A 57,671-nucleotide genomic window follows, 5' to 3' on the forward strand; every position below is an offset into this window, starting at 1 on the left:
GTTTCAATTCCAGTACTTTTTTTATATTCAGGATGTCCTGCACAAATAGAATTTAATTGTCTAAAATTTTTTATATCTTCAATAGAAATACTTTTGTAGCCATTTAAATATAGTAAAGAATAAAGCAACATGGATCCGTGACCTGCAGATAAAATAAATCTATCTCTGTTAATCCAATCTGGATTATTGGGATTAAACCTCAGGTGGTATTTAAATAAAACCGTAGCAACATCAGCCATTCCCATAGGCATACCGGGATGCCCCGAGTTTGCTTTTTGAACAGCGTCAATTGATAAAAATCTTATAGCGTTGGATAATTGATTAAATTTTACAGTCACTTTTAAATACCTATATAGACTTAAACTAACTATATCAATATTATGGTATAAATCTTTATGAATAGTTTTGAAAAGAAAGAACAAAATTTAAACCAACTTATTGATAAATTAAATTCTTTATCTTTAAGTTATTCACAGCCAAATTATGAGTTAGAAAAAATTAGAAGTGAAAAAAATGAATTAGCCAATCAAAAAAAAGAAATTGAAAAAAAAAATGAAGAATTAATGAGAGAACACAAATATTTAAAAGAAAAAATAAAAAATCTTCAATTAGATGTAAACAAAAGATCTGAGCTTGAGGACAGATTTAATCAAGACATAGAGGAATTAAGCCAAGAAACCGAAAATTTAGTTAGTGAGATAGATAAATGGCAAATGTAAATATTAAATTTAATAACAAAGACTATTTGCTTTCATGTGATGATGGTCAAGAAGAGTCATTGAAAAAATTAACAAAGTTTTTAGACAAAAAGTATGCAGAATTAAAAGATAAGCTTGGAAATATCGGAGAAAATAAGCTTTTATTAATTACAACTATTCAATTAATTGACGAATATTTTGATTTAAAACAAAAAGTAACAGACCAAAAAAAAAAATTAGATGAAATTTCAAATAAGTTTAAAGAAATTAGATCTCTAGCGATTAAATATAAAGAGGGTAAAGATATTGAAATAAAAAATTTAAATGAAGAATTAGATGGGTTTAAAAAGACAATAGAAGAAAACAACTCACTTTATGAGTCAATGCTTGATAAAACCACTAAATCACTAGAGAAAATAATTTCAAATACAGAGTCACTGTCTAAAATACAGTAGATGCAACAGAAAACACAATTAAGAAAAAAATATTTAAATTTAAGGAAAAATAAATATTTTAATATTGATAAAAGTTTTTTTTTACCTTTAGTAAATCTGATACGTAACAAGTTTAAAAAAAAAATTATTAAAGTTGCTTTATATTATCCATCAAACTTTGAGCTTAATGTATTAAAAATTTTAGACCATAGGAATTTTTCAAATCAAGAAATTTTACTTCCTGTCACGGATAAAAATAATTTAATGAATTTTTTCTCTTGGAAAAAAAATGAAGTATTATATGTAGGTAAATTTGGAATATTAGAACCAATAAAGAGCAAACCTAAAATACCTGATTTAATTTTAGTGCCGATATTAGCTTTTGATAAAAATAAATATAGGTTAGGATACGGCAAAGGATTTTACGATCGATATCTAAATAAATACTTAAAAAAATTTAAAAATATTTTTACTGTTGGTATTGCTTTTTCATTTCAAAGACACGATAACCTCCCGGTAAATCAAAAAGATGTAAAACTAGATTACATTATTACAGAAAAAGGAATTTTTTAATGAACTTACTTATTTTAGGAGACATAATGGGAGCTTCTGGCAGAAAAGCTTTAAGTAACAAACTACCTGATTTAATTAAAACTTATAAGATTGATTTTGTAATCGTTAATGGAGAAAATGCATCAGATGATGGAAGGGGTATTACCCGAGAGATAACTGAAAAATTTTTTAAAATTGGTGTAGATGTAATCACCTCTGGAAATCATATTTGGGATAAAAAAGAAACTACAGATTTAATAGAGAAAGAAAATAGACTTTTAAGACCTGCAAATCTTGTCAACGGTTCACCAGGCAGAGGTTATAAAATTTATTATTCAAGAGATAAAAAATTTAAAGTTGGAGTCATAAATCTGATGGGAAATGTTTTTATGAGAAAAACAGAGGATGTTTTTAAAAAAGCACAAGAAATTTCTGACAAAATGAAATTAAAAAAAGATGTGGATTTTATAGTCGTAGATTTTCATGGTGAGATCACAAGTGAAAAAATGGCTGCCGGCCATTTCTTTGATGGTAAAGTCACTTGTGTTGTTGGAACTCATACGCATGTTCCAACTGCTGACACTCGTATTTTAGAAGGAGGGACAGCTTATCAAACAGATATTGGAATGTGTGGAGATTATAATTCTGTCATAGGGATGAATAAAGAAAATTCAATAAAAAGATTTTTGAAACAAAAAGATGCAACTAGTCATTTTCCTGCTGAAGGTGAGGGAACTTTATCAGGGGTAATTGTAGAAACTAATTTTGAAACTGGCTTAGCAAAAAAAATCACCAGATTAATTAATGGAGGAAGTTTAGCAAATTAGTCATGGCAGGACATTCACATTGGGCAGGCATTAAACATAAAAAAGGTAGGGCTGATAAAGAGAGATCTAAAATTTTTTCCAAATTATCTAGAGAGATAACTGTTGCCGCTAAGTTAGGTGACAAAGATCCAAACATGAACCCTAGATTGAGGACAGCTATTCAAGCAGCTAAGCAAGCTAATATGCCAAAAGATAACATTTCTAGAGCAATTAATAAATCAGAAATGAGCGGAGATAAAAATTATGAGAATTTAAGATATGAAGGATTTGGACCATCTAATGTTGCTTTAATAATAGAGACTCTTACAGACAATAAAAATAGATCTGCATCAAGTATAAGAACAATATTGCAAAAAAATGGAGGAAGATTGGGAGAGACCGGGTCCACCGCTCATATGTTTTTAAATTGTGGCATAATACACGTAGAAAAAGGCAGTATTAAAGAGGAAGAAATATTTGAATTAGCAACAAACGTTGGGGCACAAGACTGTATTAATTTAAATAATGTTTTTGAGATAATTACCCAAAAAGAAGATTTTTATAAAATTAAAACTGAACTTGAAAAAAAAATCGAAACACTGAATTACTCATCAATAGAGTGGAGGCCAATAAATTTAATAAATTTAGCTAAAGATAAAAGCGAGGCATTATTTGAAGTTTTAAATAGTCTCGAGGAGTTAGATGATGTACAAAACATATTTACAAACGCTAATTTAAAAAATTTTCAATAATGAAAATCATAGGAATAGATCCAGGTCTTAGCGGTGCAATAGCAGTTTTAGAGAATAATAATGTTTTAAATATATTCGATATACCTGTGATGTCCGAAGGGAAGAAAAATAAAAGACAACTAAATAGTGCATTACTTGTAAATCTTCTCAGAGAAAATATTATTAAAGATGAAGAGGTAGCAGTTGTTGTTGAGCAAGTAAATGCAATGCCTGGTCAAGGTGTAACTAGTATGTTTAATTTTGGCCAAACGTTTGGCGCAATCAAAGGCATATGCGCGGCGCTTGAATTGCCAATTTACTTTGTAAGACCATCAAAATGGAAAAAACATTTTGAATTAATTAATTCTTCAAAAGACTCAAGTAGAACAAAAGCCATAGAAATGTATCCGAAATTATCAAATCAACTCGCCAAGAAAAAAGATGTTAATAAATCCGACGCTATTTTGATAGCAAGATACTTCAGCGAAACAAGATTAACTGAAGAAAATTAAACCCAAATTAATAAATTACGCCAAATTCATGACACAATCTAAAAGTAATTAACCACTATGGAACAAGATATAGCAACTCAAGTAGTAGGCTTAGGTGGAGCAACAGATTTTTCTTTGTGGAAACTTTTTTTAAGAGCAGACTTTGTAGTAAAATTTGTAATTATTCTATTAATTGCTTCCTCAATTTTTTCTTGGGCACTGATTTTTGACAAATTTAAACTTTTTAAGAATATAAATAAATCAATTATTGATTTTGAAAAAAAATTTTGGAAAGCTAAATCAGCAGAAAGTTTTAATAATAGTCTCCCAGTAAACTCAAATGACCCTGCAACTTTAATCTTTAAAGCAGCAATGGGAGAGTTAGTAAAAACAAAAAGACAATCTTCTGCGATTCAAGCAGCAAGAGTCGAAAGAATTCTAGAAATAGCCACAGATAATGAAATGAAAAAGGTTGAAAAAAACTTTACATTTTTGGCTACAGTTGGGTCAACCGCTCCTTTTATTGGATTGTTTGGAACTGTTTGGGGGATAATGAATTCTTTTCAATCTATTGCAATCTCAAGAAATACAAGTTTAGCAATCGTTGCACCAGGTATTGCGGAAGCATTATTTGCAACTGCATTAGGTTTATTAGCTGCGATCCCAGCGGTGGTAGCTTATAATAAATTTAACAGTGACTCCCAAAAATATTTTTCAAGAATTGAAAATTTTTCTAAAAGATTTTTATCAATAATTTAATAATGGCATTCAGATTTTATCGCTCAAAAAAGGAACCAATGAGTGAGATAAATGTTACACCTTTTGTAGATGTAATGCTTGTTCTTCTGATAATATTTATGGTGACTGCTCCTTTATTGACCGTAGGTGTTCAAGTTGACTTACCTGAGTCAGCTGCAGACTCGCTTCCAGATGATCAAGAACCTTTAACAATAAGTATTAATTCTAAAGGAGAGATATATATTCAAGAACATCAAGTCACTTATCAAAAAATGGTACCTAAACTTTTAGCCATTGCAAAAAACAGAACAGATACCAGAATTTATGTAAGGGGCGATAAGAATATCAATTATGGAAGAGTTTTAGAGATAATGGGAACTTTATCAGGTGCAGGATTTTCAAAAGTTGCTTTAATTTCTGAGCCTTACAAAAATTAAAATGGAATATGATAAGAAGCTTAATATACTCTTTAACATTTCATTCATTAATGATTTTACTGACAGTTATGAGTTTGCCTTTTATGCTTAGGGAACCGGTTGATTTGCCACCTATAGTATCAGTGGAATTAATACAAATTTCGGACAAAACAATGATACCATATGCTCCTAAAGCGAGAAAAATTATAGAGAAAACAAAAAAAAAGGAGGAAGAAAAAAGAGTAGTTTCGGAACAAGCTCCACCATCAGCTAAAGCAAAAGAAAAGCCCGATAGAATTCCTCTACCAGATAAAAAAAAAGAAGAAGAAAAAAAAATAATTAAAAAAAAACAAAATCCTGAGGAAGTAAAACCTCAAATTAGACAGTCATCTGAATTTGAGAAGAAAGAGGTAGTTGATGCAAATCAAATTGCAGCACTAATAGATAAAGCTAAAGAAATCGAAGCTACAGAAAAAAAAGTTAGTAAAAAAATAACTCAAAGTAACCAAAAAAATTCATTTGCAACTGGTCTTACTCTATCAGAGGAAGATGCATTAAGAGCACAAATTTTTGGTTGCTGGAGTGTTCCATTAGGTTTACCTTATGATCAAAACTTATTAGTTAGAATTAAATTACAATTAAAGAAAGATGGCACCATACTCAAATCAGAAATATTGGATCACGAACGTATGAATAGACCAGGTCAGAAATTTTATAAAGTATTGGCTGAGAGCGCTTTAAGAGCTGTTAGGATGTGCCAACCACTAAAAGTTCCACCTACTGGATATGACAAATGGAAGAATATTCAATTAAACTTTAACCCAGAGGAAATGTTAAAAGGCTAATATGAAAAAATTTATCTTTATTTTTCTAATTAATATTTTTTCAATTACTAATTTATCGGCACTTATAGAAGTGGATATTACTAGAGGTAATTTAGATCCATTACCGATTGCTATTTCTCCTTTACATGTTGATATTAAATCAGAAAAATATAAAGATCTTAATGTAAAAGAGTTAGGTGATAAAATATCTGGAATAATAGAAAAAAATTTTAGAAACACGGGCTTATTTAATCCTTTAAAAAAAGATGCCTTTGTCCAAAAACCAGACATCGCACATTTAAAACCGAGATTTGAAGATTGGAGATTAATAAAAGCTCAAGCTTTAGTTACAGGGAAACTTTTAATTAGCAGTGACAAATTAAAGGTAGAGTTTAGACTTTGGGATTTAGCTGCTGCTCAGGAGATGACAGCACTAGCATTTACCACAACTCCATCTAACTGGAGAAGAGTCGCGCATATAATATCAGATAAAATTTACGAAAGACTGACAGGGGAAGAGGGTTATTTTGATACTAGAATAATTTATGTTGCCGAAAGTGGACCAAAAACTCAAAGAATAAAAAAATTAGCTATCATGGACCAAGATGGCTTTAATACAAAATACCTTACTTTAGGTAATGAGTTGGTTTTAACTCCAAGATTTAATCCAACAAATCAAATGGTTACTTATATGTCTTATTTTAGAAATATGCCTAGAGTTTATTTGCTTGATATTGAAACTGGAACACAAGAAGTTGTAGGAAATTTTCCAGGTATGACTTTTGCTCCAAGATTTTCTCCAGACGGAAAAAAAATAATTATGAGTTTTGCAAAAGATGGAAATTCAGATATTTTTACAATGGATTTAGAAACAAGACTAGTAGAGAGAATCACAGAACATTCCTCAATAGATACCTCTCCCTCATTTTCTCCTGACGGAAAATTTATTGCGTTCAATTCTGATAGAAGCGGATTGCAACAAATTTATGTTATGAGAAGCGATGGTAGTAATGTTAAAAGGATTACATTTGGCAAAGGTATTTATGGCACCCCTGTTTGGTCACCGAGAGGAGATTTAATTGCTTTTACTAAAATGCATAAAGGTAAATTTTTTATAGGAGTGATGAGAATTGATGGAACAGGTGAAAGGCTTCTAACAGAAAATTATTACCAAGAAGCACCTTCATGGTCTCCAAATGGTAGAGTATTAGTTTTTTATAGAGAGACTAAATCTGGTAATAAAGGGGAGGGCTTTTCTGCTAAATTATGGTCCATAGATATTACTGGCTACAATGAAAGAAGACTTTTAACAAAAACTGATGCCTCAGACCCATCTTGGTCCTCATTATTATCAAAGTGAGGTTAAATTTTATGTAAAATATACTTGAAAGACTTTAAATAATTTGAAATAACCACATTAAACCTAGGGGAAAAAATGACACTAAAATCGAATTTAAAAAATATATTACTTGTAATATTCACTACACTACTTCTCAGCGCCTGTTCTACAGCTAAAAAATCTGGCGATATTGACGGAGATGTATACACTGGGAAAGAAACAGTTGAATATTTAGCTGCAGGTGTTCCAGATAGAGTGTTTTTTGCAACTAACAAATCTTCTTTAACAACTGCCTCAAGAGCGACATTAAGAAAACAAGCTACTTTTTTAAGAAAGAATAAAAAACTTAATGTAGTTATCGAGGGACATGCTGATGAGAGAGGAACGAGAGAATATAACTTGGCGTTAGGTGAAAGAAGAGCAAACGCAGCAAGAGATTATTTGATGACTTATGGTATTTCAGGCAAAAGATTATCTGTAATTAGTTACGGAAAAGAAAAACCAGTAAACCCGAAATCATCACCTATTGCATGGTCTCAAAATAGAAGATCTGTAACAGTAAAAGTTAACTAAAAAATTAACTAAATATATAAAGACCCTTTAACAAATTTGTTAAAGGGTCTTTTTTTTGCCATTTTGTATAAATAGGAATTATGAATGCGAAATGTAATAAATAAACTATATATAATATTTTTCACATTTGCTTTAATAAATTTCACAAATCTTTTTGCTGAAGAGGAAGAAATTTATTTAAAAGCAATTTCCGATCAAATACAAGTAATCACTAAAGATCTAAAAACTTTAGAAAAAGCAGTCTATCAAAAATCTGATGTCGCTGGTAACACAATATCAAACTTTAAGTCTGATGGCTTAAATGAAGACATTTTAACAAAACATCTTTTGAAATTAAATGAAATTGAAGATCAATTCAGAGAACTTACTAATAAGTTTGAAGAGGTAAATTTTAAATTAGATAAATTATCGTCAAGAGTAACAAAAATACAGTCAGATACTCAATTAAGATTTTCAGACTTAGAAAACGGAAATGTTACAACTACAAAAAATAATCAAGTTACATTACCTGGATCGAGTAAACCGCAAGATTTTGGTTCTAGCCCAGGATACCAAATGACCAATTTACCCAAACAACAAACAGTAAACTCTATTCAAGGTGCTCAAACAGTGATCTCTGAAGAACCTGAACAGAAAGATTCTTTGCTACCAGACAAGCCGGCAAATGAACAATATGAATTTGCTGTAGGTTTTATGAAAATTGGTGATTATGAAACTGCTGAAGTCGCTTTAAAAGAATTCATAAACAAAAACAAAGACCACGATTTAGCTGGCAGTGCTCAATATTGGTATGGAGAGACATTCAGAATAAGACAGTTATACTCTGATGCTGCCACAGCTTATTTAGATGGTTACCAAAATTACCCAAAAAGTAAAAAAGCACCCGACAATCTTTTAAAGTTAGGAATTACCATGGTCCAATTAGGTGAGAAAGATCAAGGTTGCAAAATGATTTTAGGTCTCAAAAAAGAATACCCAAAAGCAAGTAAGTCTGTGTTACAAAAAGCTCAGTATGAGCAAAAAAAATTCAAGTGTAATTCTTAAAAGTACATTTTGTGATTTTGAAGAATTATCTTTAATATATTCAAATTTTAGGAATAAATTAGATAAGCTTAAAAGAAAATCATATTTAGTAGCTATTTCTGGAGGACCTGACAGTTTAGCACTTGCAGCTTTATCTAAAGCTTACAGCTTTGAAAAAAAGACAATCTTTTATTATGTTTTGGTTAATCACAATATAAGATCTAAATCATCAAAAGAAGCTGAACAAGTAAAAGCATTATTGAAAAATTACGATATTAGGCTAAACGTTTTAAAAAATAATTTTGTAATAAAAAAAAATATTCAAGCTCAAGCCAGAAAAGTAAGATATGAAATGCTCAATACTTATTGTATAAAAAAAAATATTAAAACTATCCTCACGGGCCATAACTTAGATGATCAAGTAGAAACATTTTTTATTAGACTTTCAAGAGGAAGTGGTTTGACAGGATTATCTGCAATGAAACCCTTGACTAAACTAGACAAAAAAATTGAATTATATCGACCATTACTAGACGTAAAAAAAAATTCTTTAATAAAAATTTCAAAAAAAATATTCAAAAAATATATTATTGATCCATCAAATAAAGATACTAAGTTTCTAAGGACAAAAATAAGAAATCTAAAAAGACCTTTGATGAAAAGTGGAATTAACTACGATCAAATTATAAAATCAATAAATAACTTGGCATCAAGTAGAGAAGTTCTAGATCAATATTTAGAAGAAATTTTTAAAGATTTAATTAAAGTATCAAAAAAACAAATATTAATTGACTACAAACAATTTAAAAAACTTAATTTAGAAGTAAAAATGCAAGTGATTCATAAATGTATTAAGGTTTTGAAGAAAAATTACTATAATCTTCGATCAAAAAAAGTAAATTTTCTTTTAAGCACTATTGAAAAACAAAGCTTTAAAAAAGCAACTCTTGGGGGTTGTTTATTTTTTAAAAAAAAAGACGATTTATGCGTGATTGTTGAAAAAAGTGTCTAAATACTAAAAAAAGGACATAATTTGTCTTATTTACAACTTGATTATTTTTAAAATATACTTGTTTAATTCAATTTAATGATTATTTAAGAGTTATGAATGTAAAAAATTTAGTCATGTGGATCATAATTGTCCTACTTTCCGTAGGCCTATTCAATATGTTTCAAGATCCTAGTAAAATGAATTCTGAAAAAAACTCTTTAGCATTTTCTAATTTCCTGAATGAGGTTGAGGCAGGAAGAGTTGTAGAAGTTCAAATACAAGGAAATAATATCTCTGGAGTTTTAGCTGATGGTAAAACTTTTAAAACTTTTTCTCCAAACTACCCGGAACTAGTTGATAAACTTTCGTCAAAAGGAGTGAGTATAATTGCATCACCACAAGAAGATAAAATGCCTTCACTTCTAGGTATCTTATTATCATGGTTTCCAATGCTTTTACTAATCGGTGTTTGGATATTTTTCATGCGTCAAATGCAAGGAGGCAAAGGCGGCGCGATGGGATTTGGAAGATCTAAAGCTAAATTACTTAACCAGGCTCAAGGAAAAGTAACATTCAATGATGTTGCTGGTGTCGAAGAGGCTAAAGAGGAAGTTGAGGAGATAGTTGAATTTTTAAAAGATCCTAAAAAATTTAGTCGATTAGGTGGCAAAATACCGAAGGGCGCTCTTTTAATTGGTCCTCCTGGAACAGGTAAAACTCTTTTGGCAAAAGCTATTGCAGGTGAAGCTAATGTTCCATTCTTTTCTATATCTGGCTCTGACTTTGTTGAAATGTTTGTTGGAGTAGGAGCTTCAAGAGTAAGAGATATGTTTGAGCAAGGAAAAAAACATTCGCCATGTATTATATTTATTGATGAGATTGATGCCGTAGGCAGAAGTAGAGGTGCGGGTTTAGGGGGAGGAAATGATGAGCGAGAGCAAACTCTTAACCAACTACTTGTTGAAATGGATGGTTTCGATACTAATGAAGGAATAATTCTAATAGCTGCAACTAACAGGCCAGATGTTCTAGATCCAGCTTTATTAAGACCAGGAAGATTTGACAGACAGGTCGTAGTTGGAAACCCGGATATTATTGGTAGAGAAGCGATTTTAAAAGTTCACGTAAAAAAAATTAATACTGGCCCAGATGTAAAGCTTAGAACTATTGCAAGGGGCACACCAGGTTTTTCAGGAGCAGATCTAGCTAACTTAATTAATGAGTCTGCATTACTTGCTGCAAGAAAAAATAAAAGAGTTGTAACTATGTCGGATATAGAGGAGGCTAAAGATAAAGTTATGATGGGGGCAGAAAGAAGGTCTATGGTAATGTCTGAAGATGAGAAAAAATTAACAGCTTATCATGAAGGCGGTCATGCAATTGTTGCTTTGAATGAGAGCGCTTCTGATCCTATACACAAAGCTACAATTATTCCAAGAGGAAGAGCTTTAGGTATGGTTATGAGATTACCTGAAAGGGATCAATTGTCAGTGACAAGAGAAAAAATGCATGCTGATATTGCAGTTGCAATGGGTGGCAGAATAGCTGAAGAAATAATTTTTGGTCATGATAAAGTTACTTCAGGAGCTTCCTCTGACATTGATATGGTAACAAAAATGGCAAAAAATATGGTGACCAAATACGGAATGAGTACGGAGCTAGGTACAATAGCATATGGTGAAAATGAGGAGGAGGTCTTTTTAGGAAGATCTGTAACTAAACAACAAAATATGTCTGAGGATACTGCAAAAAAAATAGATATAGAAGTAAAGAAAATAGTTGATAAAGGTTACGAAAGAGCAAGAAAAATTCTAACAGATAAAATTGACGATTTGCACAAAATTGCAAAAGCATTATTAATTTACGAAACTTTGTCTGGTGATGAAATTAGAGACTTAATATTGAAGAATATCAAACCTACTAGATCGTTTAAAGAAGAAGAAAACGATAATGGAAAATCTTCCTCAGCTCTTGGTTCATTGGGATTAAAGCCAAAACCTGCAATCTAAATAGATGATAAAATATTACACAAGGGCGTGTAATTTTTTTTACGGCAAACAAGCAAAAAAACTAATTAAAAACAAGACTGCATTACCTCTATGTGGCAGTAATAAAATAGCATTTACCTCTCTTGAAATTTTTACAAGAAGAAAAAAAAAAATTGAAAGTAAGTATATAAATATTAAAGATATCAGACTCCTCAATAAAAATGAAAAAAAAAAAATTAATTTAGATATCAAAAAAATTATATCAAAACGTAAAAATTTTTTAAAGTATATTGATTTTTCTAAACCTACGATAATGGGAATTTTGAACTTAACACCAGATAGTTTTTCTGATGGAGGAAAATTCAATAAAGAAAGTAAATCTTTTGAACATATTACCCAGATGATCAAAAGTGGGGCTGAAATAATTGATATTGGAGGAGAATCCACCAGACCTGGTTCAAAAGATATAAGTTTAAAAAATGAGTTTATAAGAATTGAAAGAGTTTTAAAAAAATTTAAAAAAAAATACAAAAAAATTTGCTTATCACTAGACACTAGAAAATCAGAGATTATGAGATACAGCTTAAACTACGGAGTAGATTTATTAAATGATGTATCAGGTTTTAGCTATGATCAAAATTCTATAAATATGAGTAAAAAAAAAAATGTATCAAAAGTTCTTCATCACATGCAAGGGACACCCAATACAATGCAAATAAAACCTAATTATAAAAATGTTTTATTAGATATTTATGATTTTTTTGAGGAAAGTATTAAAAATAAATTTTCTGATAGAAAAATAATCTTAGATCCCGGCATAGGTTTTGGTAAAACTTTGAAACATAATTTGACTTTAATCTCTAAAATATCTTTGTTTCATAGCCTTGGACTTCCAATTTTAATTGGGACGTCTAGAAAAAAATTTATTAACCTAATAGCAGATTCATATGATAGTAAAGAGAGAATCGGGGGAACAGTGGCATCGGTTTTATATCTGTTATCCCAAGGGGTTCAAATTTTTAGGGTTCATAATGTGCTAGAAATCAAACAAGGAATATTAGTTTTTAATAAAATATTATTTGATAAATGAAAAATAAATATTTTGGTACAGATGGGATTAGAGGAACAGTTAACCAAGGAAACATAACCGGAGAGAAATTCTTTAAATTTGGATTAGCATCTGGTACGTATTTTAAGAATCAAAAAAAAAATAAGCAGATAGCAGTAATAGCTAAAGATACAAGACTGTCAGGATACACTTTAGAGCCAGCACTTGTATCGGGCCTTGTCTCTGGAGGCATGCATGTTTTTACACTTGGTCCTCTTCCAACTAATGGTCTCGCAATGTTAACTAAATCTATGAGAGCTAATATGGGAATTATGATTACAGCTTCACATAATCCTTATCATGACAATGGCTTAAAATTATTTGGACCAGATGGGATGAAATTATCGGATAAGATAGAAAAGAAAATTGAAAAGTTAATAGACGCTAAAAATACAAAACAACTTACTAACCCAAAGTCTCTTGGTAGGGTAAAACGATTAGAGGATGGAAACGAAAGATATATCAAAATATTAAAAAGTAATTTTCCCAAAAATTTTAATTTAAAGGGTACTAAAATTGTTTTAGATTGTGCCAATGGAGCCTGTTATAAAGCCGCTCCAAAGTTACTAAGGGAATTAGGTGCGAAAGTTATAACTCTTGGTGTGAAACCTAACGGGTTAAATATAAATTATAAATGCGGATCAACTTATCCTGCTAAAATTAAATTTTTTGTAAAAAAATATAAAGCAAACGTTGGCATTTCTTTTGATGGTGATGCTGATAGAATTATAATGTGTGACGAAAATGGGAAGGTTATAGATGGAGACCAAATTATTGCGATGCTTGCTAGACGATGGAAATCTAAAAAAATTTTAAAAGGTGGTGTAATTGGAACTCTAATGTCAAATTATGGTTTAGAACAATTTTTAAAAAAAGAACATATAAAATTTTTTAGAACAAAAGTTGGAGATAGATATGTCAAAGAGAAGATGAAAAAATTAAATTTTAATTTAGGTGGAGAACAATCTGGACATATAATTTTAGGAAAATTTGCTACTACAGGAGATGGATTATTAGTAGCATTAGAAGTATTATTTTCTTTAAGAAAAGGAATTAAAGCAAGTAAATTGTTAAATGTTTTCAAACCTTTGCCACAAATACTAAAAAATATAGAGGTCCGAGATAAGAATATTATTAATAGTTTTAAATGTAGAGAGGCTATTAGATTAGCAAATAAGCAGATGGGAAATAATGGTAGAATATTAGTAAGAAAATCTGGAACAGAACCAAAAATAAGAATTATGGCAGAGTCTTATAATAAAAGTTTAATTGTTAAATGTATCCAAAAAATTAAAAAATCAATAATAAATTGAAACTAAAATCTAAAATTTTAATAATTGCTGGATCAGACTCATCTGGCGGGGCAGGAATACAAGCTGATATTAAAACAATTACATCTTTAGGAGGTTATGCAATGACTGCAATAACTGCTATTACTTCACAGAATACTACTGGAGTAAAATCAGTTTTACCTATTCCCCATAAAGAGATCGAAAAACAAATTTTATTCTCATGCAAAGATATAGCTCCGAATGCAGTCAAAATCGGAATGCTTCACTCATCAAAAGTCATCTTGTCAGTTGTGAAGGCAATAAAAAAAATAAAAACAAAAAAAATTATACTAGATCCAGTGATGGTAGCAAAAGGTGGAGCTAAGTTAATAAATCAAAGAGCAATTACAACTTTAAGAGATAAATTATTAGAAAAAACATTTTTAATTACACCTAATATACCTGAAGCTGAGGAATTAACTAAAATTACAATAAAAAATGTTGATGATATGATCTATTCTGCTAACAAACTTTTAGATATGGGGGCAAAAAACGTACTTTTGAAGGGTGGCCATAAAAATTCAAAATATATAAATGATATTTTCTTAAATAAAAAAGATTTAAAAATTTTTAAAAATAAAAAAATTAAAACAAAGAACACACACGGAACTGGATGTACGTTATCAAGTGCGATTACAACATTCTTATCTTGTGGAAAACCTATAATAAAATCCTGTGAGTTAGGCATTAAATATGTTAATCACGCCATAGGATCTAGCCCTAAATATGGTAGAGGTCATGGTCCTATAAACCATCTAAATTCAATTGAATTAAAAAAAGAGTTTAAATAATGAAAAATGTAATTGTAGTTGGTTCTCAATGGGGAGATGAAGGAAAAGGAAAAATAGTTGATTGGCTTTCTAGTGAGGCCGATGTTGTTGTCCGCTTTCAAGGAGGGCACAACGCAGGGCATACATTAGTTATTGATAAAAAAGTTTTTAAATTAAGACTTTTACCATCTGGAATTGTTAGAGAAAAAAAAATTTCAATTTTAGGTAATGGCGTTGTAATTGATCCGTGGGCATTGTTGGATGAGATTAAGGAAATTAAAAATAAAGGTATTAGTGTGACGGATGAAAATTTTATGATCTCTGAGTCCGCATCTTTAATTCTTCCATTTCATCAAGAAATGGATGAAATTAGAGAAGATATAGCTGGAAAAAGCAAAATCGGGACCACAAGAAGAGGGATAGGACCTTGCTATGAGGACAAAGTAGGAAGAAGATCAATACGAGTTATGGACTTAAGATCAGAGAGCAATCTTGATAATAGACTAAAAAATGTTCTTGCTCATCACAATGCAGTTAGAAAAGGATTAAATAAAAAGATTTATAAAAAAGATGAATTAAAAAAAAAGCTTCTTAAGATTGCTCCACAGATACTAAAGTACGCTAAACCTGTATGGTTAGAGTTAGACAAGTTCATTAAAAATCGAAAAAAAATTCTATTTGAGGGTGCGCAAGGAATTCTTCTTGATGTGGATCATGGAACGTACCCCTATGTAACTTCTTCAAATACAGTTCCGTCAATGGCATCAACAGGAACTGGTTTAGGCCCTGATAAATTAAATTACATTTTAGGAATTACAAAGGCTTATACAACTCGAGTTGGAAGTGGCCCTTTTCCTACTGAATTAAATAATAAAATCGGAGAGAGTTTAGGAAAAAAAGGTAAAGAATTTGGAACTGTCACGGCACGGAAAAGAAGATGCGGCTGGTTTGATGGAGTTTTGGTAAGGCAGACAATTAAGATTTCAGGAATTAATGGTATAGCTTTAACAAAATTAGATGTGTTAGATGATATGGATGAAATAAAAATTTGTGTACAATACGAACTTAATGGAAAAAAAATAGATTATTTACCCTCTGCACCCGAAGACCAATTTAATGTCAGACCTATTTATAAAACTTTTCCAGGATGGAAAACAAAAACTCAAGGAATTAGGCACATGAAAGACTTACCTGAGAACGCAAAAAAATATGTTTATGCATTAGAAGATTTTATAGGGGCAAAAATTTCAAGTATTTCAACTAGTCCTGAGAGAGATGATACGATTTTATTGGAAGATCCTTTTAAAATTTAATTATTTGTTAGTAGATTTTTTGATTTACTAGCATTTATCATCGATTTTTGAAGCTTTTCAAAAGCTTTAGTTTCTATTTGTCTGATTCTTTCTCTGCTTATTTTATATTTTTTACTTAAATCTTCAAGAGTTGAAGGGTTTTCATTTAATCTTCTAGCAATAATAATTTCTTTCTCTCTCTCATTTAAAATTTTCATAGCACTTTTAAGAAGTTCTTTCTTATCATCATATTCTTGTTGCTGAGAAATTAATAATTCTTGGTCTAAACTTTCATCCACAAGCCAATCTTGCCATTCATCTGCCTCACCACTTTTAATCGGTTCATTAAGAGATTTTTCTTGACCCATCATCCTTCTATTCATATTTACAACTTCTTCAGAATCAACATCCAGCCTTTTTGAAATTTCTTTGACTTGTTCATCACGCAGGTCACCATCTTGACTAGGAGCAATTTGATTTTTTATTTTCTTTAAATTAAAAAAAAGTTTTTTTTGTGCAGATGTTGTTCCCATTTTGACTAAACTCCAAGATCGTAATACGTACTCTTGAATTGAAGCTTTTATCCACCACATTGCATAAGTCGCTAATCTAAACCCCTTGTCAGGATCAAATTTTTTCACTGCTTGCATCAAACCGATATTTCCTTCAGAAATCATTTCATTTACTGGCAAACCATATCCCCGATAACCCATAGCAATTTTTGCTACTAATCTGAGATGACTAGTAACAAGTTTATGTGCAGATTGTAAGTTTCCATTTTCCTTCCAATTCTTCGCGAGCATATATTCTTCCTCGGCATCTAACATTGGAAATTTTTTAATTTGCGCAAGATAGATCGACAATCCTCCCGAAGTAGGGACTGGTAAATTTGATAATTGATTTTTGTTACTCATTCTAAAGATTTATATATTAATTAAATTTTTTCAACCAGTATGTTTATTTAAGAAATTCAGCATTTTTTTAAAGTCATTTGGAAGCGGAGCTTTGAAGCTCATCCATTTTTTTTTTATTGGATGTGAAAATCCTAAGGTTTGAGCATGTAACACTTGACCAGCGATATTTGATAAAATGTTAAAAAAATCTTTATTAATTTTTTTAAATTTTATATTTTTTTTACCATATTGCTGATCACCTATAATAGAAGTTCCTTTATGTTTTAGATGAACTCTAATTTGATGAGTTCTTCCGGTTTCTAATTGACACTCAATCAAGCTGATTTTTGGAACTTCTTTAATATTAAATACTTTCAAAGTCTTGTAATTTGTAATTGCTTTTTTCCCCCTTATTTCACTTACCGTCATAAGTTGTCTATTTTTTTGACTCCTGCAAATTAATGTTTCCACTTTACCAATCAAAGGTCTTATTACTCCCCAAATTAAACAATGGTAATTTCTTTTTATTGAATGATCACTAAATTGTTTGCTCAAGTTTGAATGTGAAAAATTATTTTTTGCGATTACCAGTAACCCACTAGTATCTTTATCAATTCTATGAACTATTCCCGGTCGAATTTTCCCATTTATACTAGACAAGTTATCTTTATATCTATACTTAAGAGCATTAACTAAAGTGTTTTCAAAATTTCCTACACCAGGATGAACAACTAAACCTTTTGGCTTATCTAAAACTATTATATCATTATCCTCAAATACTATCTTTAAATCCATTTTCTTAGGAAGGACTTTACTTTCTTTTTTTTCAATAATATTAATTATAATTTTATCATTTACTTTTACTTTAGTTGCAGGTGTTTTCACAATTTTTTTATTAATTTTTAATTGAGAATTTTCAATTAATTTTTTTACGTAAGTTCTTGTGATGAAGTTGATCTTTTCTGATAAGATAAGATCAACTCTTATATTATGATCTTTTTTTTCAACTATAAATTTTATTGTTTTATTCATAAATTAATTTAAATTAGAAATTATGCGCCGGTAGCTTCAACTGGATAGAGCGCCGGATTTCGGCTCCGGAGGTTATGGGTTCGACTCCTATCCGGCGCACCAAACCTCTGAAAATTAATTACTTTCAAATTTTTTTTTAATTTCATTAAAAATACCAGAAAATTTTTCCCACCTTTTGTCATATTGATGTACTAGCAAATAAGGTTGTTGTAATTCATTTACAAGTCTCAGTTTATTATCAAAGTTTAAATTTTTTAGATAGAACACTGTTGCAAAAGGACCGCTTTTATTTGAGTAAAATTTTACCGAACTTATCATATTTTTATAGACTAAGTAATTTGCATGACCTTGGTCACACCCTCTTTCTTCGGGGTCCGTTCTAAAGGTTAAATAATATTTTAATCTTTTCTTATAATTAAATTTTTCAATATTATGATTTATTAAGTTTAAGTATTCCTTAATTTTCTCATTTTTTCCTAAAACAGTCCCCGAACAAAGAATAATATTGTTTGCAACACTTAAATATTCTGCATTGCCATAAGTTTTAATTATCCATTTTGAGTTATAAGGACAATCTTTTATTTTATAATCTTCTAAAAAAAAGTTTATTTCTCCAGTATAATTATAGTTAAAAGGATCACCTTGAAAATAAACATCTCTACTATCGCTAAGTAAAATTTTATCGTAGTTTTTATTTTCAAGAAAACTTGAAAATATTTTATATCTTTTAAATTGTATTTTTTTTTTATTTAATGTGGTTGTGATTGTCTTGCAACTATACTCTTTTAATTTGTACTCTAAATCTTTATCTTTCCCATCAATAATTATACAAATTTCATCAGAATAATATTTTCTTAAGCTTTTTAAAAATAAAGAAATCTGTTCAAAATTGTATCCAACTGCAGCTGCTAAAACTAAATTTCTACTCATTTTTGATATTTAAAATTTTAGATAATCCAATCCTTTAAGAGCTTTTGATTATTAACGACATAATCAGGAAAAGAGTTGTTAATGTCAATTTTTTTTAATTCAAAACCTCTTCCAAATATATCTATATTATTAGCAATTTTTTTTTCAATCTCATTTTTATTTGTATTTTCATCAGTATTAAATTCTCCATGAGAATAAGCTTTAATTTTTTTAATAATATCATTTGGGTTTTGTAGAAATGAAAAATGCCACCCTCCTTCAATAATTTGTAAGTTCAGTTTATCAACTCTCCAAAAAGGATAGTTTTTAAATTTTAAATCTCTTAATTTTTGGGGACTTTGTAAATTTTTCTTCTGACAAATTTTTGATCCTATCCAGTTGCTTTCTTCGATATTTTGTAAATTTAGTTTGTACATGAACATTTTCTGAGAAAATGCAATAAATTTTGTTCTTCTTTTAATTTGATTAATTTTGTTTAAGTCAGGTATTTCATCAGAATCTGAGATAATCACCAAATCATTATTATTTGCTTTTTCCAATCCTTTAAGAATACTATTTCTTTGATGTTGCTCTATAATTGACTCCCCCCCTTTATGTACAGTAAAATTTATTGGCTCATTAAAATCAGCAACTATATAAATTATTTTATTTTCAAACTTTTTGAATTTTTTGATATCAAAGTTAAGTTTTTTACTTTCACCCTGATGAGTTTTTGTAGATTCAGAAATTACAAAATAATCAACTTTATCTTTTAAAATATTCATTCTTAAATCAACCATGTGATCTTCGTTAAAATATTGAAAACAATCGTAAATAGCCATTAATGAATTATTTTTTTGTAAAAGTAGTCAATCCCAATTTTTTTCCATCTATAACAGATGAGGAACAATGTAGGTTAGTCCTATCAAAAATTAACATTGAACCTACTTCCCACTGGTAAATCAATTCTATTTCTAATCCAGTTAAATTTTCAATTTTTTCATGATTTAAATATTTTTTATGTATTTCGTTATCAAAAGGTTTATTTCCAAATAGTTTTAAGTGCTCAGAAGATCTTTTATTTTGACCGTATTTTAAATCCTTTTTGTTTAATTCGTCTTGATCAATTGTAAAATTTGTTGATTTTCCATAATATCTATTTTTAAAAATGATTGTACTTCCTACTGGAGTAAGAGGTATTAAACTTTGTTTATAGATTAAGTCTCTAAAATCAAAACCCCCATCAATGTGTAGTCCAATTGGATTATAACTTTCTTGAAATAGTCCAAGAATATCCTGTCCATCTTCAGTTTTTAAATTATCGTATTTAAAATTACCAATTTCCTTACTTAGTCTATTGTAAAATATTTTTTCTAACTCTTTTCCATAATTAAATAACCACCTCTTTTTAATAACGTTTTGTTTTTTATTATGTACTGTAACAGGAAGTTTTTTGTAAAGTTCAATAAATTTATTTATTTCATGGCTATCAAACACGTTTTTCAAAACAACAGGTTTGCTTTCACTCTTTTTTATTTTATCAATTTTTTCATGCATATTATTCACCCATGTTAATTAATGTTCCTCTTTTTTTTGCACCAAAATAAGAGATGTAAAAAACTATAACACCAAAAATAAAATAAACTACTGATATAGAAATTGATTTGATTATATTCATATAATTAACTGTATTATTCATCAAAATACTTCTCATTTCCTCAAAAATATGAACTAGAGGAAGACCTTTTGCAATGATTTGTAGAGAGGTGGGTAATATTTCTAATGGATAATAAATACATCCCAGTGGAGCTAAAAAAAATAAACTAGCCCAAGCTATATTTTCAAAAGACGGTCCGAATCTAAGTAGGCCAGATGTTACTAGAAGGCCTAAAGTAACCCCAAATAAATACAATGCTAATAATAAAAAAATTAATGGCAATCCAAGTTTTAAAACTGAAACTCCAAAGAGCGGAATAGCTATCAATACAGCTGGCACTAATCCAATTAAAGTTCTTAAAATGGCAGTAAAAGTGAGGGCAGCTATAATTTCTCTAATTCTTATAGGAGCTATAAATAGATTCGTAAAATTTCTACTCCAAATTTCCTCTAGAAACATCATGTTAAAACTTATACTGGCTCTAAAAAGAAAGTCATATAAAATTGCAGCGGTTAGTATCACCCCTACAGTGTTGCTATAATATACTGAATTAAGAGTAAAAAACTTTGATATAAAACCCCATAAAAAAATTTGAACAGTTGGCCAATATATCAAATCTAAGACCCTTGGAAATGAATTCATTATCAAATAAAGGTGTCTAAGACCTAAAGCATAAATCTTAAAAAAATTCATCTTTACTCCTAGCTAATTTTAAAAATGTTTCTTCTAAATTACTTCTTCCATGTTTTTTTATGAGCTCCCCACATGTGCCAACATCAATAATCCTACCTTTTTTCATCATAATGATACTATCGCAAAGCCTTTCAACTTCGTTCATATTGTGTGAGGCTAATAAAATTGTAATTTTGTTCTTTGATTTATATTCTTGAATGTAGCTTCTTATAAAGTCACCAATATCAGGATCTAAGCTTGCAGTTGGTTCATCTAAAAGTAAAATTTCAGGCTTATTAATAAGAGATTTTGCTAACGAAACTCTATTTTTTTGACCCGATGAAAGTTCACCTGTTTTTCTATTAAAAAAATTTTTTATATCTAAATCAATAGATATCTCTTCAATTCTTTTTCGTAATTCTTTTACACCATACAATCTTCCGTAAATTTCAAGATTTTGCTTAACAGTAAGTTTTTTTGGTAATTCAACATAAGGTGATGCAAAATTGAATCTTTTTAAAATCTCATCTCTTCTGAATGTATTAATGTTTTTATTCTCTATAGTGATCTCTCCTTCTGAGGGGGTTACAAGACCTAGCATCATTCCTATAGTAGTTGTTTTTCCACATCCATTTGGACCCAAAAGACCAATAGTTTTGTTTTTATCTATTGCGAAATTAATTTTATTGACTGCTGTATATTTTCCATAATTTTTTGTAAGATTATTTATTTCAATGAACATTTTTAATTTCCAGCTCTTTTCAATCTATCATTTATTGCAATACCTGGACCAGAATTAGGTATTTTTGATACAAAAATTTTTTTATAACCTTTATTTTTTATTTTTCGCATAATTTTATATAAGTTAGCTGCTGCTTCTTTCAAGTTGCCATTTTTACTTAAATTGAAATAATTTGTTTTATTTTTATAATTTTTTCCAAAAACGATGTATGCTTGGTTTGTATTATTTGGTTTTTTTCCTAAAATAACAGGTATTCCTGGAGAATAATGTTTTTTAAACATCCCAGGAGATTTAAATTTGGTTCTTCTTTTAGACAAGTTTATTTTTAAAAATTCTTTTATTTCATTTTTATCAATTATTCCTGGTCTTAAAATTTTAGGTTTAGATGTTAAATCTATTACTGTTGATTCTATTCCAATTTTTGTACGACCTCCATTGATAATTATATTAATCCTTTTTTTAAATTCATCAAAAACATCAAAAGCAGTTACAGGACTTAAACCCGAAGAAATATTTGCGCTTGGCATGGCTAGAGGAAAATTTAAAGATTTTAAAAGAGATCTAATTATTTTATTTTTAGGAAATCTTATAGCTATTGTTTTCATACCAGCAGTAACTTGTGAGTCAATTTTTGATATTTTGTTTTTTTTTAATATAAAAGTTAAAGGACCTGGGCAATATTTTTTATAAAGCCTGATAAAATAATTATTTAATATTATATCTTTTCTTGCATCATCAAAATTATAGTAATGAACAATTAATGGATTTTTTTTTGGTCTTTTTTTTAATTTAAAAATTTTATTGATTGCTTTTCTAGAATAGGCATTTCCAGCCAAACCATAGACAGTTTCTGTTGGTAAAACGGCAATTTCTCCTTGTATTAGAGATTTTTCAGTTTTTTTAAGTATCTGTTTGTTAAAAGAGAAAATATTTGAATAGATGTTTTTCATATTGTACCTATTATTTGATTTATGAAAATCGAAAATATTCCAGCTGATATCAAAAGTAAATCATTAAAAGAGGCTAGAGATGAAATTGATGTAATTCTTGCAAAACTAGAGAGCAAAAATTTGGAATTTAATACAATTGATATTGAATATAAAAGATTAATTCTTTTAAATAAACACGTGGAAAATCTTTTTAAAATAAAATCAAAAAATTTATCTAACGAAAAAAATGAAAAAGCAGATGATTAAACTTAAATTAAATAAAAATGCAAAAAAAATTGACCAATTTATTAAAAGATTTCTGAGAAAACAGGACAATTCTTTATTAGTAAGACCAATGAAATATGGAGTAATTTCAGGAGGAAAAAAAATTAGATCTAAAGTTATTTTTGATGCTGGTAAGTTATTAAGAGTTAGTCGAAACAAACTTATTTATATTTGTGCCGCTGTCGAGTGTATTCATTCTTATTCTCTAATTCACGATGATCTACCCTGTATGGACAATGATGATCTCAGAAGAGGAAAACTTTCAACACACAAAAAGTTCGGAGAAGCTACTGCAGTGTTAGCTGGAAATTCTTTGCTTACATTATCTTTTGAAATTATTTCTGATAGAAAAAATTTAATTTCTTCAAAACAAAAAAATGAAATTATTAGTCTTTTGGCCAATTGCTCAGGACATACAGGAATAGCCGGGGGCCAGGAACTCGATTTGAAATTTGAAAATAAGAGAAAAAAAGTAAATCAAATTATTGACATGCAAAGAAAAAAAACTGGAAAATTATTTAATTTTTGTTTGCAATCTATAGCAATTTTGGCAAACAAAAACAAAAATGAAATAAAAAACTTTGGTATGCTGGGGGAAGACATTGGTTTACTTTTTCAACTAGCTGATGATTTTTTAGATATTAAGGGCTCAAAAAAATTGATAGGTAAATCAACAAACAAAGATAAAAAAAATGGTAAATCAACTTTAATAAACCTGTTAGGTTATAAAAAAGCATATAAGTATGCAGAAAATTTAAAGAAAAAAATATTGCTTAAATTAAGAAAACATGGAAAAAATGCAAAAGATTTAACAGATACAATAGAGTTTATTTTAGGGAGAAATTTCTAGTGCCAAATTTAATTAAACAAATTAACTTTCCCTCAGATTTAAGGAAATATAATAAAGAAAATTTGAAACAGATCTCTAACGAGTTGAGAGACGAACTCATTGACGTGGTTTCAGAAACTGGAGGGCACTTAGGGGCAGGCCTTGGAGTTGTTGAGCTTACAGTAGCTTTACATTACGTATTTGACACTCCTAAAGATAAACTAGTTTGGGATGTCAGCCATCAATGTTATCCCCACAAAATTATTACTGGAAGAAGAGACAAAATGAAAACTTTGAGAAAGGGTGGAGGTTTATCAGGTTTTACAAAAAGGTCTGAAAGTGAATATGATCCTTTTGGAGCCGCTCATAGCTCGACTTCTATTTCTTCAACTCTTGGTATGGCTGTAGCAAAAAAATTATCCAATAATAACAACAATGTTATTGCTGTAATTGGTGACGGGGCACTGAGTGCTGGAATGGCTTATGAGGCAATGAATAACGCTGGCGCTTTAAAGTCAAATTTAATTGTAGTTTTAAACGATAATGATATGTCGATTGCGAGACCTGTTGGAGCTATGAGCAAGTATTTAGCCAATCTTCTTTCAGGAAAATTATATTTTAATTTCAGAGAGACAATAAAAATGGTAATTTCTGCTTTTTCAAAAAGATTTAGCCAAAAAGCTGGAAAAGCAGAGGATCTATTAAGAAATATAGTTACTGGCGGAACTTTATTTAGTGAATTAGGATTTTATTATGTTGGACCTATCGATGGACATGATGTTGAAAACTTAGTTCAAATATTTGAAAATGTAAAAAATTCAAATCATCAAGGTCCTGTTTTAATTCATGTAAGAACAGAAAAAGGAAAAGGCTATAAACCAGCTGAAGACTCTGGTGATAAATACCATGGAGTTTCTAAATTTAATGTTTCTACTGGTGAGCAATCTAAATCTAATTCTAATACTCCATCATACACAAAAGTTTTTGCAGAGACTTTAATTAAACATGCCGAACAAGATACAAAAATAATAGGAATTACAGGAGCAATGCCATCTGGAACTGGGTTAAATCTATTTGAAAAAAAATTTCCAGAAAGAACTTTTGATGTAGGCATAGCTGAACAACATGCCGTGACATTTGCTGCTGGATTAGCTACAGAAGGATATAAGCCTTATGCAGCAATTTACTCGACTTTTCTTCAAAGAGCCTATGACCAGGTTGTGCATGACGTTGCATTACAATCATTACCTGTGAGATTTGCAATTGATAGAGCAGGATTAGTTGGTGCAGATGGACCCACCCATGCAGGATCTTTTGATATAACTTACTTATCTACCTTGCCAAACTTTGTTGTTATGGCTGCAAGCGATGAGTCAGAACTTGTAAAAATGATAAATACCTCAGTGGAAATTAATGATAGGCCATCTGCTTTTAGATACCCAAGAGGAAATGGTACAGGTGTTCAATTGCCGTCAATAAAAGAAGTTTTGGAAATAGGCAAAGCAAAAATTATTAAGGAAGGAAAAAAAGTTGTATTATTAAACTTTGGAACAAGGTTAGAGGAATGTAAAAAAGCCTCAGAAAAACTTTTTTCAAAGGGCATTAATTGCACAATAGTAGACGCTAGATTTGCTAAACCTTTAGATGAAAAATTAATTATGGAGATAGCGACTAATCATGAAGTACTAATAACAATTGAGGAAGGTTCTATAGGTGGTTTCGGATCTCACGTGATGCAATTATTGTCAGATAGAGGTGTTTTTGATACAGGGCTAAAGTTTAGATCAATGATTCTGCCAGATATTTTTATTGACCAAGATACCCCGGAAAAAATGTATGAAATAGCTGGTTTAGATAGTTTGTCTATTGCAACAAAAGTAGAAGAAACATTAAATTCAAAAATAATTTTAGCTAAAAATAAAAATAAGATAACTAACTAACTAACTACATTGTGCTCTATTTAAAAGAAAGTGATCTAACAGTACACAATTAATCATCGCCTCTCCGATGGGCACTGCTCTAATACCAACACATGGATCATGCCTCCCTTTGACAGAAATTTTTGTATTTTTACCTTTTTTATCTATCGTATTTCGACTAGTTAAAATTGAGGAAGTAGGTTTCACCGCGAATGAAGCCACAATGTTTTGACCAGATGAAATTCCACCTAAAATACCTCCAGCTTGATTAGATTTAAATTTCACCTTTCCAGATCCTTTACTCATCTCATCTGAGTTTTCCTCACCACTTAAAAAAGCCGCATTCATACCAGCTCCAATATTAACTCCTTTAACTGCGTTGATACTCATCAATGCAGCAGCTATGTCAGTATCTAATTTCGAATATATGGGAGCCCCAAGGCCAACTGGAATACCAGACGCCCTTAACTCAATTATTGCACCACATGAAGATCCTGCTTTCCTCACAGCGAGAAGATATTTTTCCCAAAGTTTTACAGACTTTTTATCAGGACAGAAAAAAGGATTTTTTCTTATTTCACTATCTTTCCAATTAGATTTATCGCAGGACATCAACCCTAGTTGTGTAACTGCTCCAACAACATTAAACTTACTGCCAATCAGTTTTTTTAATACTACTTTTGCTACTGCTCCAGCAGCAACTCTGCATGCAGTTTCTCTAGCAGACTGTCTTCCACCTCCTCTATAATCCCTTATACCATATTTTTTAAAATACGTATAATCAGCATGTCCAGGTCTAAATTTATTTTTAATCGTTTCATAATCTCTAGATCTTTTATCTTCATTGTATATTATTATCGAGATTGGAGTTCCGGTAGTTTTACCTTCAAAGACGCCAGATAAAATTACAGCTTTATCAGACTCTTTTCTTTGCGTTGTAAACTTTGATTGCCCAGGCCTTCTCCTGTCCATATCTTGCTGAATATCCTTCTCAGATATAGATATATTTGGTGGGCATCCATCAATCACACACCCAATAGCTGGACCATGTGATTCTCCCCAAGTAGTAAACCTAAAAATTTTCCCAAAAGTATTAAAAGACATAGATAAATAATGTATAAATTATTTTAAAGAAATTATGAATCAAAAAAATGGCAAAAATACACTAGGTATAGATATTATCTTTGAAGATTTAGATAATCCAATAGAATTATTTAAAAAATGGTTTTCAAAAGCTGAAGAAAGTGAAATTAATGACCCTAACGCGGTTGCGGTTGCAACTTCAAATAAAGATAATCAACCTAATGTTAGGATGGTTCTCCTTAAAGGTTTAAGCGAAAAAGGATTTGTTTTTTATACCAATTTTAACAGTAAAAAAGGAAATGAGCTAAAAGAAAATCAAAAAGCTTCGATGTGCTTTCACTGGAAAAGCTTAAGACGTCAAGTAAGAGTGATTGGTAAAGTGGAAGAAGTTTCAGCTAAAGAGGCAGATGATTATTATAACTCTCGACCGTACAAAAATAGAATAGGCGCGTGGGCCTCGTCCCAATCAGAAATTTTAGAAAAAAGAGAAACATTTACAGAAAAAATTAAAGAATTTGAAAAAAAATTTCCTTATCAGAAAAAAGTTCCTAGACCACCACATTGGTCAGGATGGAGATTACTGCCTAAAGAAATAGAATTTTGGTTAGATGGCGAAGGAAGAATACACGAAAGATTAAATTATAAAAAAAAAAATGGAAGTTGGAAAAAAGAACTGCTTTACCCTTAAAAAGATCTATTAAGACTAAAACTAGTTAAGTTTTGTAAAATTCGTTTATCTTCAGTTTCAGGAAAAATAGCTAAAGCATCAAAAGAAACATTAACAAAAAATTCTGCTTTTTTAAATGTGGCCTCAACTGCTTTATATTTATTAATTAAAGAGAGAGTTTCACCAAAATCTTCATCTGTTCTGTTTTCTTTTTTCATTATTTCAGCTAAAAATTTTTTTTCTTTATCATTGCCTTTCTGAAATATTGAAATTAAGGGCAATGTTACCTTTCCCTCAAAAAAATCCTTACCTATTTCTTTTCCGAATAATTTTTCTTTTGCATAATAATCAAGGGCGTCATCCGCAATTTGAAATGCTAGACCTAAATTTTTTCCGTATGACTCTAATGCTTTTTTTTCTTTTTCATTGCTTTGAGATAAACACGCACCTGTTTTAGTAGCAGCCGAGAAAAGTGAGGCGGTTTTTAAACTAATTATATCTAGATATGTTTCTTCTAATAAATCAGCCTCTCCTTTATGTTGAAGTTGCATAACTTCACCTTGAGCAATCTTTGCAGATGTAGAAGATAACAATTTTAAAACTTCTAAGTCACCGTCTTCTACCATCATTTCAAAACACCTACTTAATAAATAATCACCAACTAAAATTGAAGACTGATTCCCCCAAATTGAATTTGTTGTTTGTGATCCTCTTCTTAGCTTACTTTCATCAATCACATCATCATGCAATAACGTTGCAGAATGAATTAGTTCTACACAAGCTGCTAAATTTATATCTCTACCATTATCTTTGTATCCTGTTAATTTTGCGGACCCCAATGTTAATAATGCTCTTAATCTTTTTCCACCTGAACTAAGATGGTGATTACTCATTCTTTCAATAAGATTTACATCACTTTTTAGCTTTTGCAGTATAAGTGTCTCCACATTCTGAAGTTTTTCACTCAGAAGATTTTTCAATTCTAAGTAAGCTGAATTCGCTGATTTTTTTAGTGGTACAACTAATCCCATTGATATTAGTTATATTTGTTTTTAGGTAATTATAAATTTTTAATTGGAAACGTGGTGACGCACCTATAATTCAACTATAAGTAGCGTAATTATTAATTAAAATTTAATATTTTGCTGTTATAAGTTTAAATAATCTTCGTAAATATATGTTTTCATTTTTTAAGAAAAAAAAAGTTGTACCGCATGTTAGACTAACTGGGATAATTGGCTCAGGCGGCAGATTTAAACAAGGCATGGAGTTAGCCAACCAAAGAGATATTTTAAAGAAAGCATTTTCAGTAAAAAAGATATCTCATGTGGCTATTTCAATTAATTCACCGGGAGGATCGCCAGTTCAATCACACTTAATTTATAGCTATATAAGACAACTTGCAGAAAAAAATAAAATTAAAGTAATTGTTTTTGCAGAAGATGTCGCTGCTTCGGGAGGATATTTTATCGCGTGTGCCGGCGATGAAATATATGCAAACTCTAGCTCAATAATAGGCTCAATTGGAGTAATATCAGCTTCTTTTGGTTTCAAAGAGTTAATTCAAAAGATTGGAGTTGAGAGAAGAGTTTATACTGCTGGAAAAAACAAAAGTACTCTGGACCCTTTTAAAGAGGAGAAAGAAGAGGATATAAAAAGGTTAAAGAATATTCAATTAGAGCTTCATGAAGATTTTATAAAAGTTGTAGAAAAAAGCAGAGGATCAAAGCTAAAAGACCCCGAAAAAAATAATATTTTTACTGGAGAATTTTGGACAGGAAAAGCTTCACTCAAACTTGGATTAGTTGATGGCTTAGGCAATGCAGATCAAATTTTAAAAGAAAAATTTGGCGATAAAGTGGTTATTAAAACTTTTGAAAAACCAAAAGGTTTTTTAGCAAGAAAATTATCTTCGTCTACACAAGATCCAGTTGAAAAATTTGCAAACATAATTGAAGAAAAGTCGATGTGGCAAAAATTTGGTTTATAAATGCCAGCAAAAAAAAAAGTAAAAAAAAAAAAATTTGAAAAATTAAATTTTTTGTCTTTTCAAGACTTAACTATGAATCTCCAAAAATTTTGGGGAAAACATGGATGTGTTATTTTACAACCTTATGATATGGAAGTTGGGGCAGGAACATTTCATCCAGCGACAACTTTAAGATCGCTTGGCCCTAAACCTTGGAAGGCTGCGTATGTACAGCCGTCCAGAAGACCGACAGATGGCAGGTATGGTGAAAATCCAAATCGATTACAACACTATTATCAATATCAAGTAATTATAAAACCTTCTCCAAAAAATATTAAACAACTTTATCTTAAAAGCTTAGCGGCTATAGGTATCGATGTAAAAAATCATGACATCCGTTTTATTGAAGATGATTGGGAAAGTCCAACTTTAGGAGCAGCAGGATTAGGATGGGAAGTTTGGTGTGACGGGATGGAGATCACTCAATTTACTTACTTTCAACAAATGACAGGTATAGAATGTAAACCTGTTCCCGTTGAAATTACCTATGGTTTAGAGAGACTATGTATGTTTGTTCAAGGGAAAAATAATGTTTTTGACCTTGATTGGAATAATGATGGTGTGAAATATAAAGAAGTTTTTTTTCAATCCGAAAAAGAATTTTCTGCTTATAACTTCGAGTTTGCGGATACTGATACCTTACTAAAAAGTTTTGAAAATACAGAAAAAGAATGTAAATCTTTACTCGAAAAAAAACTCTCAATGCCAGCATATGATCAATGTCTTAAAGCAAGTCATATTTTTAATTTATTAGACGCACGTGGAGTTATTGGTGTTGCTGAAAGAACTGGTTATATTACAAGAATTAGGGAGCTCGCAAAAGGTTGCGGTGCTTTATGGCTTAGTTCACAAAGTTAAATTATGGCAGAACTTTTATTGGAATTATATAGCGAGGAAATTCCACCACAATTACAAATATCAGCAAGGTCTCAAATAAAACAATATATTGAAAATTCTTTTAAGGAAGAGAATATAAGGCATAAAGAATTATCAGTTTACTCTTCACCAACAAGACTAACAATATTCTCAAAAGATCTTACTGAAAAAATTAAAATAAAGGCTAAAGAAATTAAAGGACCCAAGGTGGGTTCTCCTAATCAAGTATTGCAAGGCTTCATGAAAGCTAAAAATGTAAATGAGAAAGATTTAATTGAAAAAAATACTGATAAAGGAAAATTTTACTTTGTTAAAACACAATCTCAATCAATCTTGGTTGAGGACTTGTTAATCAAAATTATTCCGAAGGCAATAGGATCAATTAATTGGAAAAAATCAATGAAATGGTCAGATCATAATTTGATGTGGGGTAGGCCTCTCAGGTCAATTTTTGCAAAGTTCAACAATAAAAAATTAATGTTTAAATTTGAACATCTTGATACCACCGATGAGGTAATTATTGAACAAGATTTAATTATAAAAACTAAAAAGATAAAAGATTTTAGGGATTACTACAATTTTTTAAAAAATCACAAAATAATCGTTGATCATAAAGAGAGAGAAGAGATCATTCTTCGAAAAATAAGTTCATTTTCTCAATCTAAACAATACAAAGAAAGTCTAAATCTTAAACTTTTAGATGAAGTCGTTAATATTGTTGAAGATCCCAATTTACTTCATGTGAGTTTTAGTAAAGATTTTTTAGAAATACCGAAAGAAATTATAATCTCGACACTTGAGAAGCATCAGAGATATTTCCCAATTTTTGATAGTAGAGATCGATTAACTAATTATTTTTTTGTTGTGGCAAATAAAAAAGATGAAAAAAAATTAATTACCAAAGGAAATAGAAGGGTTGTTGAAGCCAGACTAGCAGATGCTAAATTTTTCTGGGATAAAGACAGATCTAAAAATTTAATTAAACAAATAGCTAATCTTAAAGCAGTAACTTTTTACGAAAATCTGGGGTCTATTTATGATAAAACGCAAAGGTTAAGAAAGTTGGCTGGCCTATTATCTGATGACTTAAATATCAATAAAGAAAAAGCTCAAGTTGCAGCATCCATTTCTAAATCCGATTTATGTTCCGACCTAGTTGGAGAATATCCAGAACTTCAAGGTGTGATGGGAAAATATTTTGCATTAGCACAAGGTTTTGATGAAGATGTAGCAAATTCAGTAAGTGATCATTATTTGCCAATAGGCCTTACTTCAGTAATACCCAAAAAACCTTTTAGCTATTCTATTTCAATTGTAGATAAGATAGATACGTTAGTAGGTTTTTTTGTCATTAATGAAAAACCTACGAGTTCAAAAGATCCTTTTGCTTTAAGACGGGCTGCAATTGGATTGCTTAGAATAATTATCGAAAATAAATTATCGTTTAAACTTAGAGATCTAATTAGTTACGCCATAAGACTTTATCAAGAACAAGGTGTTATAATTATAAATGAGAAAACAGAACATGAGGTGTTGGAATTTATAAAGGAAAGAATGCGAAACGTATTAAAATTAAAAAATATTCAAACTGATATTATTGAGGCATCAATTAGCTCTCATTCTGGAGATAATTTCTTAGCACTTTATAAAAAAACAATTTTAATGAATAAATATAAAAATAAAGGAATTGGCCTTAATGCTATAAGTTCGTATAAAAGAGCTTCAAATATTTTAGATAAAGCTGGAAAGGGCATTACTGGTAGACCCGATGCCGTATTATTTAGAAAAGATGAAGAAAAAATACTTCATGAAAAAATAAATGATATACGTAAAGCTTTTACTGTCAAAGATGATAATAAAGACTATGAAAGCTTGTTAATAAAGCTTTCTGATACTAAAGAAACTACAGATAATTTTTTTGAAAATGTGGTAGTAAATGATGAAAATCAAGATATTAAAAATAATCGATTAGAGTTGTTAAAAATGCTCTGTAATACATTTGACAATTTTATCGATTTTTCAAAATTAGAGGGATTGTAATGGCAAAAGTTATATTTAGCTTTGATGATAAATCTGCCAAAAAGTTAAAAAACAAAAAAAATATTTTGGGTGGAAAAGGAGCAAACCTTGGTGAGATGGGTAGATTAGGCTTACCCGTTCCTCCTGGATTTACTATTACTACTGAAGTTTGCGATTTATTTTATAAAAATAAAAAAAAATTACCCAGAAAAGTATTACAAAATATTGAGTCAGAACTAAAGAATATTGAAAAGAAAACTCAAAAAAAATTCGGTGATTTAAAAAATCCATTATTAGTATCAGTTAGATCAGGTGCTAGAATTTCAATGCCTGGGATGATGGATACAATTTTAAATCTTGGTCTTAATGACAGAACAGTTGAGTCGCTAAAAAAGAGAACTTCTAACGGACGATTTGCTAAAGATAGCTATAGAAGATTTATACAAATGTACAGTAATGTAGTTTTGGGGGTAGAGGGACATTTGTTTGAAGAACTAATTGATAATTATAAGTTAACTAAAGGAGTTTTATTAGACACAGATTTAGACGAGAGCGATTGGGATGGTTTAATTATTAATTTTAAAGAGTTAGTAAAAAAAGAAAAAAAAATTAATTTTCCTCAGGACGTCAAAGAGCAATTACTAGGAGCAATAAACGCAGTATTTTTATCTTGGGACAGTCAAAGAGCAAAAACTTATAGAAAATTAAATCAAATTCCAGATCATTGGGGAACAGCTGTAAATGTTCAAGCTATGGTTTTTGGAAATATGGGAGATGATTGTTCAACAGGTGTTGCCTTTACAAGAAATCCTTCGACAGGAGAAAATTCTTTCTTTGGAGAATTTCTAATTAATGCACAAGGTGAAGATGTTGTAGCTGGTACTAGAACTCCTCAATACATCACTAAAAAAGCAAAAAAAGATTCAGGATCTAAAGATCCTTCAATGGAAGAGGCTATGCCCAAAGTTTATAAAGAGCTTGCAAAGGTATTTCTTAAGCTTGAAAGGCATTACAAAGATATGCAAGACATTGAGTTTACAGTTGAAAATAATAAACTTTGGATGTTGCAAACTAGATCTGGAAAAAGAACAGCTAAAGCTGCAATTAAAATTGCAGTGGATATGGTTAGAGAGAAATTGATTTCAAAAAAAGAAGCAATCAAAAGAATTGATCCAAATACTTTAGATACTTTACTACATCCCACTTTAGACGAAAAAGTTGAGAAAGAGGTAATTGCTTCGGGATTACCGGCATCTCCAGGAGCTGCAAGTGGTAAAGTTGTTTTCACTGCTGATGAAGCAGAGAAATTAAACGGGATGATGCAAGATACAATATTAGTGAGGTTAGAAACTTCTCCAGAGGATATACATGGAATGCATGCAGCTAAAGGAATTCTTACTGCAAGAGGCGGCATGACTAGTCATGCCGCCGTTGTTGCAAGAGGAATGGGGAGACCATGTGTTTCGGGCTCAAGTGAAATTACAATCGATTATGAGTTAAAACAATTTAAAGCTGGAGACGTGATTATTAAAGAGGGAGACATTATTACTATAGATGGGGGAAGTGGAAAAGTAATGAAAGGATTAGTTCCGACTGTTCAACCTGAAATTTCTGGATACTTTTCTACAATTATGAAATGGGCTGATAAATTTAGAAAATTAAAAGTAAGAACAAATGCAGAAACAGAGGTGGACAGTAAAACGGCTAGAGAATTTGGCGCTGAAGGAATTGGCCTATGTAGAACTGAGCATATGTTTTTTGATGAAGAGAGAATTTTATCTGTTAGACAAATGATTTTATCTAAATCAAAAGAAGATAGAAATAGCGCGCTTGATAAACTTCAACCCCACCAAAAAGAGGACTTTAAAAAAATATTTAAAGTTATGTCAGGTTTACCTGTTACAGTAAGATTATTAGATCCACCGCTTCATGAGTTTTTACCGAAAGCTGACAAAGACATAGATGAAGTCGCAAGATCCTTAAATTTATCAGCTAAAGAGATTAAAGATAGAATTGCAGAACTTCACGAAGAAAATCCTATGCTTGGACATAGAGGATGTAGGCTCGGTATTTCTTTTCCAGAGATTTACGAAATGCAATGCAGAGCAATATTTGAAGCTATAGTTGAATTAAAAAAACAAAAAGTAAAAGCAGCTTTTGTAGAAATAATGATACCATTGGTTTCAACAGAATCTGAATTAAAAATTTTAAGAGCTTTAGTTAATAAAATAGCTAAAGAAATAGAAAAAGAAAATAAATTGAAACTTGAATATATGGTAGGCACAATGATTGAATTACCACGTGCTGCTTTACAAGCAAAGTCTATCTCAAAACATGCTGATTTCTTCAGTTTTGGAACAAATGATTTAACACAAACAACCTTTGGGATAAGTAGAGATGATTCAGGAAAATTTTTAAACGATTATATTGATAATAAAATTTTTGATGTAGATCCATTTGTAAGCATCGATCAAAATGGAGTAGGCGAGTTAGTGGAAATAGCCTCCTCAAGAGGCAGAAAAACAAATAAAAATATTAAATTAGGTATTTGTGGCGAACACGGTGGTGATCCTAAGAGTATTGAATTTTGTTCTAGAACAGGATTAAACTATGTTTCTTGTTCTCCATTTAGAGTTCCTGTTGCAAGACTTGCAGCTGCACAAGCAGAATTATCTAAATAATAAAGTAGCATCAAATGATCTGGTGCTATGAGTAATTGCACCAACTGAAATTCTATTTACACCTGTTTTGGATATTTGTTTAACATTATTTAAAGTAGCATTTCCCGAATACTCTGTTTCATATTTATTTTTACAAAGTTTTAAACAATATTTTAACTGTGGAAATTTCATATTATCAAAAAGTATTCTTTTAAATTTTAAGCCTAAAATTTGTTTAAGCTGATTTACATTTTCAACTTCAACTGTAACAATTTTCTTTGTTTTTATAGCTTTCTCAACTAACTCCCTAAGACTAGAAGATGCACTTATATGATTATCTTTAATAAGAATTTCATCGCTTAAATTATATCTATGATTATAACCACCACCTTTTTTAACGGCATATTTTTCCAGTGTTCTCAAATTAGGTGTAGTTTTTCTTGTACAACAGATCTTAGTTTTTTTACTAGTTTTTTTTACAAATTGATTAGTGATTGTTGCGATACCTGAGGCATGATTTAGAAAGTTTAAAGCAGTTCTCTCTGCGGTTAAGATCGTTTTCGTTTTAGCTTTAATATAAGCAATTACTTTATTTTTTTTTATTTTTTTCCCATCAGAGACTTTCTTTATAAAAATAGTTTCTCTCCCAATTAATTTAAACGCTGTTTTACAAAATTCTAAACCAGCTATTACACCATCTTGTTTAGCTATTATTCTAGCTTTAATAATTTTATTTTTTGCACTTACGATGTTTGTAGTGATATCACCTTTAGGCTTCAGGTCTTCCTCTAGAGCCTTTCTTACAACTGATTTTATATAAAATTGATTTAATACTTGCACTGATCTAACGACCGATCTCGGTCATTCTGATTACAGATTTTCTCGCGGCCTCTATAGTTTTGCTATCTAAAATAATCTCATTAGTTTCATTTTCTAAACAATTTAATATTTTTTTTAAATTAATTTTTTTCATATAAGGACATAAATTGCATGGCTTGATAAAAGATACGTTTGGATTATCAGCTTCTACGTTGTCACTCATTGAACATTCTGTAACTAACATAACTTTTTTTGGTTGTTTATTTTTTACATAATCAATCATTCCAGATGTTGATCCTGCAAAATCAGAGGCAGCAATTACATCTGGCGGACATTCAGGATGAGCAATAATTTTAATCCCAGGATTTTCTGCTTTAATTTCTTCTATTTCTTTTCCTGTAAACTGTTCATGCACTATACAAGTTCCTTTCCAAGAAATTATTTTGACCTTGGTATTTTTTGCTACATAGTCTGCTAAATATTGGTCGGGAAGAAAAATTACTTTATCTACATTTAAAGACTCAACTACTTTTACTGCGTTAGCTGAAGTACAACAAACATCAGTTTCTGCTTTAACGTCTGCAGAAGTATTTACATAAGAGACAACAGGAACGCCTGGAAACTTTTGTTTTAGTAATTTTACATCTTCACCTGTAATAGAATTAGATAAAGAACAGCCTGCTTGCATGTCAGGAAGGAACACTTTTTTTTCTGGACACATTAATTTTGCTGTTTCTGCCATAAAGTGTACCCCACACATAATAATTTTATCAGCTTTTGTTTTAGACGCCTCTACTGCTAAAGCTAATGAGTCGGCGGATATATCTGCTACACCGTGGTAAATTTCCGGAGTTTGGTAGTTATGAGCAAGTATAATTGCATTTTTCTCTTTTTTAATCTTATTAATTTTCTCTATCAATGGAGCATGAATTTTCCATTCAGCTTCAGGAACGAATTTTGAGATTTTCTTATAAATCTCTTGAGTAGGGCTCAAATTTTGTTGTTGTACAGACATACTAATTCCAATTTACCAACTTGAGATTAAATTGTCATTCATTTATTGTCGCATTATTATTGCGGTCGTGCTGAAATTGGTAGACAGGCACGCTTGAGGGGCGTGTGGGTTTCCCGTGAGAGTTCGAGTCTCTCCGACCGCACCAAAAAAAGGCATTTATGATTGAATATTTAAGAAAGCATAAAAGAATTATATTTATAATTTTAGTAATAGCTTTTATTGAATTGAGTGGATATGGGATACTAGCGTCTTTATCTAGGTTACTTAACGTTCTCTAAAATTTTACACTCTTTATTATTTGCTAATAATTTTTTATCTATAAAATCCTCAAGATTAGGTTCGAGAACTTTAATTAATCCGAAGGGGTAAGGCTGATCAATAAGAATTTTTCCTATTTTAATATTATTAAAAGTAATTTCATCACCAATATTTAATTCTTCAGATGATGATATGGGCAACAATCTTCTTCTAAGTTTGTTTTTTAATTTCATCCTTGCAGTATTTTCTTGCCCTACAAAACATCCTTTTTTAAAATCTATGGCTTGAAGTGTGTCAAAATTTGCTTCTAAACCAAACAATTGATCTTTTAAATTTATCAATCCTTTTTCAGGTACTCCTAATTTATGAGCAAGAGAAAAATACTCTTTACTATCAATTATAGAAAGATTTAATTTTTTTATTGTTAAGTAAAGTTTTTCTAGATTTGAAATTATTCTCGCTCCTAATTTATTATTTCTTGGATCTAAAAAAATAGGGGTATCTCTGTAAGTAATTGTATTTTCATTTGATTTTAAATCTCCTTGTAATTCTTTGAATTTTGAGTCGTTTATAACCCCAATAACAAATTCAGTAGAAAAGTCTTCAATTTCAACTTTTGATCTTAATTTGTATTTTGATAAATCTTTAATTAGCTCCCCAGTGGAGTTTTCGCTACAGTCTAATAAATATCCTTTGACATTTTGAATTATAAAAAATTCATTCAGATATTTGCCTTGAGGAGTTAATAAGGCTGAAAAAATAGAGTTTTTATTAGAAACTTTATTTATGTCGTTTGTAATTATATTTTGTAGAAAATCTTTAGAGTCTTCTCCACTTACTAAGATTACACCTCTTTTTTCTAAAATTACAACTTGATCTTTTTTCATAATTGTTCCTTATACAATATATTATATATAAAAAACATGTCTGATAATTATAGTCTCATTATTAAAAATGGTTCCTGTTATATCGATGGAAAATTGATTAAATCTGATATTGGGTTATATGAAAATCAAATTAAAAAAATAGGTAATATAGAGGAAAATAATACTAAAGTTTACGATGCATCTGGGAAAGTAATTTTGCCAGGCATCATAGACACCCAAGTGCATTTTAGAGAACCTGGATCAACTGATGCAGAAGATTTAGAAAGTGGAAGTAGAGCTGCAGTTCTTGGAGGTGTAACCTCTTTGTTTGAGATGCCTAATACTAACCCTCCAACAGCAAATTTGGTAGAGTTTGAAAAAAAATTAAAAGCTGCAAAAAATAGAATGCATAGTAATTATGCATTTTATTTTGGTGCAACTCCACAAAATACTGAACAACTTTCACAACTTAAAAACATTGAAGGTTGTTGTGGAGTAAAACTTTTTGCAGGTTCATCGACTGGAAATTTATTAGTTGATAAAGAGGCTGATATTGAAAAAGTGATTTCAAGTAGTGACAGAATAGTTTCGATTCACTCCGAGGATGAAGATATTATAAAATTAAGGAAAAAATTTATTAGACAGGGAGATGTGCACTCTCATCCTGATTGGAGAAATGTCGAGTGCGCAATATCTTCAACTCGAAGGGTAGTAAAAATTGCTGAAAGATATGACAAAAGAATTCATGTACTTCACGTGACCACAAAAGAAGAAGTAGATTTTTTAGCCATGCATAAAAAAAATGTAACTTTCGAAACTACACCTCAACATTTGACATTATACGCTCCAGATTGTTACGATAAATTAGGCACTTATGCTCAAATGAATCCACCACTAAGATCTAAAGATCATTATGATCGTCTCTGGGTTGCCATAAAAAATAATATTGTAGATGTTCTTGGGTCTGATCATGCACCGCATCTAAAAATAAATAAAGATAAAGAGTACCCTAATACTCCTTCAGGAATGCCAGGAGTTCAAACTATCTTTCCAGTCATGATTGACCATGTAAACAATGGAAAACTCTCATTAAATCAGCTTATAAATTTGATGTGTGAAAACCCATGCAAAATTTTTGGAATTAAGAATAAAGGTTTTATAAAAGAGGGTTTTGATGCAGATTTAACAATTGTGGATATGAATAAAGAGGTAACTATAAAGAATGAGATGATCGCTAGTAAATGTGGATGGACTCCTTTTCATAATTATAAAGTAAAGGGTTTTCCTGTAGGAACAATTGTAAATGGTATTTTAGTTATGTCTGAAGGCAAAATAATAGTTGAATCTAAAGGGCAGCCTTTAAAGTTTTAAAATATTATTATCTTTCAAGTCTTGTTTAATTTCATCTAAAATAGCAGGATCATCTATAGTCGCAGGCATTTTATAAGGCTCATTATCTGCAATTTTTCTTACCGTTCCTCTTAGCACTTTCCCCGATCTTGTTTTTGGCAATCTCTTAACTACAATCGCTATTTTGAAAGCTGCAACAGGACCAACTTTTTCTCTAACCATTTTTACACATTCACTAATTATTTCTTTTTTATCTTTAGTTACCCCTGCTTTAAGTGCAAGCAAACCGATAGGTATTTGACCTTTAAGTTTATCGGCAATTCCTATTACTGCGCACTCCGCAACATTTGTATGTTCTGCCAAAACCTCTTCAATAGCCCCAGTAGACAATCTATGACCTGCAACATTAATAATATCATCTGTTCTTGACATGATCCAAACATAGCCATCCTCATCTATGTGTCCCGCATCATAAGTTTGATAATATCCAGGGTAAGTAGTCATGTAATTTTCCTTATATCTTTTATCTGCGCCCCACAATGTTGGAAATGTTCCTGGAGGAAGAGGGAGTTTTACAACAATATCTCCCATCTTACCCGGGCCTACTTCTTTACCTTCAGAATTTAAAACTTTGAGATCATAACCTGGCACTGGTTTAAAAGCTGAACCATATTTTACAGGAAAATTTTCTATACCTGTGCAACTTGATGTTATTGCCCAACTAGTTTCAGTTTGCCACCAATGATCTATGACAGGTGAGTTGGAAAGTTTTTCAAACCATTTTATTGTATCAGGGTCGGCCCTCTCTCCAGCAAGAAACAGTTTATCAAATTTGCTTAAATCATACTTTTTAAAAAATTCTCCGTTAGGATCTTCTTTTTTTATAGCTCTTATTGCTGTTGGTGCAGTAAAAAGAGATTTTACTTTGTGTTCTGAAATTACTCTCCAAAAAACTCCTGCATCAGGAGTTCCCACTGGTTTTCCTTCAAACAGAACGGTAGTACAACCATAAAATAATGGGCCATAAACTATGTAAGAGTGTCCAACAATCCAACCAATATCACTAGCAGACCACCACACATCCTCCGGTTTCATATTATAAATATTTTTCATAGTCCATTTTAATGCCACAATATGCCCACCAATATCACGAACTATTCCTTTAGGAAGACCTGTAGTTCCCGATGTATACAGAATGTAAGCGTAATCATTTGCATTCATTTTTTCACACTCCGCAGGTTTTACATCTTTGTGAGCATCATCCCATGAAATATCAACAGTAGGATTTAACTCTGCTTTATCTTTTTCTCTTTGAAAAATTATACATTTTTTTATTTTATGATTTGCTAATTCTAATGCCTTATTTACTAAAGGTTTGTAATGAACAGTTCGTCCAGGTTCATAGCCACATGAGGCAGTGACAAGAATTTTAGCTTTTGAGTCGTCAATTCTACTTGCAAGCTCATTGGCAGCAAACCCTCCAAATACAACTGAGTGAACTGCACCAATTCTTCCACAGGCAAGCATAGCCACTACTGCCTCTGGAATCATAGGCATATAGATTATAACCCTGTCTCCTTTACTTACGCCTTGTTTTTTTAAAGCTCCAGCAAATAAAGCAACTTTTTCTTTAAGCTTGCTGTAAGTTATTTTTTCTTTTGTACCAGTGATGGGGCTATCATAAATGATAGCTAGCTTTTCACCTTTGCCTTGATCCACATGAAGATCTAGTGCGTTATAACATGTATTCGTTATCCCGTCTTCAAACCATCTATAAAATGGAGGGTTGTCAGAATTTAAAATTTTAGATGGTTTTTTGTACCAAAATATATCTTTTGAAATTTCTTTCCAAAAATCTTCTCTATTTTTTATAGATTTTTGATAAATTTCATTATAATTTTGAGTCAATTTAAACCCCCCAGAATTCTTTAATTTTCTCGATTATTTCATAAATATCCCCAAAAAAAAATAAAAAAACCAATAAATATGCGGTTTTTTAATAAAAAAAACACTTCACTGTAACTTTTTTTTTTACTATGGTTCCGAGCATATTATTCGGTGGTGAGCTTATTAATCACTCGTCCGAGTAGTTTATATATAAACTAAACGAAAACTAAACAAACGAGGGAGGTTTTCATGAGAAAATTAGGTCTTCTTGCTTTAGCAGCTGTTGCCTTTTTAGGTATAACTAGCTCAGCTAATGCGGCGACTGCATTGTTACAAACGAATGATTTCGTAGGAATTTCATTCTGGCTTGTTTCAATGGGAATGATTGCAACAACTGTGTTTTTCTTCGCAGAAAGAGGTACTGTTGCTGCATCATGGAGAACATCTTTAACAGTAGCTGGACTTGTAACTGGTGTTGCATTTGTTCACTACATGTATATGAGAGAAGTTTGGGTGTCGACTGGTGACTCACCAACGGTATACAGATATATCGACTGGTTAATCACAGTGCCACTTCAAATGATCGAATTCTATCTAATCTTGGCAGCTGTTAGAAAGGTGCCAACTTCTATATTTTGGAAGCTATTAATTGGTTCATTAGTAATGTTAATCGGTGGATACTTAGGTGAAGCTGGTTACATACAACCATTTGTAGGTTTCGTAATTGGAATGGCTGGATGGATTTACATCTTGTTTGAAATATTCTCAGGTGAAGCTGGAACAATGGCGGCTAAAGCTGGTAACAAAGCTATGGCTACAGCCTTCAGCGCTATGAGAATAATCGTAACTATTGGTTGGGCAATTTATCCTTTAGGATATATTTTTGGTTACCTAACTGGTGGTGTTGATGCAAATGCTTTAAACGTTATTTATAACTTAGCTGACTTTGTTAACAAGATCGCTTTTGGTCTAGTTATCTGGGCAGCAGCAATGCAAAACACAAGATTATCATCTAGATAATAGATAATTAATTGAAAAAGGGCGGGTATGTCTCACATACTTGCCCTTTTTTTTTGATACTAACTAACTATGGAAATATCTAAACCTTATAAAGGAAAAGGAAAAAGAAGATTAAAGAAAATGCCTTTTACAGTGAAGGGCTATATACTTTATTACGCTTTTTTTTGGGCAGTTATTATTTCAATTTATCTAGCTTATTATTAAGTGATGCCTAAAATAACTTACAAAGATTATCAAGGTTCTTCAAAAACTATTGAAGTCGAAAGTGGTTTGTCAGTAATGGAAGGCGCAATACAAAATGAAATACCTGGAATTGATGCTGATTGTGGAGGTTCTATGGCTTGTGCTACATGTCATGTGTATGTTGACGATAAATGGTTTGAAAAGATTCCAAAAGCACAAGATGCTGAAAACGATATGATTGATATGGCATTTGAACCAAAAAAAAATAGCAGACTTAGCTGTCAAATAATAGTTAATGATGAATTAGATGGTTTAGAAGTAACTACACCGGAGAAACAAACTTAGTGAAAAAAACTGATGTTATAATTATTGGCGCAGGACCCGTAGGTCTATTCGCAGTGCATCAATTAGGTATAAAAGGTCTTAAAGCAGTAGTAATTGATAATTTGGATAAAGCTGGCGGACAATGCATTGAACTATATCCTGATAAACCTATTTACGATATTCCCGCAGTTCCAGAATGCACAGGCGAACAATTAACTTCAAGATTAATTGAGCAAATTAAACCTTTTAATACTGAAATATTTTTAAATGAAAGAGTTGATGAGGTTAGGCAAGAAAAAAATAATTGGGTCGTGAAAACAAATAATAAAAATCAATTTTTAGCACCAAACATAATAATTGCAGGTGGAGTTGGCTCATTTGAACCTAGAAAAATTTCTTTAAAAGAAGCTGAAAAACTTGAGGGAAAATCTGTATTCTATGCAGTTAAAAATAAAGAACAATTCAAAGATAAAAAAATTTCAATATTTGGTGGAGGAGACTCAGCTTTAGATTGGACGTTAGAACTTTCAAAATTTTCAAACGTTACACTTATACATAGAAGAAATGATTTTAGAGGAGCACAGCACACTCTTTCAGAATTAAGAAAATTAGAAAAAGAAGGTAAAGTTTCAATAAAAACACCTTGCCAAATTGACTCTTTAGATAACGAAAATGAATTAAAATCCATCACTGTAAAATTTGATGATGGAAAAACAGAAAAAATTAAAACTGATGTAATTCTAGGATTTTTTGGTTTAATAATGAAATTAGGTCCAATTGCTGAATGGGGGCTGAATATGGACAAAAAAACCATTGAGGTAAATTCAGAAAATTTCGAAACGAATAAAAAAGGTATTTTTGCTGCAGGAGATATATGCTCATATCCTGGAAAACTTAAATTAATTCTATCAGGATTTCATGAAGTTGCTTTAGCTTCAGTAGAGTGCTTTAAAAGAGCGAGACCTAACGAAAAATACAGATTTGAGTTCACTACATCTTCTAAAACTATTAAAGATAGGCTTGGAAAAAAATGATAGAACTTCTTACCGCTAATACCCCAAACGGTAAGAAAATCTCTATAATGCTTGAGGAGATAAATTTTAAATACAAGGTAACAAAAGTAAATATAAATAAAGATGAACAATTCAAACCAGAGTTCGTTAAACTAAGTCCTTTTAGAAAAATTCCTGTCATAATAGATCATGAAAATAATCAAAGTCTTTTTGAGTCAGGTGCAATTTTGATTTATCTTGGTGAAAAAAGCGGCAAGCTTTATGATAACGATAATAGAACTCAAATAAATCAGTGGTTGATGGGTCAAATGGCTTATATAGGACCAATGTTAGGACAACATCATCAATTTCATCATTATAATCCTGGAAAAAGTAAATTTGGAGAGGAAAGATATTTTAAAATATCAGAGAGAATTTATAAAGAATTAGATGAAAGATTAAGCTCATCAGAGTATTTAGCTGGGAATCATTATACGATTGCTGATATTGCTACCTTTCCATGGATTGCTAGGCATGAATGGCATGACATTGGTCTTAAAAAATTTAAAAATTTAACAAGATGGTATAAATTAATCTCATCAAGACCAGCTGTCCAAAAAGGTTTCGATCTTTTGAAAAAAAACGAAAAAATTCCAGAAGCTTAATCTTCTATGAAAATTTTTTCATCTCTTTCGTGTCTCTCTTGAGCTTCAATCGAAAGAGTGGCTACTGGCCTTGCCATTAATCTCTTAAGACCTATAGGTTCGCCAGTTTCTTCACAAAAACCATAGGTTCCTTCTTTAAGCCTTTGTAAAGCTGAGTTGATTTTTAATATTAGTTTTCTACTTCTATTTAAAGCTTTCATTTCGACTGACTTATCTGTTAATGATGAAGCTTGATCAACAATATCTGCAGAAGAAACGTTATCATCACCAGAATTAAGAAGATTACCTAGATTGTTTGCTTTAATTATATCTTTTTTCCAGTTTAATAGTTCATCAGTAAAAAATTTTTTATGTTTTGCACACATGTATTTTTCTTTACTACTGGGAATGTATTTTTTTTTAGTAATAGATTTTACCATTTTTTGAATTTTGGGGAGTATATGTTTGATTTTAGTCGTGTCAATAGCTTATAAATTGTATTAATTACTTTATATGATAGTCAAAAAAAACATATTTAATATCTATTATTTATTTATACTTAGTCATTTAACACTTTGGACACTGGTTCCTACTTTTTCAAATACTAATTTACCTTTAGATACTATTGAAGCTCTTGCATGGGGAAGTAATTTAGGGTGGGGTTTTGATAAACACCCTCCCTTAAGCGCTTTTGCAGTAGAATTATTTTTTTCTATATTTGGATCAAATGATTGGGCATATTATTTTTTAAGCCAACTTTTTGTTGTAGTTGCTTTCATTTATGTTTGGAAATTCTCAAATGAAATATTAGATAATAAAAAATTAGCTCTAATTTCTATACTAGTTTTAGAGGGTATTTATTTCTATAATTTTACAACTCCTGAGTTTAACGTAAATATAAGTCAATTACCTTTTTGGGCTATGGCTGTTTATTTTTTTTGGAAAAGCCTTGAAACTAATAATAAATCATTCTGGTTTTTATTCGGGATTTGTTCAGCATTAGGTTTTTTATCAAAATATTTATTTGTCTACATCCTATTTTCTCTTTTTTTATATTTATTTTTTAATCTTAAAAAATATAAAAAACATATAAATAATTATTTATTTTCAGTTATCGTTTCTTTATTAATTTTGTCTCCACATTTTATGTGGCTCTATGAAAATAATTTTTCTACTATTACTTATGGTTTTAAAAGATCAAGCTTAGGTGATAGTGAAATAGTAGATCATTTAGTTAATCCAATAATTTTTTTATTTAATCAATTAATTATTTTAATACCCTTTTTTATTATGATTTTTGTTTTATTGAAAAAAGTTAAGTTATTAAAATTCAAAAATCAAAAAACTACTTTTTTATTCACAGTAACTTTTTTGCCTATAATATTAATCTTATTAACATCTTTATTTACTGGTGCAAAAATTAGAACTATGTGGATGACTCCATTTTATTTATTTTTTGGAGTTTTCTTTATTGAGTTTTTTAAAAGAAATATAGATTTCAAAAAGCTTAAAAAGTTTTTTATTTTTTTTCTATTTTTTTTCATTTTTTCACCAATGCTTTATTTAAGCATTTCTTTAATAGATAAAACAAAGCGAACTGATTATCCGGGAAGAGAGATATCAAGGCTTGTTCAAAATAAATGGGACAATAACTTTGTGAATGAAATTAAAATTGTAGTTGGAGATGAATGGTCAGCAGGAAATCTATCGTATCATTTAAGATCCAGACCAGTTTGGATTAATGATTTAGGGCAAAAGATAATGAACATTAAAGATAATCAAGGAGTAATTTATACTGGAAACCCAAGTATTTTAAAAAAAATATGTCCTGGAGTTTTTGGAACTATTAGACCAGTTGGGTACTGTATGATAGGAAAAAAATGAAAAAATTGATAATTTTAATACCTGTTTTTAATGATTGGGAGTCTCTAGAAAAATTAATTATTGAGATTAATGAAAATATAAAAGAATTTCAAAAGATTCATATTGAATGTCTTGTTGTTAATGATGCATCAACAATAAAGCAACCAATTTTAATTAAACCATCTGTTATTAAATCAATCCAAATTTTGAACATGAGAGAGAATAGGGGACATGCCAGATGTAATGCTTTTGGAATAAGATATGTTTCTGAAAAAAAGGATTTTGATTATTTAATATTAATGGATGGCGATGGAGAAGATAGACCGATAGAATTAAAAAAATTAATTCAAAAAATTATAGAAGATCCAAATAAATCGGTAGTAGCAAAAAGAATTAAAAGATCTGAAGGTCCTTTTTTTCAATTTCTATATTTCATGCACAAGCTAATCACATTAATATTTACAGGAAAGAAAATAAATTTTGGAAATTATAGCTGCTTAATTAAACAAGATGTAAAAAAACTTTCTACTCAAGCTAGTTTGTGGAGTAGTTACTCTGGATCAGTAAAAAAACATCTAAATAATTTAAATGAGATAGAATCTGAAAGGGGCGCTAGATATTTTGGACCATCAAAAATGTCATTTATGAAACTTTTAACGCATTCTTTCTCAATTATTGCAGTTTTCAAATTTCAAGTATTTTTAAGGTCATTATTATTCATTTTAACCTTGTCTCTCTTGAATCATAATCTCGACATTAACCTAAACTTTTTAACTGCTTTAATTATAATATTTAATTTAATTATTTTAATTGTTTCTTTTAGAGAAAAAGAGGAAGAGCTTTTTAATAGCCAAGAAAATTTAGAAAGCAAAAAAGAGATAACACGCTAAAAAGTTGTATTTAGAGTCTTAAATAGAATCAAAATAGAATCAAAAGGTGAACATTTGTCTAAGAATTTGATCTATTGTGGATATTCTAAAACATAGGTAGTGTTGCAGTTTATCAGGTGAAAATTATGAAAAAACTCAAATGTCATTGTGGTCAATTTAAAGCTGAAATAAATATTGATAATTTAGCTAAAGTCTTGAGATGCAATTGCTCCATTTGCAAAAGAAAAGGTGCAATAATGTCTATGGTTAGAAATGATGATTTTAAAATTGTTAAGGGAGAGGATAAATTATCTCTTTATCAATTTCATACAAAAGTTGCAAAACACTACTTTTGCTCTATTTGCGGAATTTATACGCATCACAATCCAAGATCTAATCCGTCTATGACAGGTTTCAATTTAGGTTGTGTAGAAGATATTGATACATTAGACCTTAAAAACGTTGAGATTAACGACGGAAAAAATCATCCTCTAGATAAAAATTAAGATGCACTCCAAAAAGTTGAACTTTAATAATAAAGTAAAAAAAAAATATCTTCAATTCATAGAGACACAAGAAATTTTATCAGAGCCTTTTAGAGATAAAATAGGACAACTAAAAAAATTTTTTTTACCGATAAGCAAAAAGATTTTTGAACATAAAATTAAAAAAAAAAAAACACTAGTTGTTGGTTTGACTGGAGGTCAAGGTTCAGGAAAATCAACAATTTCTAATATTTTGAAAATTATTTTAAAAGAGATGTACGAACTTAATACAGTCATATTTTCCATTGATGATTTTTATAAAACTTTAAATGAGAGAAAAAAAATGGCAAAAAAAGTAAATCCGCTTTTTCTTACAAGAGGAGTACCAGGTACTCATGATACCAAATTACTTTTCAGCTGTCTAAAAAAATTAAAAAATTTTACTCAACCAAATCTGTATATTCCAAAATTTGATAAATCTATGGATGATAGAAGTCCAAAAAAAAAATGGCAAAAAATAACTAATAAACCAGACATTGTAATATTTGAGGGATGGTGTGTCGCGGCAACACCACAAAAAAAAAAAGATTTAATAGTTCCAATAAATATATTAGAAAAAGAGAGCGATAAAAAAAAAATATGGAGAAGTCGGGTTAATGCAGAACTCAAAACTAATTATAAAAAGATATTTAAATTAATTGATTTAAAAATATTTTTAAAGGTACCTAGTTTTGATTACGTTTATAAGTGGAGACTTTTACAAGAAAAAAAACTAAGAATGACTTCTAAAGGAAAAAAAACGATGAACGATATTCAGATTAAAAATTTTATTATGCACTATGAAAGGCTAACAAAACATATGTTAAAAAATTTAAAAAGAAAATCTGATTTTACAATTAATATTGACAAAAAGCATCGATTGAAAAGTATGAAAATTAATTAAAATGAAAAAAATTGTTATTACCTTTTTTTTAGCTCTACATTTTATGAGTCTCGAAGCGAGTGAAAATTTCAAATTTTATTTACAAAAAGCAATAAGTAATAATTTAGAATTAAATGCAGAAAGAAAAAATTTAGAGTCAGCTAAACAAGATAAGAATATATCAAGAAGTGAATTTTTACCAAGTATTACTATTTCTGGAGATCAAACTAGCACCACCTCAACTAGCAGAACTAATCAGAGTGGAGCCAGTTTAGCAGACTCAAATTCGGATACTGAAAATAAAATTATATCTTTAGAACAAGTAATTTTTTCTGGTTTTAAAGGGGTTAATACCTTCAAAAAATCTGAACTTAAAACCCAAAAAGCAATTTTAAAATTAAAACAATTAGAACAGCAAATAATTTTTGAAACTGCTTTTGCTTATTTTGACTATATTTTTAAATATAATAACGAAAAATTTAATTTTTCTAATGTTAATTTATTTGAGAGACAGGTAGAATTTGATAATGCAAGATTGCAAAAGGGAGAAATTACTTTAACTGATTTAGCACAATCAGAATCATCTTTGGCTGGTGCAAATGCAAATTTGATTAAAGCAAAAACTGAGCTTCTTTCTTCAATTACAAATTTCGAAAGAATTACAGGAGAAAAAATACCAAGCTTTGAAAATTTAAATCAAAAAGTTCTCGTTAATTTACCAAATACCTTAAATAGCTCCTTAGATCAATCAAGCCTTAAAAATTTAACGCTTTTAATTTCTAGATTAGATTACGAAATTTCAATAAAAGAGTTAAATATTGAAAGAGCTAGACTTTCTCCCAAAGCTTCAATTAAAGTCTCAAAATCTGAAAACAAAGATTTTAGTTCAACAATAGATGAAAAAAACGATGAGACAGTTAAAGCAACTATTACCTGGCCAATAATAAAAGGCGGAGAAAATATTTCATCGATTAAAAAATCTTCATTAGAAAAACAACGATTTCAACTACTTCTGAAGGATACAAAAAACAAAGTCTTATCAGAAACCTCAAACTCTTGGTCTAATTACCAATCATCAAAAAGTGTGTTAGACGCCACAAAAGCCCAATTAAAAGCTGCAGAAATAGCTAACGAGGGTATTACACTTGAATATGATTCAGGTAACACGCGTACAACATTAGAAGTTATTCAATCAAGAAGTCTTCTTTTGGAAGCTCGGATAGCTCATTCTAAAGCTCAAAGGGACTACATTGTTTCACAATTTGAGCTTGCAAAGCAAATAGGCTTTCTCTCACAAAAATCCGTTAAATAGAGGCCTTCTTTTAAGGCCTTGAAAAAAAGAACAAAATGTGTACATTTATATTAACGATTCGAATAATAAAAAGGATAAAATATGACAAAAAATAACTTAAAAGTGGTTAAAACTGATAATAAAAAACAACAAGAATTAAAGGAAAAAAACAAGTCTTTAGAGGCTGCAATAAGCCAAATAGATCAAAATTTTGGAAAAGGCTCAGTAATGAGGCTTGGACAACAGCAAGCGTTAGATGTGGAGGCTATTTCAACTGGATCTTTAAGCTTAGACTTAGCTCTTGGTATTGGAGGCCTACCAAAAGGAAGAATTATTGAGATTTATGGCCCAGAATCATCAGGTAAAACTACTTTAGCTTTACAAGTAGTAGCTGAAGCTCAAAAAGCTGGTGGAATATGCGCATTTGTTGATGCTGAGCATGCTATGGACCCAGTTTATGCTAAAAAACTAGGTGTAAAAACTGAGGAATTATTAATCTCCCAACCAGATACAGGAGAACAAGCCTTAGAAATAACTGACACACTAATAAAATCTGGATCAATTTCAGTTTTAGTAGTGGACTCAGTCGCAGCATTAACCCCTAAGGCTGAGTTAGAGGGAGAAATGGGAGATCACCATGTGGGTCTTCAATCTAGATTGATGAGTCAAGCATTAAGAAAAATTACAGGGTCAGTTTCTAAATCAAATACAATGGTAATATTTATTAACCAAATAAGAATGAAAATTGGTGTTATGTTTGGTAATCCGGAAACTACATCAGGTGGTAATGCTCTTAAGTTTTATTCATCCGTAAGAATGGACATAAGAAGAATAGGGGCAATTAAAGAAAAAGATCAGATCATAGGTAACTCAACTAGGGTAAAAGTGATTAAGAATAAAGTTGCACCACCTTTTAAAGTTGTTGAGTTCGATCTCATGTATGGAAAAGGAATAAGTAAATTAGGTGAATTAATTGATCTTGGGACTAAGGCTGGAGTTGTTGAAAAATCTGGAGCTTGGTACGCATATAAAGGTGATAAAATAGGCCAAGGTAGAGAAAACGCAAAATTTTACCTTCAAAAAAATCCTAACGTTGCAGCAGAAATAGAAAAAACTATTAGAGATGAAGCTTCAGCGATAAGTAAAGAATTAGAGGGAAACCCTTCGTCTAAAGAAAAAATTAGTGATAAAAAAGAAGAAGAATAAATTTTTCGCCATCATTTCAACGGGAGGTTTAATAAAGCCTCCCGTTTCTCATAACACCTCAACTTAAAATTGATAAAATCAATATTTAGTATTTAAAAAAACTAGTGTCAAAAAAAGCAGTGTACAATCTAGTTCAGATTGGTTTTAATTAATAAATAAAAAAAAGGGGGAAAAATGAGTACACAACAAGCATCAAGCTCGAAAGTGTCTTCATCTTTAGATACCTCTCATTTGAAGGTTAAATTTCCATTTAAAGCTAAATATGGAAACTACATTAACGGAAAATTTGTAGAACCTAAATCTGGAAAGTATTTTGATAATACTACTCCTATCACTAATGAAGTTATCTGTAAGGTGCCACGATCGAATGATAAAGACGTAGATTTCGCTCTAGACGCAGCCCACGCAGCATTTCCTGCATGGGGAAAAACATCAATCACAGAGAGATCAAATATACTCTTGAAGATTGCTGATGTTATAGAGAAAAATCTAAATGTTTTAGCTACAGCAGAATGTTTAGACAATGGTAAGCCAATAAGAGAATGTATGGCTGCAGATTTACCTTTGGTAATTGATCATTGGAGATATTTTGCAGGAGTTATAAGAGCTGAGGAAGGTTCAGTTGCTGAAATCAGCAATAGCGAATATTCTTACCACATACCAGAACCATTAGGCGTAGTTGGTCAGATTATACCTTGGAACTTCCCATTATTAATGGCTACATGGAAACTAGCTCCAGCATTGGCAGCAGGAAACTGTGTGGTATTAAAACCGGCTGAACAAACACCAGCATCTATAATGCTTTTAATGGAACTTATTGGAGATCTATTACCAGCAGGTGTCGTTAACGTTGTAAGTGGATATGGTCTTGAAGCGGGTAAACCATTAGCTTCTTCAAAAAGAATTAAGAAGATTGCTTTTACAGGTGAAACTACTACTGGACGTTTGATTATGCAGTATGCATCTCAAAACTTAATTCCTATTACTTTGGAATTAGGTGGTAAATCGCCAAATATCTTCTTTGAAGATGTTATGGCTAAAGATGATGACTTCTTTGATAAATGTTTAGAAGGTTTTGCTATGTTTACGCTTAATCAAGGAGAAGTTTGTACTTGTCCAAGTAGAGCTTTAATTCAAAAATCTATCTATGATAAATTTATGGAGAAAGCGATTGCTAGAACTAAAGCAGTGAAACAAGACAATCCTTTAAAAATGGAAACTATGATCGGAGCTCAAGCCTCACTAGAACAAATGGAAAAAATTAAGTCTTATTTAGACTTAGGCAAAAAAGAAGGTGCCAAAGTTCTATGTGGTGGAAGCGAAGCTAAGATTAACAGTGGTTTAGAAAAAGGAAACTATATCCAACCGACAATTTTCGAAGGTAAAAACAATATGCGAATATTCCAAGAGGAAATCTTTGGACCAGTTGTATCAGTTACAACATTTAAAGATGAGAAAGAAGCATTAGAAATAGCTAATGACACTCTATATGGATTAGGAGCAGGTGTTTGGACTAGAGACGGAAACATTGCATACAGAATGGGTAGAGGTATTGAAGCAGGTAGGGTTTGGACAAACTGCTACCATGCATATCCTGCACACGCTGCATTTGGTGGATACAAACAATCTGGTATCGGAAGAGAGACTCACAAAATGATGTTAAATCATTACAGACAAGTGAAGAATTTACACGTGTCTTACAGTGAGAAAAAATTAGGCTTCTTTTAACCAATAATATATAATGGCCCATGATTCTAAATCATGGGCCGAAACATAGAAATGAAAGTATCATTTACATTATCAGCAAAGAAATTATTAAATGAAATCAAAGAAGTTCACGGAGACGACCTTTTATTTCACCAATCAGGAGGATGCTGCGACGGCAGCGCACCTATGTGCTTTCCAGCAAAAGAATATCAAGTAGGAAATAGTGATGTAAAGCTGGGAGAAGTAGATGGAACCCCTTTTTATATGAATGAGGATCAATATGAAAAATGGAAACATACAGATTTGACTATTGATGCTGTTAAGGGAATTGGAGGCATGTTTTCACTAGATAATGGAACAGGGCAAAGATTTTTAACAAAATCTGAAATTTGCGTTGTAGTAGACAACGATAAAAAAGCTACAAACTAATCTCTTTATAGACAAGTTCTAAAATATCTGTATTTAATTAAATATGGGTCAAATTTTACTTACAGATGTTAGGAAAAAATTCTTAGATTACTTTCAAAAAAACAATCATAAGATTGTAGACTCCAGCAACTTAGTTCCAAACAATGATCCTACTCTGATGTTCACCAACTCAGGCATGGTTCAATTCAAAAATGTTTTCACAGGTTTAGAAAAAAGAGATTATAAAACAGCTACAACATCTCAAAAATGTGTAAGAGCTGGTGGAAAACATAATGATTTAGAAAACGTAGGATACACACCAAGACACCATACTTTTTTTGAAATGCTTGGAAATTTTTCCTTTGGAGACTACTTTAAAGAGCAGGCAATTATTCATGCTTGGAATTTATTAACAAAAGATTTTCAATTGCCAAAAGAAAAACTTTCTGTAACAGTTTACCATGAGGATGTAGAGTCATATAAACTTTGGAAAAAAATAGCAGGTTTAAGTGATGACAAAATAATAAAAATAGCAACTTCAGATAACTTTTGGTCAATGGGAGACACTGGTCCGTGTGGTCCTTGCTCAGAAATTTTCTACGATCACGGCGAAAAATTAAAAGGAGGACCTCCAGGAAGCCCAGATGAGGATGGAGATAGATTTATTGAGATATGGAATTTAGTATTTATGCAGTACGAGCAAATTTCAAAAGATAAAAGAATAAATTTACCAAAACCATCAGTAGATACTGGAATGGGCCTTGAACGAATGACAGCTGTCCTTCAAGGGACCCATGATAATTATAAGATCGATCACTTTAAAAAAATTATGGGTGCATCTTCCGATTTATTGAAGTCGCCCATAAATGTGTCAACTATTGCGAGTCATAGAGTTATTGCAGATCATTTAAGGGCTAGCAGTTTTTTAATTGCTGAAGGAATATTGCCTTCTAATGAAGGAAGAGGATATGTTTTAAGAAGAATTATGAGGCGTGGGATGAGACATGCTCATTCTTTAGGAAGCAAAGATCCTGTTTTTTATAAGTTATTTGATATTTTATTAAATGAAATGAAAAGTAGTTATCCTGAATTAATTACTGGTAAAGAATTAATAATAGAGACTTTAAAAAATGAGGAAGAAAAATTTTCTTCTCTATTAGAACGAGGAATGAAAATACTTGATGAAAATTTGACTAAAGTTTTAAATAAAACCTTTCCAGGATCAACAGCGTTTAAATTATATGATACTTATGGTTTCCCTTTAGATCTAACTGCCGACATTTTAAAAGGGAAGGGTATTAAAGTAGATAATGTTGGTTTTGAAAAGGAGATGGAAAAAAGTAAAGCTCTTGCGCGAGCCAATTGGAAAGGGTCTGGAGATAGGTCTGTAGAAGAAAGATGGTTTAAAATAAGGGAAGAAATAAATCCAACTGAATTTTTAGGTTATGAATTCGATAAAGCAGAAGGTGTTGTTATCAAGATTTTAAAAGACGGTAAGTTTGTAGCCTCAGCTAGCGCTGGAGATGAAGTAGAAATTATAACAAATCAAACCCCTTTTTACGGAGAGTCAGGAGGTCAAGTTGGTGATCAAGGTTATATTTTTAATTCAAATTGTAAAATAAAGATTAATGATACACAGAAAAAAATGGGAGATTTATTTGTTCATTATGGAAAAATTGAAAAAGGCTCAATATCAATTAGCCAAAACGTTAATTTAGAAATAGATGTTTTAAAAAGAAATAACTCTAAAGCTTATCATTCAGCAACTCATTTATTACACGAATCATTAAGAAGAACTTTAGGAAAACATGTCACTCAAAAAGGTTCATTAGTTTCACCAGAGAGGCTAAGATTTGATTTTAGTCATAATAAACCCATTGAAAAAGATGAAATGACAAAAATAAATAAAATTGTTAATGAAATTGTAGTTGGCTCTACTGATGTACAGACAAGAATAATGACCCCAAAAGAAGCAGTAGGCATGGGCGCATTAGCATTATTTGGTGAAAAATACGGAGAAGAAGTGAGAGTGGTTTTTATGGGTAAGGAAAACAACGGTTTTTTCTCAACTGAATTATGTGGAGGCACTCACGTTAAAAACACTAAAGAGGTTGGTAAATTTAAAGTTATAAGCCAGTCTTCGATTGCCTCAGGAGTTAGGAGAGTTGAGGCATTAAGAGATAAACAATTAGAAGTTTATGAAAAAACGCAAAAACAAGATAAATCCCAAAAAGAGTTAAATTTAAAGGATGAGATTACATTAATTAAAAAAGAATTACAAAAACTAAAAATAAATCCAGATTATAAAGATAATTTAAATTTAACCGAAAACTTAAAAAATTTAAATAAACAGCTAAACAAAGTAAAAATTGAAAGAGTAAAAAAAGATAAAAGCAAAAATATAATACAAGACAAAAAAATTGGAGATATAATAATTCGAGAACAAGTTTTGAAAGATTTTCCTCCTAAAGAATTAAGAAACATTATAGATGAAGGAAAAAAAGATATTAAATCAGGGATAGTAGTAGTTATTTCCACTTTTGAAGATAAGGTCGGTTTAGCTGTAGGTATAACTAAAGATTTAACCTCAAAATATGATGCTGTTGATTTTGTAAAAGCTGCTTCTGTTATTCTAGGAGGTAAAGGAGGAGGAGGTAGAAAAGATTTTGCTCAAGCAGGGGGGGTAGATAAAGACAAAATTAAAGAGGCTTTTAAAGAAATTTCTAAAAAAATTAGTTAAGTTTTTTCTTTAAATTTCCATCAATTGCCTCTAAGAATTGATTTGTTGTTAGGTATTTAGTTGATTTATCAATTAAGATTGCCAAATCCTTTGTCATTGATCCGCTCTCAACAGTTTTAATACACACTTCCTCAATATTTGTTGAAAATTTAATTAAATCTTTATTATCGTCGAGTTTTCCTCTATGAGCTAAACCTCTTGTCCATGCAAATATTGAAGCAATAGGATTTGTAGAAGTTTCTTTTCCTTTTTGGTGCATTCTGTAATGTCTAGTTACAGTTCCATGTGCAGCCTCGGACTCAACAGTTTTACCATCTGGTGTCATTAAAACGCTTGTCATTAATCCTAATGAACCAAATCCTTGCGCTACAGTATCTGACTGAACATCTCCATCATAATTTTTGCATGCCCAAATGTATCCGCCGTTCCACTTCATAGCACATGCTACCATGTCGTCAATTAACCTATGCTCGTAAATAATATTGGCTTTTTTAAACTTTTCAGAAAATTCTTTTTCAAAAACTTCCTGAAAAAGATCTTTAAATCTTCCGTCGTAAGCCTTAAGAATTGTATTTTTTGTTGACAAATAAACTGGCCATTTTCTTCCAAGACCATAATTCATACATGCTCTCGCAAAATTTTTAATTGAGTCATCTAAGTTATACATAGTTAATGCAGTTCCAGATCCAGGAAAATTAAAAACTTTAAATTCTTTTTTATTTTTACCGTCTTTTGAAGTCCATTTTACTTCAAGATTTCCTTCGCCTGGTATTAAAAAGTCAGTAGCTCTATATTGATCTCCAAAAGCATGCCTACCTATAACAATCGGCTGTGTCCAACCTGGTACAAGTTTAGGAACGTTTTTACAAATAATTGGCTCTCTAAAAACAGTACCTCCTAGAATATTTCTTATTGTACCGTTAGGTGATCGCCACATCTTTTTAAGTTTGAATTCCTCTACTCTCGCTTCATCAGGTGTGATAGTTGCACATTTTACTCCCACACCATATTTTTTTATGGCATTAGCTGCGTCAATTGTTATTTGATCATCAGTCTTATCACGACTCTCCATTCCAAGGTCATAATATTTAAGATTAATGTCTAAATAGGGTTTAATAAGCTTATCTTTGATAAAAGACCATATGATTCTGGTCATTTCGTCTCCGTCTAACTCTACAACTGGATTTTTAACTTTTATTTTTGACATAAAAAATTGATTGATAAACTGTGATTTTTATACATATTAAGAAAAATTTAGCAAACTTTAAATTATGTTAAACACAATATTTCCAAAGATTCATAAAGAAGGTTATAAATTCTTGGCTATTTCAGTGCTAATAACTTTTGTAGCATTATTCTTATCAAAGTTATTGGGGTTAATTTTTATAATAATCTCAGTTTGGGTATATTATTTTTTTAGAGATCCCGAACGTTTTTCAATTAACGACGATAGTTATTTAGTAAGTCCTGCAGATGGACTTGTTACAGATGTTTCAGAGCGATCTGGACCAGAAGA

General features: G+C 30.5%; 58 protein-coding genes, 2 tRNA genes and 1 pseudogene (1 of these 61 running past the window's edge). 44 read left to right on the forward strand and 17 right to left on the reverse strand.

Annotation, left to right across the window (positions count from 1 at the left end; all coding sequences use genetic code 11):
- A pseudogene (locus AMN78_RS02755) lies at positions 1-338 on the reverse strand (transketolase); the annotation flags it as partial.
- 57 nt (positions 339-395) lie between these two features.
- On the opposite strand from AMN78_RS02755, the gene AMN78_RS02760 reads away from it, so the two are divergent.
- From AMN78_RS02760 to AMN78_RS02845, 18 genes are all read left to right on the forward strand, one after another.
- Positions 396-719 carry a hypothetical protein gene (locus tag AMN78_RS02760; RefSeq protein WP_075534060.1) on the forward strand — a complete coding sequence of 108 codons (324 nt, stop codon included), beginning with the start codon at positions 396-398 and terminating at the stop codon, positions 717-719.
- Entirely contained in the window at positions 707-1,153 is a 447-nt protein-coding gene (locus tag AMN78_RS02765) for a cell division protein ZapA (protein ID WP_075534061.1), read from the forward strand. Before AMN78_RS02760 ends, AMN78_RS02765 begins: the two co-directional genes overlap by 13 nt.
- Positions 1,154-1,705, forward strand: coding sequence for a 5-formyltetrahydrofolate cyclo-ligase (locus AMN78_RS02770; RefSeq protein ID WP_075534062.1), 552 nt, complete (start codon positions 1,154-1,156; stop codon positions 1,703-1,705). It begins immediately after the preceding gene.
- Complete coding sequence (locus tag AMN78_RS02775; protein WP_075534063.1) at positions 1,705-2,511, forward strand: TIGR00282 family metallophosphoesterase; 807 nt, start codon at positions 1,705-1,707, stop codon at positions 2,509-2,511. Before AMN78_RS02770 ends, AMN78_RS02775 begins: the two co-directional genes overlap by 1 nt.
- A 2-nt stretch (positions 2,512-2,513) precedes the next feature.
- Positions 2,514-3,242 (forward strand): YebC/PmpR family DNA-binding transcriptional regulator, encoded by a 729-nt coding sequence (locus AMN78_RS02780; protein ID WP_075534064.1) that lies wholly within the window; start codon positions 2,514-2,516, stop codon positions 3,240-3,242.
- Positions 3,242-3,733, forward strand: a complete 492-nt coding sequence (locus AMN78_RS02785) for a RuvC family protein (protein WP_075534065.1) — start codon at positions 3,242-3,244, stop codon at positions 3,731-3,733. The genes AMN78_RS02780 and AMN78_RS02785 overlap by 1 nt, the downstream gene beginning before the upstream one ends.
- A gap of 57 nt (positions 3,734-3,790) precedes the next feature.
- Positions 3,791-4,471: a protein TolQ gene (gene tolQ, locus AMN78_RS02790; RefSeq protein WP_075534066.1), complete on the forward strand. Its 681-nt coding sequence runs from the start codon at positions 3,791-3,793 to the stop codon at positions 4,469-4,471.
- A gap of 2 nt (positions 4,472-4,473) precedes the next feature.
- Positions 4,474-4,887, forward strand: coding sequence for a protein TolR (gene tolR / locus AMN78_RS02795; RefSeq protein ID WP_075534067.1), 414 nt, complete (start codon positions 4,474-4,476; stop codon positions 4,885-4,887).
- Between the two features lie 50 nt (positions 4,888-4,937).
- A complete protein-coding gene (locus AMN78_RS02800; protein ID WP_256997705.1) occupies positions 4,938-5,711 on the forward strand; it encodes a cell envelope integrity protein TolA in 774 nt (257 codons plus the stop codon).
- Position 5,712: 1 nt separating this feature from the next.
- Positions 5,713-7,050: a Tol-Pal system beta propeller repeat protein TolB gene (gene tolB, locus AMN78_RS02805; protein ID WP_075534069.1), complete on the forward strand. Its 1,338-nt coding sequence runs from the start codon at positions 5,713-5,715 to the stop codon at positions 7,048-7,050.
- 75 nt (positions 7,051-7,125) lie between these two features.
- Positions 7,126-7,602, forward strand: coding sequence for a peptidoglycan-associated lipoprotein Pal (pal, locus tag AMN78_RS02810; protein WP_082254529.1), 477 nt, complete (start codon positions 7,126-7,128; stop codon positions 7,600-7,602).
- An 84-nt stretch (positions 7,603-7,686) separates the two neighbouring features.
- Complete coding sequence (gene ybgF, locus AMN78_RS02815; protein WP_075534071.1) at positions 7,687-8,646, forward strand: tol-pal system protein YbgF; 960 nt, start codon at positions 7,687-7,689, stop codon at positions 8,644-8,646.
- The gene (gene tilS, locus AMN78_RS02820) at positions 8,615-9,637 is read left to right on the forward strand and encodes a tRNA lysidine(34) synthetase TilS (protein ID WP_082254530.1); all 1,023 of its coding nucleotides are present in this window, start codon (positions 8,615-8,617) and stop codon (positions 9,635-9,637) included. The genes ybgF and tilS overlap by 32 nt, the downstream gene beginning before the upstream one ends.
- A 92-nt stretch (positions 9,638-9,729) precedes the next feature.
- Positions 9,730-11,625, forward strand: coding sequence for an ATP-dependent zinc metalloprotease FtsH (gene ftsH, locus AMN78_RS02825; RefSeq protein ID WP_075534072.1), 1,896 nt, complete (start codon positions 9,730-9,732; stop codon positions 11,623-11,625).
- Positions 11,626-11,629: 4 nt separating this feature from the next.
- Entirely contained in the window at positions 11,630-12,694 is a 1,065-nt protein-coding gene (gene folP, locus AMN78_RS02830) for a dihydropteroate synthase (RefSeq protein WP_075534073.1), read from the forward strand.
- Positions 12,691-14,025 (forward strand): phosphoglucosamine mutase, encoded by a 1,335-nt coding sequence (glmM, locus tag AMN78_RS02835; protein ID WP_075534074.1) that lies wholly within the window; start codon positions 12,691-12,693, stop codon positions 14,023-14,025. The genes folP and glmM overlap by 4 nt, the downstream gene beginning before the upstream one ends.
- Positions 14,022-14,834, forward strand: coding sequence for a bifunctional hydroxymethylpyrimidine kinase/phosphomethylpyrimidine kinase (gene thiD, locus AMN78_RS02840; protein WP_075534075.1), 813 nt, complete (start codon positions 14,022-14,024; stop codon positions 14,832-14,834). Before glmM ends, thiD begins: the two co-directional genes overlap by 4 nt.
- A complete protein-coding gene (locus AMN78_RS02845; RefSeq protein WP_075534076.1) occupies positions 14,834-16,126 on the forward strand; it encodes an adenylosuccinate synthase in 1,293 nt (430 codons plus the stop codon). Before thiD ends, AMN78_RS02845 begins: the two co-directional genes overlap by 1 nt.
- On the opposite strand, the gene rpoH is transcribed toward AMN78_RS02845, so the two are convergent.
- Both rpoH and AMN78_RS02855 read right to left on the reverse strand, forming a co-directional pair.
- Positions 16,123-17,019, reverse strand: a complete 897-nt coding sequence (gene rpoH, locus AMN78_RS02850) for an RNA polymerase sigma factor RpoH (protein ID WP_075534077.1) — start codon at positions 17,017-17,019, stop codon at positions 16,123-16,125. The genes AMN78_RS02845 and rpoH overlap by 4 nt on opposite strands.
- Before the next feature lie 30 nt (positions 17,020-17,049).
- Complete coding sequence (locus AMN78_RS02855; protein ID WP_075534078.1) at positions 17,050-18,030, reverse strand: RluA family pseudouridine synthase; 981 nt, start codon at positions 18,028-18,030, stop codon at positions 17,050-17,052.
- Between the two features lie 24 nt (positions 18,031-18,054).
- Between AMN78_RS02855 and AMN78_RS02860 the strand changes: the two genes are divergently transcribed.
- Positions 18,055-18,132: transfer RNA gene (locus AMN78_RS02860), tRNA-Arg, on the forward strand.
- Between the two features lie 12 nt (positions 18,133-18,144).
- Here the strand turns inward: AMN78_RS02860 and AMN78_RS02865 are convergent.
- Genes AMN78_RS02865 through AMN78_RS02890 form a run of 6 tightly spaced genes read right to left on the reverse strand, consistent with a single transcriptional unit; the run spans position 18,145 to position 22,960 of the window.
- Positions 18,145-18,960 (reverse strand): hypothetical protein, encoded by an 816-nt coding sequence (locus AMN78_RS02865; RefSeq protein WP_075534079.1) that lies wholly within the window; start codon positions 18,958-18,960, stop codon positions 18,145-18,147.
- Between the two features lie 17 nt (positions 18,961-18,977).
- Complete coding sequence (locus AMN78_RS02870) at positions 18,978-19,781, reverse strand: glycosyltransferase family 17 protein (RefSeq protein WP_075534080.1); 804 nt, start codon at positions 19,779-19,781, stop codon at positions 18,978-18,980.
- A 7-nt stretch (positions 19,782-19,788) separates the two neighbouring features.
- Positions 19,789-20,496: a hypothetical protein gene (locus AMN78_RS02875; RefSeq protein ID WP_075534081.1), complete on the reverse strand. Its 708-nt coding sequence runs from the start codon at positions 20,494-20,496 to the stop codon at positions 19,789-19,791.
- Position 20,497: 1 nt separating this feature from the next.
- Positions 20,498-21,238, reverse strand: coding sequence for an ABC transporter permease (locus AMN78_RS02880; protein ID WP_256997706.1), 741 nt, complete (start codon positions 21,236-21,238; stop codon positions 20,498-20,500).
- Positions 21,239-21,275: 37 nt separating this feature from the next.
- The gene (locus AMN78_RS02885; protein WP_075534083.1) at positions 21,276-22,010 is read right to left on the reverse strand and encodes an ABC transporter ATP-binding protein; all 735 of its coding nucleotides are present in this window, start codon (positions 22,008-22,010) and stop codon (positions 21,276-21,278) included.
- A gap of 2 nt (positions 22,011-22,012) precedes the next feature.
- On the reverse strand, positions 22,013-22,960 hold the full coding sequence (locus AMN78_RS02890) for an L-threonylcarbamoyladenylate synthase (protein WP_075534084.1): 948 nt from the start codon (positions 22,958-22,960) through the stop codon (positions 22,013-22,015).
- 21 nt (positions 22,961-22,981) lie between these two features.
- Between AMN78_RS02890 and AMN78_RS02895 the strand changes: the two genes are divergently transcribed.
- Genes AMN78_RS02895 through dxs form a run of 3 tightly spaced genes read left to right on the forward strand, consistent with a single transcriptional unit; the run spans position 22,982 to position 25,993 of the window.
- The gene (locus tag AMN78_RS02895; RefSeq protein WP_075534085.1) at positions 22,982-23,206 is read left to right on the forward strand and encodes a hypothetical protein; all 225 of its coding nucleotides are present in this window, start codon (positions 22,982-22,984) and stop codon (positions 23,204-23,206) included.
- A complete protein-coding gene (locus tag AMN78_RS02900; RefSeq protein ID WP_075534086.1) occupies positions 23,187-24,074 on the forward strand; it encodes a polyprenyl synthetase family protein in 888 nt (295 codons plus the stop codon). The genes AMN78_RS02895 and AMN78_RS02900 overlap by 20 nt, the downstream gene beginning before the upstream one ends.
- Positions 24,074-25,993: a 1-deoxy-D-xylulose-5-phosphate synthase gene (dxs, locus tag AMN78_RS02905; protein WP_075534087.1), complete on the forward strand. Its 1,920-nt coding sequence runs from the start codon at positions 24,074-24,076 to the stop codon at positions 25,991-25,993. The genes AMN78_RS02900 and dxs overlap by 1 nt, the downstream gene beginning before the upstream one ends.
- Here dxs and aroC read toward each other — a convergent pair whose 3' ends face one another.
- Positions 25,994-27,076, reverse strand: a complete 1,083-nt coding sequence (gene aroC / locus AMN78_RS02910) for a chorismate synthase (RefSeq protein WP_075534088.1) — start codon at positions 27,074-27,076, stop codon at positions 25,994-25,996.
- A 34-nt stretch (positions 27,077-27,110) separates the two neighbouring features.
- On the opposite strand from aroC, the gene pdxH reads away from it, so the two are divergent.
- Positions 27,111-27,743 (forward strand): pyridoxamine 5'-phosphate oxidase, encoded by a 633-nt coding sequence (gene pdxH, locus AMN78_RS02915; protein ID WP_075534089.1) that lies wholly within the window; start codon positions 27,111-27,113, stop codon positions 27,741-27,743.
- Here the strand turns inward: pdxH and AMN78_RS02920 are convergent.
- Positions 27,740-28,753 carry a polyprenyl synthetase family protein gene (locus AMN78_RS02920; RefSeq protein WP_075534090.1) on the reverse strand — a complete coding sequence of 338 codons (1,014 nt, stop codon included), beginning with the start codon at positions 28,751-28,753 and terminating at the stop codon, positions 27,740-27,742. The two genes, pdxH and AMN78_RS02920, sit on opposite strands and share 4 nt — an antisense overlap.
- Positions 28,754-28,899: 146 nt before the next feature.
- Between AMN78_RS02920 and AMN78_RS02925 the strand changes: the two genes are divergently transcribed.
- From AMN78_RS02925 to ppdK, 4 genes are read left to right on the forward strand one after another with little or no spacing between them, the layout of a single operon-like run.
- Positions 28,900-29,712 (forward strand): S49 family peptidase, encoded by an 813-nt coding sequence (locus tag AMN78_RS02925; protein WP_075534091.1) that lies wholly within the window; start codon positions 28,900-28,902, stop codon positions 29,710-29,712.
- Positions 29,713-30,609, forward strand: a complete 897-nt coding sequence (locus tag AMN78_RS02930; protein ID WP_075534092.1) for a glycine--tRNA ligase subunit alpha — start codon at positions 29,713-29,715, stop codon at positions 30,607-30,609.
- Between the two features lie 3 nt (positions 30,610-30,612).
- Positions 30,613-32,667, forward strand: a complete 2,055-nt coding sequence (gene glyS / locus AMN78_RS02935) for a glycine--tRNA ligase subunit beta (protein ID WP_075534093.1) — start codon at positions 30,613-30,615, stop codon at positions 32,665-32,667.
- Positions 32,667-35,327, forward strand: a complete 2,661-nt coding sequence (gene ppdK / locus AMN78_RS02940) for a pyruvate, phosphate dikinase (RefSeq protein ID WP_075534094.1) — start codon at positions 32,667-32,669, stop codon at positions 35,325-35,327. Before glyS ends, ppdK begins: the two co-directional genes overlap by 1 nt.
- On the opposite strand, the gene nadC is transcribed toward ppdK, so the two are convergent.
- Entirely contained in the window at positions 35,316-36,146 is an 831-nt protein-coding gene (gene nadC, locus AMN78_RS02945; protein ID WP_075534095.1) for a carboxylating nicotinate-nucleotide diphosphorylase, read from the reverse strand. The genes ppdK and nadC overlap by 12 nt on opposite strands.
- A gap of 4 nt (positions 36,147-36,150) precedes the next feature.
- Positions 36,151-37,140 carry a quinolinate synthase NadA gene (gene nadA, locus AMN78_RS02950; protein ID WP_075534096.1) on the reverse strand — a complete coding sequence of 330 codons (990 nt, stop codon included), beginning with the start codon at positions 37,138-37,140 and terminating at the stop codon, positions 36,151-36,153.
- 61 nt (positions 37,141-37,201) lie between these two features.
- Between nadA and AMN78_RS02955 the strand changes: the two genes are divergently transcribed.
- Positions 37,202-37,285: transfer RNA gene (locus AMN78_RS02955), tRNA-Leu, on the forward strand.
- Positions 37,286-37,400: 115 nt separating this feature from the next.
- Here AMN78_RS02955 and AMN78_RS02960 read toward each other — a convergent pair.
- Entirely contained in the window at positions 37,401-38,285 is an 885-nt protein-coding gene (locus tag AMN78_RS02960; protein ID WP_075534097.1) for a CAF17-like 4Fe-4S cluster assembly/insertion protein YgfZ, read from the reverse strand.
- Between the two features lie 36 nt (positions 38,286-38,321).
- On the opposite strand from AMN78_RS02960, the gene AMN78_RS02965 reads away from it, so the two are divergent.
- A complete protein-coding gene (locus tag AMN78_RS02965; protein ID WP_075534098.1) occupies positions 38,322-39,635 on the forward strand; it encodes a dihydroorotase in 1,314 nt (437 codons plus the stop codon).
- Here AMN78_RS02965 and AMN78_RS02970 read toward each other — a convergent pair.
- Positions 39,624-41,522 (reverse strand): propionyl-CoA synthetase, encoded by a 1,899-nt coding sequence (locus AMN78_RS02970; RefSeq protein ID WP_075534099.1) that lies wholly within the window; start codon positions 41,520-41,522, stop codon positions 39,624-39,626. The two genes, AMN78_RS02965 and AMN78_RS02970, sit on opposite strands and share 12 nt — an antisense overlap.
- A gap of 228 nt (positions 41,523-41,750) precedes the next feature.
- On the opposite strand from AMN78_RS02970, the gene AMN78_RS02975 reads away from it, so the two are divergent.
- The 5 genes from AMN78_RS02975 (at position 41,751) to AMN78_RS02990 (ending at position 44,685) form a co-directional block, all read left to right on the forward strand.
- Positions 41,751-42,521, forward strand: a complete 771-nt coding sequence (locus AMN78_RS02975; protein ID WP_075534100.1) for a bacteriorhodopsin-like — start codon at positions 41,751-41,753, stop codon at positions 42,519-42,521.
- A gap of 69 nt (positions 42,522-42,590) precedes the next feature.
- Positions 42,591-42,725: a hypothetical protein gene (locus AMN78_RS04255; protein WP_256997707.1), complete on the forward strand. Its 135-nt coding sequence runs from the start codon at positions 42,591-42,593 to the stop codon at positions 42,723-42,725.
- Positions 42,726-42,728: 3 nt separating this feature from the next.
- Positions 42,729-43,049: a 2Fe-2S iron-sulfur cluster-binding protein gene (locus AMN78_RS02980; RefSeq protein WP_075534101.1), complete on the forward strand. Its 321-nt coding sequence runs from the start codon at positions 42,729-42,731 to the stop codon at positions 43,047-43,049.
- Entirely contained in the window at positions 43,049-44,062 is a 1,014-nt protein-coding gene (locus AMN78_RS02985) for an NAD(P)/FAD-dependent oxidoreductase (protein WP_075534102.1), read from the forward strand. Before AMN78_RS02980 ends, AMN78_RS02985 begins: the two co-directional genes overlap by 1 nt.
- Positions 44,059-44,685, forward strand: coding sequence for a glutathione S-transferase family protein (locus AMN78_RS02990; protein ID WP_075534103.1), 627 nt, complete (start codon positions 44,059-44,061; stop codon positions 44,683-44,685). Before AMN78_RS02985 ends, AMN78_RS02990 begins: the two co-directional genes overlap by 4 nt.
- Here AMN78_RS02990 and AMN78_RS02995 read toward each other — a convergent pair.
- A complete protein-coding gene (locus AMN78_RS02995) occupies positions 44,682-45,104 on the reverse strand; it encodes a TraR/DksA family transcriptional regulator (RefSeq protein ID WP_075534104.1) in 423 nt (140 codons plus the stop codon). The genes AMN78_RS02990 and AMN78_RS02995 overlap by 4 nt on opposite strands.
- Before the next feature lie 73 nt (positions 45,105-45,177).
- Between AMN78_RS02995 and AMN78_RS03000 the strand changes: the two genes are divergently transcribed.
- The 9 genes from AMN78_RS03000 to alaS all read left to right on the forward strand — a co-directional run bounded on the left by AMN78_RS03000 (position 45,178) and on the right by alaS (position 56,155).
- Positions 45,178-46,548 carry a glycosyltransferase family 39 protein gene (locus AMN78_RS03000; protein WP_075534105.1) on the forward strand — a complete coding sequence of 457 codons (1,371 nt, stop codon included), beginning with the start codon at positions 45,178-45,180 and terminating at the stop codon, positions 46,546-46,548.
- Positions 46,545-47,417, forward strand: coding sequence for a glycosyltransferase (locus AMN78_RS03005; RefSeq protein ID WP_075534106.1), 873 nt, complete (start codon positions 46,545-46,547; stop codon positions 47,415-47,417). The genes AMN78_RS03000 and AMN78_RS03005 overlap by 4 nt, the downstream gene beginning before the upstream one ends.
- A gap of 125 nt (positions 47,418-47,542) precedes the next feature.
- Positions 47,543-47,902, forward strand: coding sequence for a GFA family protein (locus AMN78_RS03010; protein WP_075534107.1), 360 nt, complete (start codon positions 47,543-47,545; stop codon positions 47,900-47,902).
- 1 nt (position 47,903) lies between these two features.
- Positions 47,904-48,824, forward strand: a complete 921-nt coding sequence (locus AMN78_RS03015) for a hypothetical protein (RefSeq protein WP_075534108.1) — start codon at positions 47,904-47,906, stop codon at positions 48,822-48,824.
- Between the two features lies 1 nt (position 48,825).
- Positions 48,826-50,115, forward strand: a complete 1,290-nt coding sequence (locus AMN78_RS03020; protein ID WP_075534109.1) for a TolC family protein — start codon at positions 48,826-48,828, stop codon at positions 50,113-50,115.
- Between the two features lie 81 nt (positions 50,116-50,196).
- On the forward strand, positions 50,197-51,300 hold the full coding sequence (recA, locus tag AMN78_RS03025; protein ID WP_075534110.1) for a recombinase RecA: 1,104 nt from the start codon (positions 50,197-50,199) through the stop codon (positions 51,298-51,300).
- Between the two features lie 174 nt (positions 51,301-51,474).
- Positions 51,475-53,028 (forward strand): aldehyde dehydrogenase family protein, encoded by a 1,554-nt coding sequence (locus AMN78_RS03030; RefSeq protein WP_075534111.1) that lies wholly within the window; start codon positions 51,475-51,477, stop codon positions 53,026-53,028.
- A 51-nt stretch (positions 53,029-53,079) separates the two neighbouring features.
- A complete protein-coding gene (locus AMN78_RS03035) occupies positions 53,080-53,436 on the forward strand; it encodes a DUF779 domain-containing protein (protein WP_075534112.1) in 357 nt (118 codons plus the stop codon).
- A gap of 43 nt (positions 53,437-53,479) precedes the next feature.
- Entirely contained in the window at positions 53,480-56,155 is a 2,676-nt protein-coding gene (alaS, locus tag AMN78_RS03040) for an alanine--tRNA ligase (RefSeq protein WP_075534113.1), read from the forward strand.
- Here alaS and AMN78_RS03045 read toward each other — a convergent pair.
- Positions 56,148-57,362, reverse strand: a complete 1,215-nt coding sequence (locus AMN78_RS03045) for an NADP-dependent isocitrate dehydrogenase (protein WP_075534114.1) — start codon at positions 57,360-57,362, stop codon at positions 56,148-56,150. The genes alaS and AMN78_RS03045 overlap by 8 nt on opposite strands.
- 64 nt (positions 57,363-57,426) lie before the next feature.
- Here AMN78_RS03045 and AMN78_RS03050 point away from each other — a divergent pair, with 64 nt between their 5' ends.
- On the forward strand, positions 57,427-57,671 hold the beginning of the coding sequence (locus AMN78_RS03050; RefSeq protein ID WP_075534115.1) for a phosphatidylserine decarboxylase. The gene runs 406 nt beyond the window's last position; the window shows 245 of its 651 coding nt (coding positions 1-245); the start codon lies at positions 57,427-57,429; its stop codon lies off the right edge, out of view.

The sequence above is a fragment of the Candidatus Pelagibacter communis genome (assembly GCF_001179945.1).
GTDB lineage: Bacteria > Pseudomonadota > Alphaproteobacteria > Pelagibacterales > Pelagibacteraceae > Pelagilacustribacter > Pelagilacustribacter ubique_A.

What these genes read in the sequence shown, in the direction of transcription:
- AMN78_RS02870 (WP_075534080.1), bottom strand. Translation starts at nt 19,781, where the DNA reads ATGGCTATTTACGATTGTTTTCAATATTTTAACGAAGATCACATGGTT.
- aroC (WP_075534088.1), bottom strand. Translation starts at nt 27,076, where the DNA reads ATGTCTTTTAATACTTTTGGGAAAATTTTTAGGTTTACTACTTGGGGA.
- AMN78_RS02980 (WP_075534101.1), top strand. Translation starts at nt 42,729, where the DNA reads ATGCCTAAAATAACTTACAAAGATTATCAAGGTTCTTCAAAAACTATT.
- AMN78_RS02890 (WP_075534084.1), bottom strand. Translation starts at nt 22,960, where the DNA reads ATGAAAAACATCTATTCAAATATTTTCTCTTTTAACAAACAGATACTT.
- AMN78_RS02880 (WP_256997706.1), bottom strand. Translation starts at nt 21,238, where the DNA reads ATGAATTCATTTCCAAGGGTCTTAGATTTGATATATTGGCCAACTGTT.
- nadA (WP_075534096.1), bottom strand. Translation starts at nt 37,140, where the DNA reads ATGTCTGTACAACAACAAAATTTGAGCCCTACTCAAGAGATTTATAAG.
- tolR (WP_075534067.1), top strand. Translation starts at nt 4,474, where the DNA reads ATGGCATTCAGATTTTATCGCTCAAAAAAGGAACCAATGAGTGAGATA.
- AMN78_RS02775 (WP_075534063.1), top strand. Translation starts at nt 1,705, where the DNA reads ATGAACTTACTTATTTTAGGAGACATAATGGGAGCTTCTGGCAGAAAA.
- AMN78_RS02770 (WP_075534062.1), top strand. Translation starts at nt 1,154, where the DNA reads ATGCAACAGAAAACACAATTAAGAAAAAAATATTTAAATTTAAGGAAA.
- AMN78_RS02960 (WP_075534097.1), bottom strand. Translation starts at nt 38,285, where the DNA reads ATGAAAAAAGATCAAGTTGTAATTTTAGAAAAAAGAGGTGTAATCTTA.
- AMN78_RS03010 (WP_075534107.1), top strand. Translation starts at nt 47,543, where the DNA reads ATGAAAAAACTCAAATGTCATTGTGGTCAATTTAAAGCTGAAATAAAT.
- tolQ (WP_075534066.1), top strand. Translation starts at nt 3,791, where the DNA reads ATGGAACAAGATATAGCAACTCAAGTAGTAGGCTTAGGTGGAGCAACA.
- AMN78_RS02995 (WP_075534104.1), bottom strand. Translation starts at nt 45,104, where the DNA reads ATGGTAAAATCTATTACTAAAAAAAAATACATTCCCAGTAGTAAAGAA.
- AMN78_RS02785 (WP_075534065.1), top strand. Translation starts at nt 3,242, where the DNA reads ATGAAAATCATAGGAATAGATCCAGGTCTTAGCGGTGCAATAGCAGTT.
- ybgF (WP_075534071.1), top strand. Translation starts at nt 7,687, where the DNA reads ATGCGAAATGTAATAAATAAACTATATATAATATTTTTCACATTTGCT.
- AMN78_RS02885 (WP_075534083.1), bottom strand. Translation starts at nt 22,010, where the DNA reads ATGTTCATTGAAATAAATAATCTTACAAAAAATTATGGAAAATATACA.
- AMN78_RS02925 (WP_075534091.1), top strand. Translation starts at nt 28,900, where the DNA reads ATGTTTTCATTTTTTAAGAAAAAAAAAGTTGTACCGCATGTTAGACTA.
- ppdK (WP_075534094.1), top strand. Translation starts at nt 32,667, where the DNA reads ATGGCAAAAGTTATATTTAGCTTTGATGATAAATCTGCCAAAAAGTTA.
- AMN78_RS04255 (WP_256997707.1), top strand. Translation starts at nt 42,591, where the DNA reads ATGGAAATATCTAAACCTTATAAAGGAAAAGGAAAAAGAAGATTAAAG.
- AMN78_RS02800 (WP_256997705.1), top strand. Translation starts at nt 4,938, where the DNA reads ATGATTTTACTGACAGTTATGAGTTTGCCTTTTATGCTTAGGGAACCG.
- glyS (WP_075534093.1), top strand. Translation starts at nt 30,613, where the DNA reads ATGGCAGAACTTTTATTGGAATTATATAGCGAGGAAATTCCACCACAA.
- AMN78_RS02990 (WP_075534103.1), top strand. Translation starts at nt 44,059, where the DNA reads ATGATAGAACTTCTTACCGCTAATACCCCAAACGGTAAGAAAATCTCT.
- recA (WP_075534110.1), top strand. Translation starts at nt 50,197, where the DNA reads ATGACAAAAAATAACTTAAAAGTGGTTAAAACTGATAATAAAAAACAA.
- AMN78_RS02865 (WP_075534079.1), bottom strand. Translation starts at nt 18,960, where the DNA reads ATGAGTAGAAATTTAGTTTTAGCAGCTGCAGTTGGATACAATTTTGAA.
- tilS (WP_082254530.1), top strand. Translation starts at nt 8,615, where the DNA reads ATGAGCAAAAAAAATTCAAGTGTAATTCTTAAAAGTACATTTTGTGAT.
- AMN78_RS02930 (WP_075534092.1), top strand. Translation starts at nt 29,713, where the DNA reads ATGCCAGCAAAAAAAAAAGTAAAAAAAAAAAAATTTGAAAAATTAAAT.
- AMN78_RS02765 (WP_075534061.1), top strand. Translation starts at nt 707, where the DNA reads ATGGCAAATGTAAATATTAAATTTAATAACAAAGACTATTTGCTTTCA.
- AMN78_RS02895 (WP_075534085.1), top strand. Translation starts at nt 22,982, where the DNA reads ATGAAAATCGAAAATATTCCAGCTGATATCAAAAGTAAATCATTAAAA.
- AMN78_RS03020 (WP_075534109.1), top strand. Translation starts at nt 48,826, where the DNA reads ATGAAAAAAATTGTTATTACCTTTTTTTTAGCTCTACATTTTATGAGT.
- AMN78_RS02845 (WP_075534076.1), top strand. Translation starts at nt 14,834, where the DNA reads ATGAAAAATGTAATTGTAGTTGGTTCTCAATGGGGAGATGAAGGAAAA.
- AMN78_RS02760 (WP_075534060.1), top strand. Translation starts at nt 396, where the DNA reads ATGAATAGTTTTGAAAAGAAAGAACAAAATTTAAACCAACTTATTGAT.
- glmM (WP_075534074.1), top strand. Translation starts at nt 12,691, where the DNA reads ATGAAAAATAAATATTTTGGTACAGATGGGATTAGAGGAACAGTTAAC.
- AMN78_RS02780 (WP_075534064.1), top strand. Translation starts at nt 2,514, where the DNA reads ATGGCAGGACATTCACATTGGGCAGGCATTAAACATAAAAAAGGTAGG.
- AMN78_RS02900 (WP_075534086.1), top strand. Translation starts at nt 23,187, where the DNA reads ATGAAAAAGCAGATGATTAAACTTAAATTAAATAAAAATGCAAAAAAA.
- pal (WP_082254529.1), top strand. Translation starts at nt 7,126, where the DNA reads ATGACACTAAAATCGAATTTAAAAAATATATTACTTGTAATATTCACT.
- AMN78_RS03000 (WP_075534105.1), top strand. Translation starts at nt 45,178, where the DNA reads ATGATAGTCAAAAAAAACATATTTAATATCTATTATTTATTTATACTT.
- AMN78_RS03015 (WP_075534108.1), top strand. Translation starts at nt 47,904, where the DNA reads ATGCACTCCAAAAAGTTGAACTTTAATAATAAAGTAAAAAAAAAATAT.
- AMN78_RS02875 (WP_075534081.1), bottom strand. Translation starts at nt 20,496, where the DNA reads ATGCATGAAAAAATTGATAAAATAAAAAAGAGTGAAAGCAAACCTGTT.
- alaS (WP_075534113.1), top strand. Translation starts at nt 53,480, where the DNA reads ATGGGTCAAATTTTACTTACAGATGTTAGGAAAAAATTCTTAGATTAC.
- AMN78_RS03035 (WP_075534112.1), top strand. Translation starts at nt 53,080, where the DNA reads ATGAAAGTATCATTTACATTATCAGCAAAGAAATTATTAAATGAAATC.
- AMN78_RS02965 (WP_075534098.1), top strand. Translation starts at nt 38,322, where the DNA reads ATGTCTGATAATTATAGTCTCATTATTAAAAATGGTTCCTGTTATATC.
- AMN78_RS02855 (WP_075534078.1), bottom strand. Translation starts at nt 18,030, where the DNA reads ATGAATAAAACAATAAAATTTATAGTTGAAAAAAAAGATCATAATATA.
- AMN78_RS02975 (WP_075534100.1), top strand. Translation starts at nt 41,751, where the DNA reads ATGAGAAAATTAGGTCTTCTTGCTTTAGCAGCTGTTGCCTTTTTAGGT.
- AMN78_RS03005 (WP_075534106.1), top strand. Translation starts at nt 46,545, where the DNA reads ATGAAAAAATTGATAATTTTAATACCTGTTTTTAATGATTGGGAGTCT.
- tolB (WP_075534069.1), top strand. Translation starts at nt 5,713, where the DNA reads ATGAAAAAATTTATCTTTATTTTTCTAATTAATATTTTTTCAATTACT.
- rpoH (WP_075534077.1), bottom strand. Translation starts at nt 17,019, where the DNA reads ATGAGTAACAAAAATCAATTATCAAATTTACCAGTCCCTACTTCGGGA.
- pdxH (WP_075534089.1), top strand. Translation starts at nt 27,111, where the DNA reads ATGAATCAAAAAAATGGCAAAAATACACTAGGTATAGATATTATCTTT.
- AMN78_RS03045 (WP_075534114.1), bottom strand. Translation starts at nt 57,362, where the DNA reads ATGTCAAAAATAAAAGTTAAAAATCCAGTTGTAGAGTTAGACGGAGAC.
- ftsH (WP_075534072.1), top strand. Translation starts at nt 9,730, where the DNA reads ATGAATGTAAAAAATTTAGTCATGTGGATCATAATTGTCCTACTTTCC.
- AMN78_RS02920 (WP_075534090.1), bottom strand. Translation starts at nt 28,753, where the DNA reads ATGGGATTAGTTGTACCACTAAAAAAATCAGCGAATTCAGCTTACTTA.
- AMN78_RS03030 (WP_075534111.1), top strand. Translation starts at nt 51,475, where the DNA reads ATGAGTACACAACAAGCATCAAGCTCGAAAGTGTCTTCATCTTTAGAT.
- folP (WP_075534073.1), top strand. Translation starts at nt 11,630, where the DNA reads ATGATAAAATATTACACAAGGGCGTGTAATTTTTTTTACGGCAAACAA.